Annotated in this window: 38 protein-coding genes (2 of these 38 running past the window's edge); 16 read left to right on the forward strand and 22 right to left on the reverse strand. The window is 66.1% G+C overall.

Going from position 1 to position 57,671, the window contains the following annotated elements:
* Positions 1-141, forward strand: partial view of a hypothetical protein gene (locus FHS28_RS01250; RefSeq protein WP_088449453.1) — the 3' end only. 264 nt of this gene lie to the left of the window's left edge; 141 of the gene's 405 nt are visible here — the last part of the coding sequence; its start codon lies off the left edge, out of view; the stop codon is at positions 139-141.
* A gap of 39 nt (positions 142-180) precedes the next feature.
* On the opposite strand, the gene FHS28_RS01255 is transcribed toward FHS28_RS01250, so the two are convergent.
* The gene (locus FHS28_RS01255; protein ID WP_184293977.1) at positions 181-471 is read right to left on the reverse strand and encodes a hypothetical protein; all 291 of its coding nucleotides are present in this window, start codon (positions 469-471) and stop codon (positions 181-183) included.
* 197 nt (positions 472-668) lie between these two features.
* Here FHS28_RS01255 and FHS28_RS01260 point away from each other — a divergent pair, with 197 nt between their 5' ends.
* A complete protein-coding gene (locus tag FHS28_RS01260) occupies positions 669-887 on the forward strand; it encodes a hypothetical protein (protein WP_184293979.1) in 219 nt (72 codons plus the stop codon).
* Positions 888-1,070: 183 nt separating this feature from the next.
* On the opposite strand, the gene FHS28_RS01265 is transcribed toward FHS28_RS01260, so the two are convergent.
* Positions 1,071-1,763: a glutathione binding-like protein gene (locus FHS28_RS01265; protein WP_088449759.1), complete on the reverse strand. Its 693-nt coding sequence runs from the start codon at positions 1,761-1,763 to the stop codon at positions 1,071-1,073.
* A gap of 73 nt (positions 1,764-1,836) precedes the next feature.
* Between FHS28_RS01265 and FHS28_RS01270 the strand changes: the two genes are divergently transcribed.
* Positions 1,837-2,583, forward strand: coding sequence for a hypothetical protein (locus FHS28_RS01270; RefSeq protein ID WP_088449451.1), 747 nt, complete (start codon positions 1,837-1,839; stop codon positions 2,581-2,583).
* Positions 2,584-2,738: 155 nt separating this feature from the next.
* Here the strand turns inward: FHS28_RS01270 and FHS28_RS01275 are convergent, their stop codons facing one another.
* The 4 genes from FHS28_RS01275 to FHS28_RS01290 all read right to left on the reverse strand — a co-directional run bounded on the left by FHS28_RS01275 (position 2,739) and on the right by FHS28_RS01290 (position 7,440).
* Positions 2,739-3,773 (reverse strand): phosphotransferase, encoded by a 1,035-nt coding sequence (locus FHS28_RS01275; protein WP_088449758.1) that lies wholly within the window; start codon positions 3,771-3,773, stop codon positions 2,739-2,741.
* A gap of 115 nt (positions 3,774-3,888) precedes the next feature.
* Positions 3,889-4,605: a Crp/Fnr family transcriptional regulator gene (locus FHS28_RS01280; RefSeq protein WP_088449450.1), complete on the reverse strand. Its 717-nt coding sequence runs from the start codon at positions 4,603-4,605 to the stop codon at positions 3,889-3,891.
* A 182-nt stretch (positions 4,606-4,787) separates the two neighbouring features.
* Positions 4,788-6,836 carry a TonB-dependent receptor gene (locus FHS28_RS01285; RefSeq protein ID WP_088449449.1) on the reverse strand — a complete coding sequence of 683 codons (2,049 nt, stop codon included), beginning with the start codon at positions 6,834-6,836 and terminating at the stop codon, positions 4,788-4,790.
* 151 nt (positions 6,837-6,987) lie between these two features.
* A complete protein-coding gene (locus FHS28_RS01290) occupies positions 6,988-7,440 on the reverse strand; it encodes a DUF2946 domain-containing protein (protein WP_088449448.1) in 453 nt (150 codons plus the stop codon).
* Positions 7,441-7,679: 239 nt separating this feature from the next.
* On the opposite strand from FHS28_RS01290, the gene FHS28_RS01295 reads away from it, so the two are divergent.
* A complete protein-coding gene (locus FHS28_RS01295) occupies positions 7,680-9,839 on the forward strand; it encodes a type IV pilus assembly protein FimV (protein WP_088449447.1) in 2,160 nt (719 codons plus the stop codon).
* Here the strand turns inward: FHS28_RS01295 and FHS28_RS01300 are convergent.
* From FHS28_RS01300 to lptF, 5 genes are read right to left on the reverse strand one after another with little or no spacing between them, the layout of a single operon-like run.
* Complete coding sequence (locus FHS28_RS01300; protein WP_088449446.1) at positions 9,833-11,095, reverse strand: pyridoxal phosphate-dependent aminotransferase; 1,263 nt, start codon at positions 11,093-11,095, stop codon at positions 9,833-9,835. The genes FHS28_RS01295 and FHS28_RS01300 overlap by 7 nt on opposite strands.
* Before the next feature lie 7 nt (positions 11,096-11,102).
* Complete coding sequence (locus FHS28_RS01305; RefSeq protein WP_088449445.1) at positions 11,103-12,047, reverse strand: CysB family HTH-type transcriptional regulator; 945 nt, start codon at positions 12,045-12,047, stop codon at positions 11,103-11,105.
* The gene (locus FHS28_RS24525; RefSeq protein ID WP_088449757.1) at positions 12,044-12,586 is read right to left on the reverse strand and encodes a sirohydrochlorin chelatase; all 543 of its coding nucleotides are present in this window, start codon (positions 12,584-12,586) and stop codon (positions 12,044-12,046) included. The genes FHS28_RS01305 and FHS28_RS24525 overlap by 4 nt, the downstream gene beginning before the upstream one ends.
* A gap of 14 nt (positions 12,587-12,600) precedes the next feature.
* Complete coding sequence (lptG, locus tag FHS28_RS01315; protein ID WP_088449444.1) at positions 12,601-13,764, reverse strand: LPS export ABC transporter permease LptG; 1,164 nt, start codon at positions 13,762-13,764, stop codon at positions 12,601-12,603.
* Positions 13,761-14,963 (reverse strand): LPS export ABC transporter permease LptF, encoded by a 1,203-nt coding sequence (gene lptF / locus FHS28_RS01320; protein WP_088449443.1) that lies wholly within the window; start codon positions 14,961-14,963, stop codon positions 13,761-13,763. The genes lptG and lptF overlap by 4 nt, the downstream gene beginning before the upstream one ends.
* Before the next feature lie 28 nt (positions 14,964-14,991).
* Here lptF and FHS28_RS01325 point away from each other — a divergent pair, with 28 nt between their 5' ends.
* The 9 genes from FHS28_RS01325 to FHS28_RS01365 all read left to right on the forward strand — a co-directional run bounded on the left by FHS28_RS01325 (position 14,992) and on the right by FHS28_RS01365 (position 29,769).
* Entirely contained in the window at positions 14,992-16,452 is a 1,461-nt protein-coding gene (locus FHS28_RS01325; protein ID WP_088449442.1) for a leucyl aminopeptidase, read from the forward strand.
* Positions 16,453-16,471: 19 nt separating this feature from the next.
* Positions 16,472-16,903, forward strand: a complete 432-nt coding sequence (locus tag FHS28_RS01330; RefSeq protein ID WP_184293981.1) for a DNA polymerase III subunit chi — start codon at positions 16,472-16,474, stop codon at positions 16,901-16,903.
* A 748-nt stretch (positions 16,904-17,651) separates the two neighbouring features.
* Positions 17,652-18,752 (forward strand): branched-chain amino acid ABC transporter substrate-binding protein, encoded by a 1,101-nt coding sequence (locus tag FHS28_RS01335; RefSeq protein WP_375140716.1) that lies wholly within the window; start codon positions 17,652-17,654, stop codon positions 18,750-18,752.
* A 795-nt stretch (positions 18,753-19,547) separates the two neighbouring features.
* Positions 19,548-20,927 carry a TIGR03013 family XrtA/PEP-CTERM system glycosyltransferase gene (locus FHS28_RS01340; RefSeq protein WP_088449439.1) on the forward strand — a complete coding sequence of 460 codons (1,380 nt, stop codon included), beginning with the start codon at positions 19,548-19,550 and terminating at the stop codon, positions 20,925-20,927.
* 67 nt (positions 20,928-20,994) lie between these two features.
* Entirely contained in the window at positions 20,995-23,181 is a 2,187-nt protein-coding gene (gene prsK / locus FHS28_RS01345) for an XrtA/PEP-CTERM system histidine kinase PrsK (RefSeq protein ID WP_088449438.1), read from the forward strand.
* The gene (prsR, locus tag FHS28_RS01350; RefSeq protein WP_088449437.1) at positions 23,178-24,539 is read left to right on the forward strand and encodes a PEP-CTERM-box response regulator transcription factor; all 1,362 of its coding nucleotides are present in this window, start codon (positions 23,178-23,180) and stop codon (positions 24,537-24,539) included. The genes prsK and prsR overlap by 4 nt, the downstream gene beginning before the upstream one ends.
* Before the next feature lie 70 nt (positions 24,540-24,609).
* On the forward strand, positions 24,610-27,486 hold the full coding sequence (gene prsT, locus FHS28_RS01355) for an XrtA/PEP-CTERM system TPR-repeat protein PrsT (protein ID WP_088449436.1): 2,877 nt from the start codon (positions 24,610-24,612) through the stop codon (positions 27,484-27,486).
* 43 nt (positions 27,487-27,529) lie between these two features.
* Complete coding sequence (locus FHS28_RS01360) at positions 27,530-28,834, forward strand: GNAT family N-acetyltransferase (protein WP_088449435.1); 1,305 nt, start codon at positions 27,530-27,532, stop codon at positions 28,832-28,834.
* A 17-nt stretch (positions 28,835-28,851) separates the two neighbouring features.
* A complete protein-coding gene (locus FHS28_RS01365) occupies positions 28,852-29,769 on the forward strand; it encodes a S1 family peptidase (RefSeq protein WP_184293983.1) in 918 nt (305 codons plus the stop codon).
* Positions 29,770-29,883: 114 nt separating this feature from the next.
* Here FHS28_RS01365 and FHS28_RS01370 read toward each other — a convergent pair whose 3' ends face one another.
* From FHS28_RS01370 to FHS28_RS01385, 4 genes are read right to left on the reverse strand one after another with little or no spacing between them, the layout of a single operon-like run.
* Complete coding sequence (locus FHS28_RS01370) at positions 29,884-31,008, reverse strand: radical SAM protein (RefSeq protein WP_088449433.1); 1,125 nt, start codon at positions 31,006-31,008, stop codon at positions 29,884-29,886.
* 26 nt (positions 31,009-31,034) lie between these two features.
* Positions 31,035-31,385, reverse strand: a complete 351-nt coding sequence (locus tag FHS28_RS01375; RefSeq protein WP_088449432.1) for a hypothetical protein — start codon at positions 31,383-31,385, stop codon at positions 31,035-31,037.
* Positions 31,386-31,436: 51 nt separating this feature from the next.
* A complete protein-coding gene (locus tag FHS28_RS01380; protein WP_088449431.1) occupies positions 31,437-31,994 on the reverse strand; it encodes a DUF6445 family protein in 558 nt (185 codons plus the stop codon).
* A gap of 41 nt (positions 31,995-32,035) precedes the next feature.
* Positions 32,036-33,007, reverse strand: a complete 972-nt coding sequence (locus tag FHS28_RS01385; RefSeq protein WP_184293985.1) for an adenine nucleotide alpha hydrolase family protein — start codon at positions 33,005-33,007, stop codon at positions 32,036-32,038.
* A gap of 140 nt (positions 33,008-33,147) precedes the next feature.
* On the opposite strand from FHS28_RS01385, the gene FHS28_RS24530 reads away from it, so the two are divergent.
* Positions 33,148-33,504, forward strand: coding sequence for a hypothetical protein (locus tag FHS28_RS24530; RefSeq protein WP_221193656.1), 357 nt, complete (start codon positions 33,148-33,150; stop codon positions 33,502-33,504).
* Between the two features lie 510 nt (positions 33,505-34,014).
* On the opposite strand, the gene FHS28_RS24420 is transcribed toward FHS28_RS24530, so the two are convergent.
* From FHS28_RS24420 to FHS28_RS01425, 7 genes are all read right to left on the reverse strand, one after another.
* The gene (locus FHS28_RS24420) at positions 34,015-35,589 is read right to left on the reverse strand and encodes a methyl-accepting chemotaxis protein (RefSeq protein WP_088449429.1); all 1,575 of its coding nucleotides are present in this window, start codon (positions 35,587-35,589) and stop codon (positions 34,015-34,017) included.
* Between the two features lie 246 nt (positions 35,590-35,835).
* Entirely contained in the window at positions 35,836-36,813 is a 978-nt protein-coding gene (locus tag FHS28_RS01400) for a glycosyltransferase (RefSeq protein ID WP_088449428.1), read from the reverse strand.
* Positions 36,810-37,640 carry a DUF5672 family protein gene (locus FHS28_RS01405; RefSeq protein ID WP_088449427.1) on the reverse strand — a complete coding sequence of 277 codons (831 nt, stop codon included), beginning with the start codon at positions 37,638-37,640 and terminating at the stop codon, positions 36,810-36,812. The genes FHS28_RS01400 and FHS28_RS01405 overlap by 4 nt, the downstream gene beginning before the upstream one ends.
* Positions 37,641-37,688: 48 nt before the next feature.
* The gene (locus FHS28_RS01410; RefSeq protein WP_184293987.1) at positions 37,689-38,846 is read right to left on the reverse strand and encodes a glycosyltransferase family 4 protein; all 1,158 of its coding nucleotides are present in this window, start codon (positions 38,844-38,846) and stop codon (positions 37,689-37,691) included.
* 209 nt (positions 38,847-39,055) lie between these two features.
* A complete protein-coding gene (locus tag FHS28_RS01415) occupies positions 39,056-43,540 on the reverse strand; it encodes an SPM autocatalytic domain-containing protein (protein WP_088449425.1) in 4,485 nt (1,494 codons plus the stop codon).
* A gap of 183 nt (positions 43,541-43,723) precedes the next feature.
* The gene (locus FHS28_RS01420; protein ID WP_088449424.1) at positions 43,724-53,182 is read right to left on the reverse strand and encodes an SPM autocatalytic domain-containing protein; all 9,459 of its coding nucleotides are present in this window, start codon (positions 53,180-53,182) and stop codon (positions 43,724-43,726) included.
* 454 nt (positions 53,183-53,636) lie between these two features.
* Positions 53,637-54,314, reverse strand: a complete 678-nt coding sequence (locus tag FHS28_RS01425) for a GntR family transcriptional regulator (RefSeq protein ID WP_088449423.1) — start codon at positions 54,312-54,314, stop codon at positions 53,637-53,639.
* Positions 54,315-54,498: 184 nt separating this feature from the next.
* Here FHS28_RS01425 and scpA point away from each other — a divergent pair, with 184 nt between their 5' ends.
* Together scpA and meaB are read left to right on the forward strand one after the other, a co-directional pair.
* A complete protein-coding gene (scpA, locus tag FHS28_RS01430; RefSeq protein ID WP_088449422.1) occupies positions 54,499-56,688 on the forward strand; it encodes a methylmalonyl-CoA mutase in 2,190 nt (729 codons plus the stop codon).
* A 5-nt stretch (positions 56,689-56,693) separates the two neighbouring features.
* A protein-coding gene (gene meaB, locus FHS28_RS01435) for a methylmalonyl Co-A mutase-associated GTPase MeaB (protein ID WP_088449421.1) crosses the window boundary here: on the forward strand, positions 56,694-57,671 show its 5' portion. It continues 72 nt past the right edge of the window; 978 of the gene's 1,050 nt are visible here — the first part of the coding sequence; it begins with the start codon at positions 56,694-56,696; its stop codon lies off the right edge, out of view.

A 57,671-nucleotide genomic window follows, 5' to 3' on the forward strand; every position in this document is an offset into this window, starting at 1 on the left:
GGTCATCCGTACGGTGGCATTCATGAAGTCGTCGGCGTTTGGTCGGAGCAGGACCGTCACCACCACCGCGATCACGATCCCGACGACGACAGCCCCGCCGCCCGGGACGAGCGCGAGGTGGAAGAAGCCATGGCCTGCTGAGGCGCTGGGGCCTCCAGTCAGGCTGCAGCCGGCGCCGCGCTACAGCTCTTGCCCGAACTGGTCCCGATACGCCATTCGCAGCGTCCGGCAATGCGCCGCCGCCAGCTCACGGGCGTCATCCGTCAGCTCCGCGCGTGCGGCCGCCAGATCGCAATGATGAATGGCTTCGACGGCGGCAATGGCCTCGCGCCTGCGCGACTCCGGATAGACCAGCGCAAGAATCGCCAATGCGGCCATGCCGGCCACCAGCAGCTTGCGCGTGACGCCGTCCAGCCAACCCGATGGCTGCGGCTCGGGGCTCAATGACCCCGGTTCTGTTGTTGGATTCATCCCACCCTCGTGAACGCTGCTGTGGCGCAGCTTTTTCGCCCGAGCGCGCATTCTCAGGCCATCTGCGTTCGCTCCCCGCCCCAGGGATGAGGGGGCCCCGCCTGGGGTGTGACGCAACGCACGACCCGGGGGTCTGAGGTGGGGGGCAGTCTTGGCATACTGCGGGCCGTTTCATTCAGACCCGCTGTCAGATTCCCATGTCTTCCAATCCGTCCACGCCCTCCCAGGAGACCCTGGTCATCACCCCCGAAGAGCGCGCGGCCCTGTACTTCATTCCGCAGGCGCCGGGCGGCATGATCGTGAGCGAAGAAATGCAGCAGCGGCTGCAGGACAAAGGCCTGGCCACTGCCATCCGTGAGGACGGCCGCCGCTGGCTGACCGAACTCGGCGACCGGGTCCGGCTGGGCAAACTTTGAGTGGCTGAAGGCGACTCACGCCCGCCGACGACCCAGTAAGGCGCCAGCCGGCAGCCGCCAGCCGCCAGCCGCCAGCCACCAGCCGCCAGCCGCCAGGCGCCAGCAATCGGCTCTCAGCTGCCAGCGGTCAGCCCTCAGGTCCCAGCCGCCGGTCATGAGCCGTCAGCTGCCGCACGGCCTTGCTCAGTGTCGCTTGTACTGCGCCGAGCCGAACAGGTTGTCGCGCGCCTTGTCGTCCACCAGCGGTTTGCGGCGGTCCGCCAGCACCTCCACCGCCCGCTGCACCGCCGGGCGCGCGGCCATTTCGTCGAACCAGCCCTTGAGGTGGGTGAAGTCGCTCAAGGTCACCCCCTGGTTCTTCCAACTGCGCAGCCACGGGAAGATGGCCATGTCGGCGATCGTGTAGGTGTCTCCCGCGATATAGCGGCTGTGCGCCAGGCGCTTGTCCATCACCCGGTAGAGGCGCTGCGCCTCGTTGGTGTAGCGATCGATGGCGTAGTCGATTTTCTCGGGGGCGTAGATGCGGAAGTGATGCGTCTGGCCCAGCATCGGGCCCACCCCGCCCATCTGGAACATCAGCCACTGCAGCACCTCATACCGGCCGCGGGTGTCCGCCGGCAGGAACTGCCCCGTCTTGCCCGCCAGGTAGAGCAGGATGGCGCCGGATTCGAACATCGGCATCGGCGCGCCGTCCGGCCCGTCGGGATCGACGATGGCGGGAATTTTGTTGTTCGGGCTGATGTCGAGGAACTTGGGGTCGAACTGTTCCCCGGCCCCGATATCCACGGGAATCACCCGGTAAGGGAGGCCACATTCCTCCAGCATGATGTGCACCTTGTGCCCATTGGGCGTGGGCCATGAATACACTTCGATCATCTTGCGTTCTCCGTTGGGGCGCGGGGCCACAATCCAACCCTTCGGAACCGGGCCGTCGCGCTTCCCCAGCCTCATGGTAATCAAACAAATCAGACAGTGGTTCACCGTTCGTGCCAATGCTGCGCGGTGGCGTCCGCTGGCCGAGTGGGCCCAGGAACGCGGGGGCGTGCTGCGGCACACCCGCGACGGCCGCGGCTTTGTCATCGACCTGCCCCGCACCTTGCCAGGTCTCACCCGCATCGAATGGGGCCCATCCCAGCGCAGTTACATCAAGGGCGCCGAGCTGCGCATGCGCTGTGAGCTGAAGCTGCATCCCGACCTGCAGATGATGGTCATTGAGCGGCAGTTGATGGATGAGCTCGAGCGCAGCGTCTTCGAAGCCTACACCGACACCCTGCGCACCCGCGTGGATACGGACACCCCTGAAGAAATGCGCTGGCTGGTGATGTTCCCCAAGCAGCCGGTGCAGGAATCCAAGCTGGTGAAGCAGCGCTTCGGCTCGGTCAGCGTCAGCCGGGAGCTGTCCAGCGCCTGGCTGTCTCCGGAGCTGTGCGCACGGCTGGCCCAGGCCAGCCAGGACATCCTGGTGGAAGGGCGACCCTTTGTGCTGCTGAGCCTGCGCGGCAACATCTACCTGCGCACCTCCATGGCCGACCCCACGCTCAATGAAGTGCAGGGGCTGGTGAGCGTGCTGGAGGCAGCCGCGATGAGTGCGCAGGACCTCAGCCGTCGCAATGGCGGTGATGCGATGTGGCCCACCACCACGTCGGCCGCCTGGCACAACCGTCCGGCGGAGAGCGAGGACGGCGCGTCGGCTTGAGGCGACCGAGGGGGAGCGCTGGGGAGTGCGGCGGGAAGCCGGCCCGTGCCTCCCGCGTCCAATCCGCGTGCCCCCCCCGTGCAATCCCCGCCAAAGGCCGTCCAAGGCCCGATAAAGGCTCGATAAAGGCTCGATGATGGCCCGTTGAAGCCCGGTCAGGCCTTCTCGGCGAATTGCCACCCCAGCGCGGCCATCGGCACCGCGCCGGCCGCGGCCTCCCTGGCGCGCGCGCTGGAGGCCGTACCGTCTTCCGCCCGCTTGGCAATACCCTGAAGAATTGCTGCGATGCGGAACAGGTTGTAGGCCAGGTAGAAGTTCCAGTCCTTCATCACCGTCGCGGCATCGCCGCGGCCGGTGCGTTCGCAGTAGCGGCGCACATAGCTGAGCTCATCCGGGATGCCCAGGCCCGCCAAATCCACGCCGCCCAGACCGCGCGCCGCACCGCTCTGCCGGATGTGCCAGGACATGCAGTGATAGCTGAAGTCCGCCAGCGGATGGCCCAGGGTGGACAGTTCCCAGTCCAGCACCGCCAGTACGCGGGGCTCGGTGGGATGGAAAACGAGGTTGTCCAGCCGGTAGTCGCCATGCACGATCGACACTTCCCGCTCGTCTCGCGCCGAGGCCGGAATGTGCTGCGGCAACCAGTCGATCAGCCGGTCCATCGCTTCATTCGGTCCGGTGACCGAGGCCTGGTACTGCTTGCTCCAGCGGCCGATCTGCCGCTCGAAGTAATTGCCCGGCTTGCCGTACTGTTCCAGTCCAACGGCGTTCACATCCACCTTGTGCAATGCGGCGATGACGCGGTTCATCTCGTCGTAGATCGCGGTGCGCTCGGCATTGGAGGCGCCGGGGATGGTCTGGTCCCACATCACGCGGCCCTGCACGAATTCCATGATGTAGAAGGCGCGCCCGATGATGGATTCGTCCTCGCACAGCGCCAGCATCTGCGGCACCGGCACGTCGGAGCCTGCCAGCGCCCGCATGACGGTGAACTCGCGTTCGATGGCGTGGGCCGAGGGCAGCAGCTTGGCCACCGGCGCCGGCTTGGAGCGCATCACATACTGCGCGTCCGGCGTGATCAGCTTGTAGGTCGGATTGGACTGGCCGCCCTTGAACTGCTCGACGGTGAGGGGGCCGGCAAAGCCGGGGATCTCCCGGGTCAGCCAGTCCTGCAGGGCGCTGAGGTCCATGGGCTGGGCCAGCGCCCGGGTGCCGGTGAATATGTCGTCCACGATGTCTCCTGTTCTCTGGAAGGGGTCGGGTGACGCCACCGCGGCCCCTGCAGCGCAGGGCGACGGATGGCGGTCAGCGATTGGCGATGGCCAGCAGCTTGTCCTTGCTCAGCAGCACCAGCCGGGTGGGTTCCACCCGCACGGCGCCTTCGCGCTCGAAGCCCTTGAGCTCCTGATTGACGCGCTGGCGGGACGCACCCAGCAGCTGCGCCAGATCTTCCTGGGCGAGTTGCAGGCCGATGCGGATCTCTTCGGTGCCCTGGGCGCCCTGCGTGACCCCGTAGCTGCGGGCGAGCAGCAGAATCTGCTTGGCCAGGCGCGAGGCCAGCGGCCGGGTGTTGAGGTCTTCCACCACGTCGAACATCAGGCGCAGCCGTCGGCAATTCAGGCGCAGCAGGGCTTCGTAGAGTTCGGTGTGGCGGGAGAGCAAGTCCTTGAAGTCGGCCTTGCGGACGACCAGCAGCGTGGTCTCGCCATGGGCGCTGGCATCGTGGGTGCGGGGCAGGCCGTCGAACAGCGCGATGTCGCCAAACCAGGTGCCGGGCTCGACATAGGTCAGCGTCACCTGCTTGCCGGAGAGCGAGACCGAGCTCACCCGCACGGCGCCCTTGGCCACACCGACCCATTCCACCGCGGGCTCGCCGCGCACGGACATCAGCGCGCCGTCGGGCAGGCGGCGGACAAATGCGCGCGCCAGAATGTCGCTGCGCAAGGGCAGAGACAGTTTGGAAAACCAAGGCCCCGACTCGATGTTGTTGCGTTCGGAAATTGTAAGAACCGAGCTGTTCATGCTTTGTCGCTGGCGCGACAGCGCCAGTCGTCTCCAGATTCGTCGCGCCTATTGTGTATGAGCGGGACGGTGCCCGCGGGCGACGACGGGGCGATCCTGGGTAAACCAGAACGCCGCCCCGGAACGGCGCATCCACCCCCGCGCGGCTGACGCACGCGGCGCCGGACGGAATCGAAGTTCGCTCAGAAACGTGTGTCAGCACTGAGGGAGACGCTGCGGCCGTCCGCCGGCGAGTAGCCGGACGAGCCGCTGTCATACCAGCCATACACGGTGCGCCGGTCGGCGAGGTTTTTCACCTGCAGCTGCAGGGTCCATCGCGCCGTGGCGCGTACCTGCACGCTGGCGTTGACGATGAATGCCTGACCGGTGCGCGGTTGGGTGTTGGTCCGCTCCAGGAAGTAGCCGCCTTGCCCATAGGCCCAGAGCGAGAACCGGGAGGCGTCCGTCCATAGCCAGTCCCAACCGCCGCTCACGAGAGAGTGTGGAACGTTCTCGATCTCCTTGCCGGCCGTCTGCGGTGCGGTGGGATCGGGAGTCTCAATGGTGGCTCGCTGCCTGGAATACGTCGCCCAGACCCGGGCTGCCGGCGTGACCTGCGCGCTGAGCTGCAGGTCCAGACCGCGCCGCAGGGTGCGGCCGACATTGCCGTTGCCGCCGGCATCGGGCAGGCCATCCACGCCAAGCACCCGTGCCACTTCTCCCGAAGCCCGCTGCTCCCAATAGGCCAGACGCCCTTCGAGCTGCCGCAGGGGCCGCCACTTCAACCCGCTTTCCCATCCGGTGTTGAGGGAAGGGCGCAGGTTGCGGTCTTGCGTGCGGTAGGCATCGATGCCGCTGCCGACTTGGAAGGTCCGGCCCCAGTTGGCATAGACGCTGGCGTCCGGCGTCAGCGCATAGATGACGCTGAACTTGGGCTGTTTCACCCAACCGTAGTCGTACATCGCATAGGTCTTGCCGGCGAAGCGGTCGTGCATCGTGCCGTCCAGGTGCTCGACGCGCAGGGCGGGGATGAGCGTCAATGCCGGCACCGGGCGGATCAGTGCCTGCAGATAGGCGCCTTGTGTCTGCTGATTGAAATCCCAGTCGCGGAATTGCGAGCTGCGCACCCGCTCGACCGTGCGATACCGCTGGGCCTCGTTCTGCTGCCACTGCAGTTCAATCCCACCTTCCAGCGCGAACTCATGCGCCCAGGCAACGCTCGGCCGCCAAGTGGTGGTCGTCAGCAGGCCGGTGTGCTGTTCGTGGTTGTCCCGTTCCTGCTGCACCCCCGCCGCGGAGAAGCGGACGAAGCGCTGGTTCTCGTAGTTGTTGCCATAGAGCTTGAGCGTCCAGGTGCTCGCGGGGCTGAGCGTCCCGTCCAGGTGCAGCGCCACCTGGCGGATGCTGCGTTCCCCACCGTCGGTACTGGCATAGGCCGGGGAGAGGCGTGGTGTCTGCTCAGCCTGTTCTCGGGTGAGGTAGCCGGACTCCTGCGCATCGTTGTGGAAGTAGCGGGCGGTGAGGCCCGCGCGCCAGCCCAAATCGGCCCGGGTGTAGAACCACTTGCCGGAGAGCGCCTGCTTGCGGGCCTGGGCGTGGTCCCGGTAACCGTCCGAGTCCCGCCAGCCGATGAAGTAGTTCTGCTGCCAATCGCCGAGCGTCCAGGCCTTCGCGATTTGCACTTCCCGCGTGCCAAAGCTGCCAACGGTCAGGCTGGCAAATCCTTCATCGCCGCCTTGTCGGGTGATGACGTCGGCATTACCGGCGATGTTGTGAAGCCCATAACGGGCGTCGTTGGTGCCCCGCACGATGGCGATCCGTTCGATCTCCAGCGGAAACACCGCATCCAGATACGGCATGCCGCCGGCATTGTCATTGCCGGGAATGCCATCGATGAGCAGCTTGACCGCATTCACCCGGCCTTCGCCATTGAAGCCGCGGAAGCTGAAGCGTCCCGCGTCCGTGCCCTGTTTGAATTGGGTGACCTGCACCCCGGGCGCACGGGTGAGCAGTTCCCAGCTGTAGTCCACATGCTGGTCCTCCAGCAGGCTGGCGCCAAGGATGTCGACCGAGCTGAACACCCGGCGCACATCGAGCGCCCCGGAGGAACGGCCGTCGATGCGGACGGCGCCAAGCGTGAGCGCGGCGTCCGCAGCGGGGGAGGAGGGCGTGTCGGCGGGGGCTGTCTGAGCGAGGGCGGACACGGCGATGCACGCCGACGCGAGCGGCGTCAGCACAAGGAATCGATGCATAAGAAGAGCCTGAGGGCAACCTGAGTAGAAAGTAGCGAGCGCAGGCAGCGCCGCGCGGCGGCAGGGGGCCGCTGGCGATGCACACGCTGGAGAAACGCTGCGCCCGTCCGACACGGGATGACGCACAGCGTGCCTCTCGAAGAGAAGCGCTTCAGCTCAGGTCAGGAGGGCCTCGGGCCAGGGCGGGCGCCCAGGCAAACAGCAGGCGGGGTGCCTGCAGAAACAGCGTGGGTCGCTCGAAGCGCAAGGCATCGGGCGGGGTCCACTGCAGCTCGGACGGTGGCAGCGACGGCGCGCCGTGATGCAGGGAGCAGCAGGGGCAGTTCATCGACGACGATGCGTCGGCGGACGGGCTTGGGTGGCTGGACGCCTCGGTGTCATCCACGTCCTTATTCGCCTTCGTCTCCGTCCCCGTCTTCGTCTCCATCCCCGGCTCTGCCTGCAGCCGCATGAAGATGGTGCCGGTGGCCGAGCAGATCTCGACGAATTCACCGGCCTTCGGCGTCACGAAGACGTGGGCCAGGCTCGGCATCCACGCGGACATCAGGAGCGTGAAGGACACGATCCATGCCAGACGCGCAACGAGGACCCGGGAAGCGAGCATGCGGGCATTCTAGGAGGCGCCCATCGGTGGCCGGGCTTAGCGAGGGTGGACGAATTGTCCCAGGTCAACGAGTGGCCCTGACCGTGTTCGAGGGGGCCCCGGCCGTGTTGCCTTGCCCACCGTACGGGGGACGTGGCTGCGAGCTTCGTCCCTGCGGAGGAAACAGGGGGGAAACCCAGTCTCGAATGTAAAAGGCCGTGCTAGAGTGAAACGCACCCAACAAGCCTTTTCAAAGTGGGATGAACAGACACCATCACAGCCAGCGGGGCCGTTTCCCCGCTCCCAGCGCGCTGATGCTCGCTTGTCTGGCGGTGATGTCCACCTCCGCATGGAGCCTCGGAGTCGGTCGGCCGCAGACGGCCTCGGCCCTGGGCCAGCCGCTGAACCTGTTCTTTCCGGTCCAGGTGGCGCCCGGTGAGCAGGTCACCTCGGAATGTGTCCGGGGTGAAGTCACCGCCGGTGAATCGCAACTGCTGCCCTCCACGCTGCGCTGGCAGCTGGAGACGGATGCGCAGCAGGGCGTGCGTGGCGTGCGGGTACGCAGCACCCAGGCCATCAACGAGCCGCTGGTCTCCATCAGCCTGACCCTCGGTTGCAGCAGTTCGTTTACACGTCAGTACACCGCCTTCATCGATCCGCCCGGCCATGGCAACGAGCCACTGGCGGATGCGGGTCCGGCGCCGCGCGGGGAGAACGTGCCTGCGTTCCAGGCAGCCACGAGCAGCAACATTCGCCCGGCGCCCCGGGAGTCCGCCACCGCCCGTACCCGCGGCGGCGCGCTGCCCGATGTGGTGGCCGGTTCAGACGCACCTGCGGCGGCGGCCTCGGCCGCCAGCGCCCCGCAGCGCAAGCGTCGCGCTCCGGGCGCGCGAACGGCCACGACCGCCAGCCGGGACGTCGCCCCTCGTGCCGGCGGCGGGGCCCGTCTGTCCATGGAGCCGGCGGAAGTCCTGCTGCCGCCCACCACGGCCCCGTTGGCCGCCGAAGCGGCCAGTGCCGCCAGCGCGGCTGCCGAGGCGCGTGCGCAATTGGCCGTCATGGAAAAGCGGGTGGCCGACCTGCAGGCGGAGCAGCGCCGCACCAATGAGGTGTTGCAGGCGCTGCGCGAGGAATTGAAGGCCGCGCGGGAGCAGCGCGATGCCGCCGGCACCCCGGTCTGGATGCTGGTGCTGACCCTGGTCAGCCTGGGTCTGGCCGCCAGCAGCCTGCTGCTCTGGCGCAGCCGCGGCGCCGGCCGCCATGCGGGGCCGCAGACCTGGTGGGGAGACCCCCAGGCGGCAGCGCCAGGCGAGGGCGCAGGCGGCCCGGCCGGTGGCGCCGCCGGCAGTGCCAGCACCGCCGGTGCGGCCAGTGCCGGCCATGTGGACACGTATTCCGATTCCATGCACAGCGCCCCGGGCGCGGCCGCTGCGGCCCTGGTGGCAATGGACCGGCAGGAGCTCAGTGGCGCCGGCCATGCGCCGACGACGATGCCGATGCCGCTGAACATCACCGACCCGGAGCGCACGATGCAGCTGCCGCCTCGTGTGGCACCCGCGCCCGAGCCATCGCCGCAGGTGAGCTTGCCGGACAGCGGCATGGTGCCGAGCCGCCCGGGCCGCAGCGCCGCCACCGCGGCCGCGGACGACGCACTGGACGCGCTGGCCAGCCTGGAGGCGATGGAGCCCTTGAGCTTCGAGATGCGTGCCCCGCCTGGCGACACCCGTCCGGCCCCGCTGCTGCGCGACCTCAACGGGCTGGGCGCGGTGACGGTGGAAGAGCTGATCGACCTGGAACAGCAGGTGGACTTCTTCCTGGTGCTGGGCCAGGATGACGCCGCCATTGAATTGCTCTCCAGCCGGCTGGGCGAGCGGGACGCTGCCAGCGGACTGCCGTATCTCAAGCTGATGGAGCTCTACCAGCGGCGCGGCGACCGGACCTCCTTCGACCGGGTGGCCGCCCGCTTCAGCCAGCAGTTCCGCGCCCGCGCGCCGTCCTGGAGTGACGACCTGAACGAAGGGTCCGGGCTGGAGTCGCATCCCGAGCTGGTGGAGCGCCTGCAAAGTGCCTGGGTGGATGCGGCCGGCAGCATGAGCCTGCTACAGGACCTGTTCTCCCATCATCAGGAGTACAACGGTGAGCTGGGCTTGCCGGCGTATCGGGACCTGCTGCTGCTGTACGCGGTGGCGCGGGACCGGGCCGAGCACGAATCGCGCGATCAGGACATCGACGTCTTCCTGCCTCTGGATGCCACTGCGCCGGCGGACATGATGGCCACCATGACCTGGCAGGCACCGTCACCGGCGGCAGGCAGCCCTTCGCGTCCCGCCCGGCCCGGGGTGGGTCAGTCGCTGGATGTGGACCTGGACCTCACACTGGCCGAGGACAACGAGCCGCCGAAAAAGCCAAAAGCCTATTGAGCGGGTCGATGCTGAATCTGCCGCAACCGCTCCAGCGCCAGATTCAGCGTCTCATCCTTCTTCGCGAAGCAGAAGCGGATGATGGACGGCCGTGCCGCCTTGGCGCTGTAGAACGCTGACATCGGAATCGCCGCCACGCCCACCTCCCGGGTGAGCCACTGGCAGAGCGCCATGTCGTCCATGGCTGCCAGCGGCGCGGGCAGCCCGCTGTAGTCCACACACTGGAAGTAGCTGCCCGGGCAGGGCAGCAGCCGGAAGGGCGTGTCCGCCAGGCCGGCGCGGAAGCGGTCCCGCTTGCGTTGGTAGAAGTCGGCCAGGCCGAGGTAGGGCGCCGGGTCCGCCATGTAGGTCGCCAGGCCCACCTGCATCGGTGAGTTGACGGTGAACACGTTGTACTGATGGACCTTGCGGAACTCGGCCATCAACGGCGCCGGAGCGGCCACGAAGCCGACCTTCCAGCCGGTCACGTGATAGGTCTTGCCGAAGCTGGACACCACGAAGCTGCGCGCCGCCAGCGAAGGCAGGCGGCAAACGCTCTCATGCTGCTGCCCGTCGTAGACCATGTGCTCGTAGACCTCGTCGCTGAGCACCAGCACCTCGGTGCCTTCCAGCAGGCCGGCGAGTTGCTGCATCTCGTCCGCGGTCCAGACATTGCCGCTGGGGTTGTGCGGCGTGTTGATCATCAGCACGCGGGTGCGGGGCGACAGGGCGGCCCGCAGGCGATCGAAGTCCGGGCGGAAGGTGTGCGGGTCCAGCGGCACCGGCACCATCACGCCGCCGGCCAGGGCGATGTTGGGCGCATAGCTGTCGTAGGCCGGTTCCAGCACGATGACTTCATCGCCGGGATGCACAACGGCCAGCAGGGCCGTCAGGATGGCCTGGGTGGCGCCAGCGGTGACGGTGATCTCGCGGTCCGCGTCATAGCGGTGGCCGTAGAGCGTTTCGATCTTGGCCGCAATCGCCTGTCGCAGCGCCGGCACGCCTGGCATCGGCGGATACTGGTTGTGGCCGCCGCGCATGGCCCGGTCCACCGCATCCAGCAGCGCCGGATCCCCTTCGAAGTCCGGGAATCCCTGACCCAGATTCACCGCGCCGTGCTGCTGCGCCAGGGCAGACATCACGCTGAAGACGGTGGTGCCCAGCTGCGGCAGTCGGCTCGGCGGGACCGGCGTGTAGGGCGCGGCAGGTCCGGAGCTCGTGGAGGTCACGGAGGTCTCGGAAGAAGAGGCCTCGGCGGAAGGATGGGTGGCGCTCATGATGGCCTCACAGCCCGTAGTCGTTGGAGTCTCCGCTCATCGCCCGCTGCAGCAGGCTGCGATTGAGGCGGTCCGACAGCAGCTCGGCGAAGCTGTAGACGTAGTTGCGCAGGTAGGCGCCTTTTTTGAAGGCGATGCGCGCGATGTTCTGACCCAGCAGATGGCCCAGCGGCCTCGACACCAGCTCGCCACCGGGCGGGTCTTCCCGCACCGCCATTTCCGCCACGATGCCGATGCCCAGGCCCAGGCGAACGTAGGTCTTGATGACGTCGGAGTCGATGGCCTCCAGGACGATGTTGGGCGTGAGCTGACGCTGCGCAAACGCCCGATCGATGCGGGTGCGGCCGGTGAAGCTGGGGTGGTAGGACACCAGCGGCTCGTTGGCGATCTGCTCCAGGTCCACCCGTTCCAGCTGGGCCAGCGGATGCTCGGCCCGCATGACCAGCACGTGCTGCCATTCATAGGCCGGCAGCGTCACCAGCTCATCGAACTGGGACAGCGACTCGGTGGCCAGGCCCACGTCGGCGGTTTCGTCGATCAGCATCCGGGCCACCTGGTCCGGGCTGCCCTGATGCAGGCCAATGTTGACCTGCGGGAACTGTCGGCGCAGCTGGGTCACCGGCCCGGGCAGCACATACCGCGCCTGGGTGTGGGTGGTGGCAATGGAGAGGGTGCCGGCGTCCTGCTTGGAGTATTCCTCGCCGATACGCTTGAGGTTGCCCACCTCGCGCATGATGATCTCGATGGACTTGAGCACCTGCTGGCCCGGTTCGGTGATGCTGCGCAGCCGCTTGCCGTGCCGGGAGAAGATGTCCACGCCCAGCTCTTCCTCCAGCTCCAGGATGGCCTTGGAGACGCCGGGCTGGGAGGTGTAGAGGGCCTTGGCGGTTTCGGTCAGGTTGAGGTTGCGGCGCGCCGCTTCCTGCACGAACCGGAACTGGTGCAGGTTCATGGTTGTCCGGTGCTGGTGCCCACGGCGGCCGACGCGGATGCGTCGGGTGCCACGCTCGCGGCCACGTCATGAGGGGCGGTCAGCAGCGCACCGGGCAGGCTGGCGACCGCGGAGACCACGTCCAGCGTGGCGGCGGCCATCGCGCGGATGACGGACGGCTGCTCGCCGATGGCGTCATGCAGCAGGAACAGCACGCCCGGGTGCTGGGCGCGCAGCGCTTCCACCTGCGGTGGCACGTCGCGGCGCACATGGCCGCTGGAGCCGAGAAACATCGGCACGATCTGGATGCGGCGGCAACCCCGGGCCACCAGCGCGCCGGCGGCGGTGGCCAGGTCCGGCGTCATCAGTTCCAGATAGGCCAGCGCCAGAGGCAGGCCCGGACGGCGGGTCTGCAATTCGGCGGCAATGGCCTGGAACGGCGCCGCCCAGGCCGGGTCGCGGGCACCGTGGGCGAAGAGCAGTAGTCCATCGCCGTTGGCAGCGTCGCTCTCCGGGCGGGCGCCGGATGGCGTCGGGGCGGGGTGGGGCGACACGGTCATGTCCGAAACTTCCTTCATCGGTAACGTACCAGCCAGCCGAAGGCGGCCATTGAAATGCCCAGGTAGAAGAGGCTCGGTGCAGAAGCCACCAGCCAGGGCGTCCAGTCCCGCAGCAGGCCGACGTGGCCGGCGATGGCATTGAGCACCACGAAACTGATGCCCAGCATGATGCCGCCGAACACCTTCACGCTGATGCCGCCGGAGCGGAAGTGAAGATAGGCGAAGGGCAGCGCCAGGGCCACCATCACCATGCAGGCGAAAGGATAAAACGCCTTGCGCCAGAACTGGATTTCCGGCTGTTGGGACGCCTGCTCCTGGGACGACAGGTGGCGGGTGTAGCGGTAGAGCTCCAGCGTGGACATGTTCCAGGTCGGCTGTACCGCGGCGGCCACCACGCCAGAGGGCAACTGGCTCTGCCAGCTGTACGCGGGCAGCAGCAGCTCCCGCACGGTGGGGTTGTCGCTGAGCTTGTCCTGCGGCGCCTGAGGATCCTTCGGGTCGGCCACGCTGCCGGCAGCCCGGTTGAGCGGCGTCAGCGCCCGGCTCCATTGCATCAGCTTGACGTCCTGCAGCTGCCAGCGGCCAGCGCTGTCGACGGTGCCTTGTTTGCCGGTCAGCCGGGTGGTCATGGCGCCTTTGGGGTCGAATTCCATGATCAGCACGTCTTCCATCACACCGCTGGCCTTGGCCCGGCCCACATGCACCGCATAGGTGTAGTCGCCGTCGCGATCCTTCATCCAGGCGCCGGAGGCATTGGTCACGCCGCCATTGCCGCGAGACTTCAGCAGCTGGGCCTCTTTGTCTGCCCAGGGAGTGAGGTAGTCGCCCACCACAAAGGCGGTCAAGGCGAAGAACAGCGCAATGATGCTGAGCAGTCCCAGCGCCCGCGCGGGGCTCAGGCCGCCGGTGCGCAGGATGGTGAATTCGCTGGATTGGGCCAGCCGCGCCAGGCTGAAGATGGTGCCGATCAACACCGCAATCGGCATCAGCTCATAGAACCGGCCCGGCATCTTGAGCAGGCAGGACCAGACGGCCCAGCCCACGCCCAGGCCCAGGCGCTGGAAGCGGTCCAGGTCGTCGATGAAATCCACGAAGAAGAACAGGGCCAGGAAGCCCGCCATCACCAGCGCAAAGGAGCTGAGGATGTCCCGGTACAGCAGTCGGCGGACGGTCTTCATACCGGCACTCCCGGCGTGGTGGGGTTCTGCATCGACAGCGGGGTTCCGAGTGCGGGGGCCACCGGGGAGACCGGTGCGGGCGGCGGGGCCGGCGGCGGCGCGGGCGGGCTGGGTGGCGGGCGCTTCCAGGGCAGGCTCAGCCGGTTGCCCATGTCACGCCAGGCCAGCAGCAGCAGGTTGATGACCAGCGCCAGGCCATGCAGCGCCAGCAGGCTGCTGCCCAGCGAATACTTGCCATTGACCACCCAGCTCTGGGTCAGGTTGATCAGGTTGAAGTAGACGATGAACGCCAGCAGGGCGAATAGCAGATTCCAGTTGCTGGCCCGCCGGGGATTGGTGGCCGAGATGCCAATGCCCAGCAGCACCAGGTTGACGCAGCCCAGGATCATGCCGAAGCGGTAGGCCAGCTCGCCGTCGTTGGGTTTGCTGCGATTGGCCATCAGCTCGAAGGTGGAGAGCGTCTTGGGCGGGCGGGTGTCCGAGGTGCGCATGACGGCTTCATCGACCGTCACCAGGTAACGGTCGAAGCGGGCGACCGATTTGTCGCCGTTGCGGGTGTCGATGTCGTTGCGCTGGCCGTGGTCGAGCACCAGCAGGCGCTGGTTGTCCTGGGTGACCAGGGCGCCCTGCGCCGAGGTGGTGACCGACTCCAGATGCTCGCTGTTGCTCATGATGAACACGTTGCGGGCGGCGGCTTCGTTGGTGGGGTCGCGCTCGATGAAAAAGACGCGGCTGCCGTCATTGGAGGTCTGGAACTGCCCGGGGGCGACGCGGGAGAGGTCGCTGCGCTGCTCGAATTGCTGGCGCAACTGGCTGCTGCTGTTGTTGCTCCAGGGCCAGACGATGGTCATGAGCACGGCCACGACCAGGATCACCGGCCAGGCGGTCGCCAGCACGGGGCGGATGAAGCGGGAGAGCCCGAGGCCGCTGGCGAACCAGATGGTCATCTCGGACTCCTTGTACATCCGGCCCAGGGACATCACCACGGCCACGAACAGCGAGAGGCTGAGCATGACGGGCAACTGGGCGAGGGTGAGGTAGCCGAGGGACAGCAGCACGTGCTGGGGCGCGACGGAGCCTTTGGCGGCCATGCCGAGCGAGCGCACCAGCAGCATCGTCACCACAATGGTGAGGATGACCACGAAAGCGAGGCCGAAACTGCGGGCCGTTTCCTTGCGTACGGTTGAATCGAATAACATCCGGGCACTTTATCTACTTCTCGGCATTATGGACTTTCGCACTCTGTCCGCGTCGCAGGACGCGCTGGCGTCGCAAACAGCAGACGCTCTGGTGGTTGTGGTTGCTGGTGACACGCTGCCTGTGGGGCTGGACAAGACCGTTGCGGGTCTGGTCAAGGACGCCATCAAGCTGGGGGATTTCGAGCTGAAGGCGGGTCAGGTCGTGACGCTGACGCGTCCGGCCGGTCTGAAGGCCGCACGCCTGGTGGTGGCGGCCAGCGGCAGCTCGCTGAAGGCGGCCCGCGCCGCGGTGGCTGCGGCGCTGGGTCAGGTCAAGGGACGTGGCGTGGTGCATGCGGCGGTGACCTTCGTGGGGTTTGATGCTGCGCTGACCGAGTCGCTGGTGGAGCAGACGGTGCTGGCCGCGAATGAGGCGGTGTATGTGTACCGTGCCACCAAGCCGAGCGCCCCGGCGGCCTCGAAGCTGGACAAGATCACGCTGCTGGTGGGCAAGGAAGATGCCAAGGCGGTGAAGGCCGGTCTGACCCGCGGTCAGGCGGTCGCCAACGGCATTGCGCTGGCGCGCGAATGCGCCAACCTGCCGCCGAACGTGGCCACGCCGACCTACCTGGGCGAGCAGGCCAAGGCCCTGGGCCGCAGCCACGGCCTGAAGGTCGAGGTGATGGACCAGAAGGCCATCGAGAAGCTGGGCATGGGCTCGTTCCTGTCGGTGGCCAAGGGTTCGGTGGAAGCGCCGCGTTTCATCGTGGCGCGTTATGAAGGCGCCGCCAAGACCCAGGCACCGGTGGTGCTGGTGGGCAAGGGCATCACCTTCGACTCGGGCGGCATTTCGATCAAGCCGGGCGCCGGCATGGACGAGATGAAGTTCGACATGGGCGGCGCGGCAAGCGTGCTGGGCACCCTGCGTGCGGTGGCCGAGCTCAAGCCGAAGATCAACCTGGTGGTGATCGTGGCGGCCTGCGAAAACATGCCGAGCGGCAATGCGGTCAAGCCGGGCGACGTGGTGACGTCGATGTCGGGCCAGACCATCGAGATCCTGAACACGGATGCCGAAGGCCGTCTGATCCTGTGTGACGCGCTGACCTACGCCGAGCGGTTCAAGCCGGCGGTGGTGGTGGACGTGGCGACGCTGACCGGTGCCTGCGTGATCGCCCTGGGCGGCGTGCGCAGCGGCATGTATGCGTCCGACGATGAGCTGGCGGCCTCGCTGAGCGCAGCGGGCGAAGCGGCGCTGGATCCGTGCTGGCGTCTGCCGCTGGACGACGACTATGCGGAAGGTCTGAAGTCCAACTTCGCGGATGTGGCGAACGTGGCGGGCCGTGAAGGCGGCTCGATCACCGCAGCCAAGTTCCTGCAGCGGTTTGCCTCGAAGTACCGCTGGGGTCACCTGGACATCGCGGGAACGGCCTGGAAGGGCGGCGCCGCCAAGGGCGGCACCGGTCGTCCGGTGGGTCTGCTGACCCACTTCGTGCTGTCGCAGGTGCGCTGAACGGGTGGGAGGGGTCCTGGTGACCGAAGTCAATTTCTACACCGGGGTGCCCGACCGCCAGGCCTACGCCTGCCGTCTGCTGCGAAAGACCCTGGGCGCCGGTTTGAAGACCGGGGTCTGGGGGCCGAGGCGGCTGCTGGAACGGCTGGATCAGACGCTGTGGACGTTTGATCCGCAGGAGTTCCTGCCACATGTACTGTTGAAGCCGGACACACCGGAGGTGCTGCGGGAGCGCACGCCGGTGTTGTTGTCGGATCGCCTGGAAGACCTGGTGGGATGCCAGGCGCTGCTCAACTTCGAGCCGGATCCGCCGCCGGAGCTGGAACGGTTTCAGCGGGTGCTGGAACTGGTGTCGACCGAGCCGGAGCAGGTGGCTGCGGGGCGGGTGAGGTTCAAGACCTACAAGTCGATGGGGCTGGCGGTGAATCACTTCAACCTCGCGGCGGGTTGATGGGACTGCGTTAACACAACCGGCTCTTGATTCTTCGAGTCGGGTCGGTGGCTGGGTCAGGGCGGGTTCTTTGACTGCGAGCCGAAAGGCCCGAGCCGGGGCCTGTTTGCTCCATGTCATTCCTGTCCGGCTCCGCCGGCCATTCCCTTCTAATACTTACGCAAACAGGCCCCGGCTCGTTCCTTTCTACAGCGTTGCCTGCTGAGGGCGCCCACCTGCCGAGGTTCGAGCGTGAGGCAACATCGCCTCCGCCTCCGCCTCCGCCTCCGCACCGACCTCTACCGACCGCAGTTTCCGGTTCATCATTTGTGACTCAGCACGGGGCGGCGATGCATCGCAGTCATGCTGCCGTCAGTGAGTCGCGCTGCGGGTGGTGAACCTCCCCCATCAAGACCGGCTTTCGGAGTTCCACGTTGGCGCGCGTGTGTGGTCAGTCGCATTGCCTTTCGGGGCGTTGTGCGGGAATCCGCACTCGCCGTTTTGCCCCGATGTGGTCGGGGTTTGCACTGGATGAGGGCTTGGGTGCACAGGCGTTGCGCATGGGGGAGATGCCCATTGGGGAATGCCCAGGTGAACGGGGCGCGACAACGTCGGTGGCGCGAGTGGGTTCACAGCATTTTCACTATGGTTCCCACAGGGGAAAGGGAGTATGTTCCACCGCGTTGAGAACTCAACGTCATTCCACATATCTCGAGTCGGAGGTTCTTTGATGCAAACCAAGCTGAATGTGATCGTGGGCGCGATCGCCATGACCCTGAGCGGTGTCGCCATGTCGCAGGAAGTGGTGAAGATCGGCCACGTGGGCCCGACCAGCGGCGGCATTGCCCACCTGGGCAAGGACAACGAGCTGGGCGCCCGCATGGCGGTTGATGAGCTGAACGCCAAGGGCGTGACCATCGGCGGCAAGAAGGTCAAGTTCGAGCTGCTGGCTGAAGACGATGCTGGCGATCCGAAGCAGGGCACTGCTGCGGCTCAGAAGCTGGTGGACTCGAAGGTCAACGGCGTGGTGGGCCATCTGAACTCCGGCACCACGATTCCCGCCTCGAAGATCTACAGCGACGCGGGCATTCCGCAGATCTCGCCGTCCGCCACCAACCCCAAGTACACCCGTAACGGCTACAAGACGGCTTTCCGCGTCGTGGCTGACGACGTGCATCTGGGTGGCACGCTGGGCAAGTACGCCGTGACCACGGTCAAGGGCAAGTCCATCGCCGTCATCGATGACCGCACGGCCTATGGCCAGGGTGTGGCTGACGAGTTCGAAAAGGGCGTGAAAGCGGCAGGTGGCAAGGTCGTTGGTCGCGAATTCACGAACGACAAGGCCACGGACTTCACCGCCATCCTGACCTCCTTGAAGGGCAAGAAGCCCGACGTGGTGTTCTTCGGCGGTATGGACGCCGTGGCGGGCCCGATGCTGCGTCAGATGAAGCAGCTGGGCATTGAAGCCAAGTTCATGGGTGGTGACGGCATCTGCACGGCCGAGCTGCCCAAGCTGTCGGCTGGCACGATGGCTGACAACCAGGTCGTCTGCGCTGAAGCTGGTGGCGTGGAAGGCGAAAGCAAGAAGTCGCTGGACGCCTTCAAGACCAAGTTCAAGGAAAAGTACAAGGTTGACGTCCAGATCTACGCTCCTTACGTCTATGACGCTGTGAACGTGATGGTCGCTGCCATGGTCAAGGCCGGCTCTGCCGAGCCTGCCAAGTACCTGCCCGTGCTGGCCAAGACTGAAGGCTACAAGGGTGTGACCGGCACCATCGCCTTCGACGAAAAGGGCGACATCAAGAACGGCGCGCTGACCCTGTACACCTACAAGGGTGGCAACCGCGAGCAGCTCGCCGTCGTCCGCTGATCCGGCTCCGCCAATCAAAAACGCCACCTTCGGGTGGCGTTTTTTTTTCGCGAGGCGACGACATGCCGCAGCCCCATCCCGCCGTCACGCCAAGAACCGGGCGGTCTGTCGCGTCTTCATGGAGGAGGGCGCAGAGCACTCGCGGAAGGGAAGGTCGTGTGGGATGCGCAAGACGCCGCACCCAGCGAGTCCTCGTGCCCGACAGCGAGCGCAGTGGGGAGGTGCCGGACGCAGGGGGCATTCACGGAAGTATTAGGAATGAATGACCAGCGAAGCTGGGCAGAAGGGACATGAAGTGAATGCCCCCTGGGTCTGGCACCGGACCGCGCCAACGCCCCGCAGGATGACCCCGCCCACCACCGAACGACCCACGTCAAGCGCTCAACACGAACCCGCCCCCACGACCACCCCCAAGACCCCACCCCCTGTCCCCCGAACACGGGGTCATCCCCCTCACTCGCGTGCATTCCCGCACGTGGCGCCCTCAAAGCATTCAGTCAGGGGGTTTGCGCCGTTCGCCCCCCGTCGACAATGGCTCCCGTCATGTGGCGTCCGAGGCATTTCGGGCACTTGAGCGCCATGGGCATCCGCGGTGGATTTCTCCGAAAAAACCGATGTCTTCGGTCCCCTCCAAACGGGGGGCTTTCAAGGCCAGAGGTGGGAGGCATGATCCGCCCGCAGCAAACGTAGCCAGATGTAACGACCTGGCAACGGCTGAAGCGGGCGGCGCAGGGGAGAAAACCATGCGGTCGATCCAGCATCCAAGAGGTGCCTTGACCTGCTGTGGGGACTGGCATGATTCGAATTTTTAATCACTACCTCCATCGTCGCACCCTCATCCAGGTGTGCTTCGACTTGGGACTCATCGTGGCGGCCGTCTTCGCTGTGGCGCTCATCCAGAGCAGCAACGAACACATGGTGACCTTTGCCGCGTCCTACGGGATCTCGCTGGCCGGCGGCATGTTCGTCATCAATTCCGCGTCCGGCCTCTACCAGCAGTCCCACAAGCGCTCGCTGACCCAGTCCTGCGCCCGCGCACTCTTCGCCCTGCTCATTGGCCTGCCGCTCGCCTACGGCCTCTTCAGCCTGATGCCGGCCACCGCCTCCCACCGGGAAGTCATCACCACCACCGCCATGCTGGCCGTCGGCATGGTCATGATCCACCGCGTCTACGCGGCCCACGCCGGCACCCAGACCAGCGGCCGCACCAAGATTTTGATCTTTGGCAGCGGTGCCCCCGCCCTGGCTGTCAGCGAAAGCCTGCGCGCCGCAGACCCGCATGCCCAGATCGTCGGTTTCCTGCCCGGTCCCAATGAGGTGGATCCGCTGGTGCCCGCGCATGAGCTGATCAACACCCACGAATCCCTCACCGAGGCCGCACTGCGCCTGGGCGTGGATGAAATCGTCGTGGCGCTCACCGAGCGCCGTGGCGGCAGCATGCCGCTGCGCCAGCTACTCGATTGCAAGCTCTACGGCATCCGCGTCGTGGACCTGGCGACTTACTTCGAGAAGACCCTGGCCCAGATCAAGGTCAGCCATGTCCACGCCGGCTGGCTCATCTTCGGCGACGGTTTCAACCAGGGCATGATGCGCAGCGCCGTCAAGCGCGGCTTCGACCTCGTGTCGTCGGTCTTCCTGCTGATCGCCACCTTGCCGGTCATGCTGGTCACGGCTCTGCTGATCAAGCTCGAATCGCCCGGCGCGCTGTTCTACACCCAGGAACGCGTGGGCCTGAACGGCCGCACCTTCAAGGTCATCAAGTTCCGCAGCATGCGCCAGGACGCCGAGAAGGACGGCCGGCCGCAATGGGCGACCAAAAACGACAGCCGGGTCACCCGCGTCGGCAACATCATCCGCAAGGTCCGTATCGACGAGCTGCCGCAGCTCTTCAACGTGCTGCGCGGCGAAATGAGCATGGTCGGCCCCCGGCCCGAGCGTCCGTTCTTCGTGGATGAGCTGGTCGCCAACATTCCTTACTATGCCGTGCGTCACAGCGTGAAGCCGGGCGTCACCGGCTGGGCGCAGGTCCGCTACGAATACGGCTCGACCATCGAAGACTCGCTGGAAAAGCTCCAGTACGACCTCTACTACGTCAAGAATCACACCCTGTTCCTCGACCTCCTGATCATGCTGGAGACCGTGGCCGTGGTGCTGACCGGCCGGGGCGCCCGCTGAGCGCCGCTGCGGGGCGGCCCTCGCGCGTGCCCCCAGCCGCCGTCGGACCCGCGGCACGCCAGGCGCGATGCTGAGCGATCTCTCTTCTCCCTCCCTTCTGGCCGCCGCCTCCGGCCTGCTGTGCCTGCTCGCGCATCTGGCGCTGGCGGTCGTTGTCTGGCCGCAGTTCCAGCGCCATCCCCGCCGCGCCCTGCGCCTGCAGGCCGCTCTGCTGCTGACCGCCGTCTGGGCCGGCCTCGACACCGCCGAGGCGCTCGGCTGGGTGGGCGAGCGCAGCTGGATCGTCCAGCTCGCCTTGCCGGTCGCCGATGCCCTGCGCTATGGCGCCTGGTTCGCCTTCATCCTCGCCCTGGTGGAACTGCCGCTCCAGCCGGATGGGCGCCGGACCTCCGGCGTGCCTCAATCGCTGCAGGCGCTGGCCTGGTCTGCCGTGGCGGCCGCGATCGTGCTGCCGGCCTGGCGCCTGTGGGGCGACACCCCCGTGATGCTGATGCAGCGGCCCCTGGCGCTGGCCTGGCTGGGCCTGGGGGTGCTGGGCCTGGTGCTGCTGGAGCAGATGCTGCGCAACATCGACCGGGACGCCCGCTGGAATGCCAAGCCGGTCTGCCTGGGGCTGGGCGCCGTGTTTGTCTTTGACGTCTTCGTTTTTTCGCAGGCCTCGCTGTTCCAGCAGTTCGACGGCGACGCCCTGAGCGTGCGAGCCCTGGTGCACAGCATGGCCGTGCCGCTGATCTGGCTGGCCAGCCGCCGCCATCGCAAGTGGCTGGACAAGCTGCATGTCTCCCGCGCCGCGGCCTTCCAGTCGCTGACACTGCTGATCGTCGGCGTCTATCTGCTGGTGGTCTCGGGCCTGGGCTATTACGTCCGGTATACCGGCGGGGAATGGGGCCGGGCGCTGCAGCAGGTGCTGCTGGCCGTGGGTGTCCTGGCGCTGCTGCTGATCGCCCTCTCGGGTGCCATGCGCGCCAAGCTGCGCGTCTACATCAGCAAGAATTTTTTCAGCTACCGCTACGACTATAGGCAGGAATGGCTGCGCTTCACCGGGATGCTGTCGGCCAGCGCGTCGCCGGCGCAACTGGGCGAGTCGGTCATCCACGGCATGGCGAATCTGGTGGAAGGACCGTCCGGCGCCCTGTGGCTGCGCCGCACTCCCACGGCGGATGATTTTGTGCAGACCGCCCGCTGGAACCTGCAGGAACACCGCGACAGCCTGGTGCCCGACGAAGCCCTGCTGCGCTGGTTGCAAGGCCGTGCCTGGATCATCGACATCCAGGAATGGCGCGACCACCCCGATGCCTACGAGCGGGTCGCCCTGCCGCCCGCGCTGGCGGACGACGAGCGGCACTGGCTGATCGTCCCGCTCATCCAGGCCGGCGGACTGATCGGCTGGGTGGTGCTGGGCCAGCCCCGCACCCGGCTGGAGCTGAACTGGGAAGTGCGGGACCTGCTGCGCACCGCCGCCCAGCAGGCCGCCAGCTACCTGGCCCAGATGCAGGCCACGGAGGCGCTGCTGGAGGCCCGAAAGTTCGAGGCCTTCAACCGCATGTCCGCCTTCGTGGTGCACGACCTGAAGAACATCATCACCCAGCTCTCGCTGATGATGAAAAACGCCAAGCGCCTGCGCGACAACCCCGAGTTCCAGCAGGACATGCTCGACACGGTGGAAAACTCGCTCGAGAAAATGCGCCAGCTCATGCTGCAGCTGCGCGAAGGCGACAAGCCGCATCACGGCAGCATCGGCGGCGTGGCCCTGGCACCGATCGCGCGGCGGCTGGCGGCCGCAGCAGTCAGCAAGGGCCGTGCGCTGGAGCTGGAACTGCGCGACGAGGTCAGCGCCCGCGGCCATGAAGAACGCATCGAACGGGTGCTGGGCCATGTGGTCCAGAACGCCCTGGATGCCACCCCGATTGAGGGGAGGGTTTTACTCCGCTTACAACGGATGGGCAGCCATGCCCAGGTGGAAGTGGAGGATACTGGTTGCGGCATGACGCAGGAGTTCATCGACCAGCGCCTGTTCAAGCCCTTCCAGACCACCAAGACTGCTGGCATGGGCATCGGCGCGTACGAGAGCTTTCAGTACCTGCAGGAACTTGGAGGAAAGATCAACGTGGTGAGCGCCCCCGGCCGCGGCACGCAGGTGTGCATCCTGCTGCCCCTGTTCTTCGCCGATGTGGAAGCCGATGTGAAGGCTGGTGAGGGCCGCCGCCATGGCGAACCTGACACCGGCCGCGATGCGACCGTGAAAGCCCGATGAGCGCCCAGCCTCCCTCCCTGCTGATCGTCGAGGACGATCTGGCCCTTCAGAAGCAGTTGAAGTGGTCGATGGATCGCTTTGAGTCCGTCACCGCCGACGACGTCGCCAGCGCGGTGCTGCAGTTTCGCCGTCACAAGCCGGCGGTGGTGACGATGGATCTGGGCCTGCCGCCCGACCAGGACTCGGTCTCCGAAGGCTTTCGTCTGCTGGACAAGCTGATCGAGCTCGAGCCTGGCACCAAGGTGATCGTGCTGACCGGTCAGAACGACCAGGCCAATGCACTGCGCGCCATCCGCATGGGCGCCTACGATTTCCTCTCCAAGCCGGTCGATCCGGACGTGTTGGTGTTGACGGTGGAGCGGGCGATGCGCCTGCATGAGCTGCAGCAGGAGAACCAGCGGCTGCTGACGCAGCAGGAGGGCGAGCCCACCGGCAAGCTGCTGACGCGCGACCCGCAGATGCAGCGCCTGTGCCGCACCATCGAGCGCGTGGCGGCCAGCGACGCCACCGTCCTGCTGCTCGGCGAGAGCGGCACCGGCAAGGAACTGCTGGCGCAGGCCCTGCATGACGCCTCCCGCCGCAAGGGCCGCTTCGTGGCCATCAACTGCGCCGCCATCCCGGAAGCTCTGCTGGAAAGCGAGCTCTTCGGCTACGAGCGCGGCGCCTTCACCGGCGCCACCAAGACCACTGTCGGCAAGATCGAAACGGCCCACGGCGGCACGCTGATGCTCGATGAAATCGGCGACCTGCCGATGCCGCTGCAAGCCAAGCTGCTGCGCTTCCTGCAGGAGCGCAGCATCGAGCGCCTGGGCGGGCGGCAGGAGATCGCGGTGGATGTGCGCATCGTCGGTGCCACCCACCAGGACCTGAAGTCCAAGATCGAGCAGGGCCTCTTCCGCGAAGACCTCTTCTATCGCCTGGCGGAGATCGTGGTGGACATCCCGCCGCTGCGCGACCGGGTGGGCGATGCGGTCCTGCTGTCCCATGCCTTCCTGCGTCGCTTCTCCTCCGAGCAGCGCCGGCCCATTCTGCGCCTGAGCGACGAAGCCATCCGCGCGGTGGAGCATCACCGCTGGCCCGGCAATGTCCGTGAGCTGCAGAACCTCATGAAACGGGCCTCGATCATGGCCGACGGCGAGCGCATCACCGCGGACGACCTCGGCCTGGCCGTGCCCGACGCCCCCGCCCATGACGACGCCGAACTCGACCTGCGCAGCGTGCGCGAGCGCGCCGAGCGTCAAGCGGTGGTGGCGGCGCTGGCCCGCACCGACAACAACATCGCCAAGGCGGCCGACCTGCTGGGAGTGAGCCGGCCGACCCTGTACGACCTGATGGCCCGGCTGGGACTCAAGACCTGATCCGGGTTTTCTGTCGCCGGCTTCTTTGAACGCCAGTCTGCATCCGAGATTGCATCCAAGAGAGACACGAATGTCCCGAGACGCCAAGCACAGCACCGCCCCCACCCACGATTTGCCCCGCACCCACACCCGGACCCGGACCCTGGCCAGCTATGCCGGCGTCCTGGCTCTGGGCTCGGCCCTGCTGCTCAGTGGCTGCTTCGGCGACTCGGCGCAGGACATGGTCAAGTCGGCCCGCGAGCATCTGGACAAAAAGGATCCGAAGGCCGCCATCATCCAGCTCAAGAATGCGCTGCAGAAGGACGGCACGCTGGGGGAAGCCCGCTACCTGCTGGCTCGCGCGCTGCTGGACGCAGGGGATCTGCCGGGAGCGGTCATCGAGGCGGACAAGGCCAAGGCGCAGGGCTACACCAGCGACGGCCTGACGGCCTTGCAGGCGCGGCTGCTGTTGCTGCAGGGCCGGCCCGACGAGGTGGTGAGCCAGTACGGCACCCGTCACCTCGGCACGCCCGCAGACGAGGCCGATCTCCAAAGCACCCTGGTGGGCGCCTACGGAGCCAAGCGCCAGCTGCCGGAGGCGCGCACTGCCGCCAATGCAGCGCTCAAGGCCCAACCGGACAGCGTGCCGGTGCAGTTGATGAACGTGCGGCTGATGACCAGCGAAGGCAAGCTCAAGGAAGCGCTGGCCCAGCTGGATGCGATGGCCACCCGGTCCCCCAACGCCGCTGAGATCTGGCAGGCCAAGGGCGATCTGCTCGAGCTGGCCGACGCGCCGGTGGACGCGCGCATCGAGGCCTACCGCAAGGCGCTGGCCCTGGACAAGAAACTGCCCGCGGCGTATTCGGGCCTGATCACCGCACTGATGCGCAAGGGCGACAAGGCCGGTGCGAAAGAAGCGGTGACGGCCATGAAGGCGGCGCTGCCCAGCCATGCGCAGACCTTCTATTACGCCTCCATCTTTGCGCTGGAGGAGGGCAACCTGAAGGAGGCGACGGACCTCAGCCAGGCGCTGCTCAAGATCGCGCCGGGCAACGACCGCGCGCTGTATCTTGCGGGCCGGGTGGCGCAGGCCGGCGGTGACCTCCGTCAGGCCGAGAGCAATTTTGCGAAGGTGGTGAGCACGTCGCCGGACGCGACGCCGTCCCGCATCGCGCTGGCCCAGGTGCAACTGCGCGGCGGCGACGTGGAACAGGCGTGGACCACGCTTCAGCCGCTGCTGGATGGCAAGCCCGGTCCGACCGGCGAAGCGCTCGCGCTGGCGGCCGAGATCAAGCTCAAGCAGGGCCAGGCGGACGAGGCCGAGCGGCTGCTGGCACGCGCTGCGGAACTCAATCCCGCCGACATCACCAGCCGTGTGGGCCTGGCGCTGACGCAGGCCCGCAAGGGACAGGAGCCGCAGGCCATCGAGGCACTGCGCAAACTCTCCGCCGAGGACAAGGACATCACCGCCGACCTGGCGCTGGTCAGCCTGTATCTGCGCAAGAAGGACTGGTCCCATGCCGAAGAGGTGATCGCCGGCATCGACCGCAAGACCCCCACCAGTGCGGCCGCCCCGGAGCTGCGCGGCCGTGTGGCGCTGTTCCGCGGCGACCGTGCCAAGGCGCGTGAGCAGTTTGAAGAAGCCATCCGGCGTGATCCGAAGGCCCTGGCACCCGCCAACAACCTGGCCTCCATGGACCTGCAGGATCGCAAGCCGGAAGACGCTGCCAAGCGCTACGACGCCGCGATCAAGGCGGATCCGAAGAATGTGCGGCCGGTGATGGCGCAGATGGGCGTACGGGTGACGCATCAGCTGATCAAGCCGGAGGAGGCCATCCAGCAGCTCGGTGAGATCGTGCGGCGTTTCCCTGGCGAAGCTGGCCCCCGTCTGGCGCTGGTCAGCCTGCTGGTCAACAAGCAGGACCTGAAGCAGGCAGCGGCGGTGGCCCAGGAAGGCGTCGCCGCCAATCCTGAGTCGGCCGAGCTGGTGGATGCGCTGGGCCAGGTGCAGATGGCGCAAGGCGAGCGGCAGTCCGCCATCAATAGTTTCAACAAGGTGGCTGCCTTGTCGCCGCGCTCACCGCTGGGGCAAATGCGTCTGGCCGACCTGTACATGGCTGGCGGCACCGCTGCGGACCGGGATCAGGCTGCAGGCGCGCTCAAGCGCGCGCAGGCCATCGCCCCCGGTGATGCCGAACTGGCGGAAAAGGTGGCGGGCAAGGCACTGATGATCGGCCGACCTGAGCTGGCGCTGCAGTCGGCCAAGGCCCTGCAGTCGGTACGCCCGAGCTTCGGCCTGGGCTGGAAGCTGGAGGGCGATGTGGCCCGCGCACGCAAGGACTGGCCCGCCGCGCTGGCGGCCTATCGCCGGGCGGACCAGCTGTCCAAAGAGGCTGGGGCCTCGGTGCCCAACACCGCGCTGGCGGTAGCGATGCACAGTGTGCTGGTCGAATCCGGCAAGGCCGAAGAGGCCAAGCAGTTCGCGAACAACTGGGTCAGTCAACACAAGCAGGACGCTCTTTTCAGGTACCACCTGGGCGATGTGGCACTCACCAAGGGTCAGTACGACTTGGCGGAGCAGTACTATCAGGGAGTACTTGCTGACAGCCCGGACAACGCGGCGGCGGCCAACAACATCGCATGGCTGAAGCTGCGTGGCGGTCGTACTGACGAAGCCCTGAAGTACGCGGAGAAGGCCAACCAGTTGCGACCCAAGGTGGCAGCGTACATGGACACCTGGGCCGAGGTATTGGGCGCCAAGGGCCAGACGGACAAGGCGATCGAGGTCCAGCAGCAGGCGGTGACCCAGGCACCGAATGTGCCTGCCTACCGTCTGCGTCTGGCGCAGTTGTATGTGACGGGCGGCAAGAAGGCCGAGGCGCAAACCGAACTCAAGCGCCTGGCCGACCTGGGACCACAATTCGAGCAACAAGCCGAGGTGCAGAAGCTGCAGGCCAGGATTCAATAAGCCAAAGGCCGGCAGTGGACCGCACCGCAAGGGAGACGGTCATATGAGCCAGATTCGTCGCTCCGGTTTGCGCAAGCGCTTCCATCAGGGCCTGCGCAAACTGTTTTCGAGCCTGCCAAAACCCTGGCGCTTTGCGGTCTACCGCCGCATGGTGGACTGCGATCCGGCCCCCAGCGAGCGGCTGGAGCTGAAGGTGGCCGAAACGCAGGAGGAGCTGGAGGCCTGCTTCCACATCCTGCATGACGCCTATGTGGGCAGCGGCTTCATGAAGCCCGACCCCAGCGGCCTGCGCGTCACCATCTACCACTCGCTCCCGACCACCACCACGCTCTGCGCCAAGTACGACGGCGAAGTGGTGGGCACGATTTCCATGGTGCGCGAAGGCGTGTTCGGCTTTCCGTTGCAATCGGTCTTTGATCTGGAGGGGGTGCGGGCCAAAGGCGGCAAGGTCGCAGAGATCTCGGCCCTCGCCGTGGCGCCGGCCTTTCGCAAGACAGGCGGGGCAATCCTCTTTCCGCTGATGAAGTTCATGCACCAGTACTGCACGGAGTTCTTTGACACCCGGCACTTGGTGATCGCGGTCAACCCCGACAAGATCGAGCTCTACGAGGCACTGCTGTTCTTCAAGCGATTGAAGGAGCAGACGGTGGACAACTACGACTTTGCCAATGGCGCCCCAGCCGTTGGTGCGACGCTGGACCTGCACGAAGCCGAAGATGTCTTTGCCAAGGGCTACCGCGGCCGCCCGGCGCGCAAGAACCTGCATCAATACTTCTTCCGGCAATCGCTGCCCAACATCAAGCTGCCGGAGCGGCGGTATCACACGACGAATGATCCGGTGATGACGCCGCCCCTTCTGGATTATTTCTTCAACCAGCGGGTGCAGGTCTTTGCCCATTTGGCGGACCGCAAAAAGGCGCTGCTGTGGTCGGTGTATCGGCAGCCGGAGTTCCGGCCGGTGCTGCCGATGCTCAGCGGCGGCGGCGAGGATCTCGGCAAGGCCTTGCGGCAATACCCGCGTTACTCCATGCGCTGCCCGGGGCAGATCAATTTGCCGGCGAGCAACGGATTGCCAGCCATCGGGCGCGTGCCCCTGGACGTCATTGAAGTCTCTGCGCAGGGTTTCCAGGCCGAATGTAAACACGACCTTCCGCTGAATGTGGAAGGCCAGGTGGAAATCGAACTGGGGCACAACACGCGCTCGCGCCTGCTGGCCCATGCGGTGCGCAAGCGGGAGACGGAGCAGGGCACCTTCTTCGGTTTCCGCATTGACGATCCGGACCGGAACTGGCGCAGCTTTGTCTCCGAGCTGGAGATGGGGCAGACAGCGCGGGATCTGGCCGCGTGACGGGTGAGAGCGACGACATGAAGCATGACAAGACCGCCGGGCAAGCCATACAGTGGCGAGCCGCAACTGCGCCCATCCAACGACGCCGGCTGCTCGCGCTCGCTGGGGCGCCTTTGCTGGGCTCGGGGCTGGTGCCTGGACTGCCGGCCGGGTGGGTGGGCGGTCTGGGTGTGGCGGCCTCCACCGTTCTCACACCGAGCCTGGCCCAGGCGCAGGAGATGTCCAACACGCTGCCGGACCTGATCGACAAGAGTCGGCAGGCGGTGGTGGCGGTGGGCACGTTCAGCGCCACGGACAACCCGCGATTCGGTTTTCGGGGCACCGGCTTTGTGGTGGGCGATGGCAAGACCATCGTCACCTGCGCGCATGTGATCCCGAATCCGGTTGAAAAGGATCTGTCGATCCTGGTGCCTGCAGCGAGCAATGCGTCGGGCACGCCTCAGCAGCGCTCGGTGCGGCTGCTGCGCCGCGACGCCACCCGCGATCTTGCGCTGCTGGAGTTGACCGATGGCAATCCCTTGCCCGCGCCCATGACGCTGGCCACGGTGGACGATACGGCCACCGCGGTGAGAGAAGGGGTGGCGGTGGCGCTGATGGGCTATCCGCTGGGCACCTCGCTGGGCGTGCAGCTGGTGACGCACCGGGGCATTGTGGCGGCGATCACCAAGGCGGCACTGCCGGCGCCGACCTCAGGCAACTTGTCGGAGCGCGCCATCCGCCAGCTGCGGTCGGGCGATATGGAGTTTCTGCAACTCGACATCACCGCTTACCCCGGCAACAGTGGCGGACCGCTGCTGGACATCCGGACCGGCAAGGTCGTGGGGGTGGTGAACATGGTGGCACTCAAGAGCACGCGAGAATCGGCGCTGAGCGCGCCGAGTGGCATCAGTTATGCGGTGCCGGTGAGATACGTCCTGTCGCTACTGGCGCCGTGATGGTCCGTCTCAGCTTGAATTTCATGGCTTGGACCGGGGTGCGCCCCGTTGTGTCACGCCGGACGCTCCGTGGGAAGTCATCCGGACGCCGGGCTTGACGCGGCCCCATTGGGTTCACTCACGCACGGTTTGAAGCATCCGGCGGCTGATGTGCTGGTGCAGCTTCAGAAGTGTCGAGCAATAAAAGCTCGGACGCTCGTAGCTTCGGCCGTCGAATCGATGCGGCAGATATCCCCCACCACAGGTCTTGAAAGCCTCGCAGGTTTGGCACTCTTTGCACGGCTTGGGATAGCGCCTTTGGGCAACAGATCGGAATTCTTCCAGCTCATTCTGGGCAAGGTGGAGCGAGGTGGCGCTGACGCCGTCTTGGCAGATGGACAAGACGTCGATGAGACGGTAGGAGCCATCGCTTTCAACCACCACAATCGGCACGAGGTCTCCGCCAAATGCGTCGAGCTCTGGCCGCTGTCCCAACATGGCACGTATGAACGTCTCGAAGATCCGAATACGAAAATCAGGATCATCCCTCTCAAGCCAAGCATCAAACGCACTGCAGAAAAAGCGCTCCATCGACTCATGCCTGTAGTCCTTCAGGTGCGATGGCGGTGAAAAATGGTTTGCGTCGGGCAAAAGCAAGTCCATATCCCGCACGCCCAGGTCAAAAAAATACGAAAGAAGCGCCTCGGGATCCTGATGGGGATCTACCACGCAGAGAACGCCGTTGAAAACGGCTGCGCCGTTTCGGGCATCGAATTCAATGCATTTTTTGATGGATCGCGCAGTGGAAGCGCCGGTGCCGGCACGGCGGTGGTCAATGCGGTGGCGGTCATGCACGGCCTCAGGTCCGTCGCAACTGATGGCAATCGTCGCGTCGAAAGATGCATACATGTCCAGCCATTCGTCATCGATCAAAATTCCATTCGACTGCGTAACAATGAATAGATCATCCGGCGGCAATGACCTCCGCACATTTTCCAGGAATTTTCGCGTTCTTTCTTTTCCAAGCAACAACGGTTCTCCACCGTGAATTTCCAGAGTCATTCGGGCAGCAGGGTGGCCGCGCCGGTAGCTCGCTAACCTGTCGCAGAGTATGCCAAGGCTTTCATCTGAAAGTGTCTTCGGTCGAGAGCGCCAAGATTGATCAACTCCGTTGTACATGTAGCAGTAGCTGCAAGCAATATTGCAACGCTCAGCCACTTTCACCATGACCAGTAAGTCATCATTCGTGATGGTTTGCATGGTGCTTGAATTCTGCGAGAAACCGCTTACTTCTGAGGCTCTGGTGAAGCGCTTCCCCCTTCCGCCCTTCGAGCCAGAAGTTTTGAATGCGCGGCGAACAAGCTTCCGGATATCGGGCCGGCTTCCATCTCCTTGATGATGGATCCAATCAGGCGTGCTCCCGGCGGTGGGCTTGCGACCGACTCGAAGTGAAAAACCAGGCCGGTTAGTCCTGAAATTCCGGTGACGGGAACGAAAACGTCGTTCCGGCCGATTCCGACGACATCGAACAGAGGCAGAGCGGTAGCCTCGACGCCGATCTCTTTTTTGAGGATTTGTGCCTGCTCTTCATTCAACTGAAGCCAACCAATTGGTGAGAAGATTTCAGCAGTATTCATCGCGTAACCTTTAAATCAAGAGATGGATTCACCGTCAGAGTGAGCCCGTCTTCAATGGAGGGTGTTGAAGAAGAAGGTCTGGAACAAACGGCCATCCTCCTTCGATTGGCCGAAATGACCCTGGCTGCAGTGGAATCGTCCTCCCCGGAACAACACAAGTCGGTTGAAACGATTGGCGACCTGATCTGTTCGTAGCCACTGCTCTGCGGACGAGCCATCCCTGTCGCATGTCTTGCGCGTCTCCTCATCCTGTGGATACCAGTCAAGTCCGGTGGCCTTATGCTTGAAGAATGCCGTCCCCCCGGAGACCGGCGCATCCGGGGTGAGATACAGAACACCCGACCAGCAGGTGGTGTGGTCTGCGTGTACCCAGGTACGATCGGAACTCAGGCTGACCTGGAAGGCACCGTTGTAGTTGTCCGTCGGCCACCATGTGATTGGAATCTTGACCAATTGCTGAATGGCGCTTAGCACGGGAAAGCTCAGAAAAGACGCGGTTCGCATCCCCGGATAGTTGCCTTTGACTGTGAAGCTTTGCGCGAGTGCAAATGCACGCACCTCCATAGGATCTGCATAGAAATCATCGGCGATGATGATCGTCTCTAACATGGTGGCTTTTCTCCTAGTTTTCTTATAAGAGTTTCGCTTGGCTATGCCATTCGTTCCATTACCCATTGGCGATGGTCCGGCGTGATGGTGGGTTTTTCAACCTTTTTTACGCCCCACGCACGGTCGTAGATGCCTCCCCGGATTTCTTTTGACACCTCATAGATGTGGGGGTTGTATCCGAGACGATCGAACATCGACTCCTCCACGACACCGATGAGCTTGCAGTTGGAGGTGTTGCCCGCGATCGCCAGCTTCTTCCAGCCCATACTCATCACCAGCGACAATTGGTCCGCTTCCTGAATCCGACTGGCGAGCAGGGGGGATACGCACACTGTGTTCTGGTCCGCAGTATCAGCTGTGAAGCTTGTAAGCGGATAAGCAAGCGGTGGAAATCGGTGGCCACTGATCACCAGGCGCACGCCGAATTCCCGGCTGGTCCTTGCCATGGCCGAGAAAACGCCTCGAATGCAGGAGCTGCAAGGAATCTTGTTGGAGCCTGCCAAAAGGTTTTCTCGCGCTTGCGACCGGACATCGATGCGTTCAATCCTCAGCAGTATGCCGAGGCGGTTGCAGAATTCGCGGCTGTTATCTTGGACCTCCTCGGGAATGAAACCGTTGTCCACCAGAACGGCGACGGGATTTAGTCCGTAATCGCGTACCGCCACAATTGCCGCCAGAGCACTATCCTTCCCGCCGGAATAGGCAAGAACGCAATCTTGCGCCTTTGCTGTGCAGCTTCCCCTGAATTGCGCAATGACCGAGGCTGCCGTCTCCGCCGAATGTGCTCCGCTTGCGGCTTCCGCCTCGTGTTCAAGGCAATGGTTGCACAGCCCGTTGTGGGTGATGAATACGCCCGGTAGATCGTCCGCCAGCAGACATCGCTTGCAGGAATGATCGACGACATGTGCCGTGCAACCGTCTGGACTGATGGCCAGACGTCTGAGGAACATTCCGGTTTGGCGGAATAGATCTGAACTTTGGTCTTGCGTCAGTCGGATGAATGACTGAACCATACTTGGCTCCTAGGTGATGTAAGGGCTGCGAAGCAGCGGTGGCGCTGTCGAATCCGACAGACGCCACGTTCTCTCCACTCGGAGATTCAGACGCCTTGTGAACCTTGAACGCCCTGAGGTCCTTGGACGCCCTGGAGTCCTTGCAGTCCCTGAACGCCTTGCACGCCCTGGTGACCCTGAAGGCCCTGAGCACCCTGAGCGCCCTGAGCGCCCTGAGGTCCTTGCACACCTTGGAAACCTTGCGGTCCCTGGACGCCCTGAAGTCCTTGCAGTCCCTGGACGCCTTGCACGCCCTGGTGACCCTGAAGGCCCTGAGCGCCCTGAGGTCCCTGCACACCTTGGAAACCTTGTGGTCCCTGGACGCCCTGGAGTCCTTGCAGTCCCTGGGCGCCTTGCACGCCCTGGTGACCCTGAAGGCCCTGCGCGCCCTGAGCTCCTTGGAAACCTTGCGGTCCCTGCACGCCCTGCAAACCTGGCAGTTCGGCAACAACACGTAATGAAGAGATGCGCTGGCCCGTCAAGCGATGAATATGGTCACTTTGCTCAGCGCTGAGCGGAAGATTGACGACGGATTCGTTCACTGTTGACTCCCTGATGTTAATGAGCAGACGCCAGCCGTTTGCGTGCTTTCAGTCACGCTGCCTCAGTGGCCCGCTCATTCATCACAGTAACGGTGTGTTGTCATTCATGCTCGACGGTCGTCCTAAATACTGCTGACGGATCTCTTTTGACTGATCAATCGTCTGCAGTCATCGAAGTTCATTTCTATCAATGAGACTGGATATGACAGACTGGTGTGTATCAAATAGATCGATGCATCATGTGGGAATGATGGCAATGATGGCAATGATGGAAATGATGGCAATAATTTGAAATTGAATGAAATGCGACATGCAGAGTGGCCGGATTGAATCAATGGATGCAAGGGTCGCCGTGGTCGGGCATTGGCCTTCGAGCAAAAAAAAACGGAACCGTTCGGTTCCGTCTTTCCCACTCGGGTCTTGAGATCAAGCCATCCGCATCCCATCCCGCAGCTTGAAGCGCGAGATCATCTCGGTCAGCGCCTGCGCCTGCTGCCGCAGACTCTCCGCGGCCGCCGCGCTTTCTTCCACGAGCGCCGCATTCTGCTGCGTCCCCTGGTCAATCGCCGTCACGGCTGCATTCACTTCACCGATGCCGGTGCTCTGCTGCTCCGTGGATTGATTGATCTCGCTCATCAGGCTCGTCACCGTCTTCACCTGACGCACGATGTCGTCCATGGTGCGGCCGGCCTCATTCACCAGCGCGCCCCCCGCATCCACCTTCTGCACGCTGTCGGAAATCAGCGTCTTGATTTCCTTCGCCGCCTGCGCCGAACGCTGGGCCAGTGACCGCACTTCCCCTGCCACCACCGCAAAGCCGCGGCCCTGTTCACCCGCCCGGGCCGCTTCCACTGCCGCATTCAGCGCCAGAATGTTGGTCTGGAACGCAATGCCGTCGATGACGCCGATGATGTCGTGAATCCGCCGGCTGGAGCCGTTGATTGCCTCCATGGTGCTGATCACCCGTCCCACCACTTCGCCGCCTTGACCCGCGACCTTGGCCGCTTCGCTCGCCAGGTCCGTTGCCTTGCGGGATGTGGCGGCACTGTGCTGCACCGTGGAGGTCATGTGCGCCATCGAAGACGCCGTCTGCTGCAAGGCGCTGGCCTGGGATTCAGTCCGCGCCGACAGGTCCTGATTGCCCATGGCAATCTGCGAAGACGCAGTCGCAATGCCGTCCGCAGCCTCCCGCACATTCGTCACCATGCCGGAGAGGTTCTGGCTCATGGCGCGCAGCGCCGTCAGCAGCTGCGCCATTTCATCCTGGCCCTGCACCTCGATGTCCTGCCGCAGGTCGCCTTGCGCCACCGATTCAGCCAGCTGGATGGCATTGGCCAGCGGCCGAGTGACCGCACGGCTGATCAGCCAGCCCAGCACACCCGCCGTCAGTGCGGCGACCACCGCAATCATCGACAACAGCCACCGATCCTGAGACAGGCTCGACGCCGCTTGGGCCGTCTCTGCCGCGCCACGGGCGTCTTCATACAGAATGAATTCCTGCGTCGCCTTGAGCAGCGCCGCCAGCAGCGGACGGCACTCGTTGTTCATCTTCGTGATCGCTTCGTCACGCTGCCCCTGTTGTGCCAGGCCCACGATCGCGAGGGCGACCGGGCCATACCTGGCTTCCACCGATTCCACCTGCGCAAACATCTCGCGGTCTTTGGCGGTGGCATTCGGCTCGGCGATGTCCTTCTTCAGCTTGCTCAGGCTGTCCTCGACCGCCTTGTGCGCTGCGGTCACGGCTGCGAATTCGACCTTGCGGTCTTCCGCCGTCGTCACCAGCACCAGATTGCGCGCCGCAATGGCTCGCGACTTGGTGGCTGTTTCCAGCTCCGTCACCAGTCGCTGTCGATAACCCACCCCGTCCAGATACTCCTGGAAGCGCGCATTCGCATGGCTCAACCAGATCAGAGCCGCACCAGCGACCAAGGCCACGATCAGCGCCATCAGGCCGAAACCGGCCCAGAGCTTGGTCTTCACTTTCAAGGACAGCAGTTTCATTCGGGGTGCCTCCGCGCGCAGATCGTGGAATGTCAACAGAACGAACGAATCTTCGAGCAGCGACCCGCGTGGCGAAAGGGCACACCGACGATGAACCGCACCGGGAAGCCGCTGATTTGGCTGTCAGGTCTTCACCGACAGGGAATACCCTCACCCCTGTCCACGGCATCCTCCGCCCGCTGGCTCCCTCCGCCTGGGCCCCTGAACTGCACAGGCCGCCCAGTGCACCTCACCTGTTTCCTTGCTTCAGGCGCGCAGCGCGTGGGCCAGCCCGGACACTTCCCGCTCGAAGATCATCCGCTCCCGCTGGACCGCCTGCCTCGCCGGCAGGCTCAATTCGAGATAAAGCTCATAGTGCTGCATCAACTGGCGGGCGCCGGCGAACACCTGGTCCACCTGGTCCGGTTTGAAGTAGCACTCTTCTGGAAGAAGGTAGTCCCTGGCGGCGCCAACATCCAGTGCAAAGACGCAGCACTGGCGGCTCAAGGCTTCCCGGGCCAGCCGGTCTTTGCCCGGGAAGGTGCCCAGATCAATGAACAGCTTGCTGCGCCCCAGCGCCTCATACACCTGCGCCCGGCTCATGCCGCGGATCAGATGCACCCGGCAGTCGTTTTCCCGCTCCAGCCGCGCCGCAATCGCGCCCACGTCATACAGCACCTTGTGATTGGCATTGATGGCGATGTCCGTCTTGGGCCAGGACGCCGTGTCCGTGATCCCAGGGGTGTAGTCCGACAGCGGCAGGGTCCGGTGGCATCCCAGTGCGCGGATCACCTGGTGCGCGTAACCCGACTGATAGGCGTGCAGCACCCGCTCGGTGCGCAGCGCATTCAGGTTGACCTTCTGCACCGACAGATATTCAAACGCGTTGTCGATGCTCAGCCACCACACCATGGGCGTGCAGGGCTGAAAGTAGCGCAGCCAGTGCACATAGGTCTCGGCCAGCACCACACAGGTGTCGGCATTCATGACGATCTGCTCGGCCAGCCGCACCTGATACTTCTCGTAATCGGCCACCGTATTGGGCCGCGGCTGCAGCCGCAGTGCCGTGTCCGGCCCCAGGCCATTGCCGCGATGCAACTGGTCGATGGCCGCCAGGTCGCTGGGCAGCACATACCAGACCCGCGCATCGTGCCCTTGCCGGAGGAGGGCGTCAGAGAGCTGATGCAGTGCCTCGGGCCCGCCGGTCTGCACGCCATGCGGAATCAGGATGATGATCTGTTTCATGACGCGGCTCCATTCAGCGCATTCAGCGCATCCAGCCGCTGCTGCAGACGCTGCGCGGCGGCCGGCGAGATCACCTGCAAGCCGGGCAGCAGATAGTTGCTGCGGCTCTTGATGATGCGGTCCGAGAGGTGCTCGACCAGAAAGTCGGGGCTCTCCCGGTAGACCGAGGGCAGGTGGAAGATCCCGTGAAAGCCAAAGGTGGGGAAGGGCACGGCCGGGAATTCCACCGAGAAGTGCTGCGCAATGGCCTTGGGTGCAAACCGGCAGCCCATGCGCTCCAGCGTCTCCCGCATGCGTCGGCAGATGAACAGGTCTTCCGCTTCACTCGGATCGTCGTAGTCCAGTTGCGCCACCGCCTGCACCAGCCGGCGGGAACGCCAGGAGAAGCCGCCATTGCCCACGTCATGACGGTCGTAATTGGGCCAGGGCGCGCCGATGTAGTCGTAGTGCAGGAAATGCGGCGAGAACTGGTCGGCATTCAGCACGAAGCCGTCGTACTGGATCACCAGTACAAAGTCTGCGGTCAGATGGCGCGCCAACTCCTGCGTCACCAGCAGGTTGTATTCATTGATCGACCGCAGTGTTGGAATCCGGATCACCGGCAGCCCGCCCCACAGCTCCGGCTTGTCCGAATAGATCAACACCTGCGAGAAGGGCAGGCCCTGGCGTTCCATCGCCTGCATGCTGTGCAGCAGGGCCTGGCGGGCGAGCTGATGCAGGTCGGTATCGATGATGGCCACCGCCAGGCGGGGGCCGCTGGCCGGCCGCGGCAGCACGGTGGCGTCGTTCGCCGCCGTGTCAGGGGCGCTGGAAGGGGAAACAGTCATGGGGCGCCTTATCAACAGAGGTCGGACAGGAGGCGGAGGGCCGGCGGCTCAGCAGAGATCCAGCAACTGCCGGGTTACCTGGGCCCAGGAGAAGCGCTGTGACAGCCGCTGGCGGGCCGCTTCCCGGCGGGCGGGCGGCGGCAGGCGCTTCTCCACCACCTGCAGCATGGATTCGCGCAGGTCTTCCAGGTCCGGCACCACAAAGGCACCGCCCACCGGCTGGGGCGCGTCGGCCGGGGTGCCGGGGCGGGTGAAGAGGCGGTGGCACAGCTCGGGCGGCGTGAAGTCGTCGGTGGCGCCGCCGCCGCTGACAATCACATGGGTGCCGCAGCCCATGGCTTCGAGCACCGGTAGGTTGAAGCCCTCGGCGCGATACGGCGACACATACGCGTCCGACAGCGCATACAGCGAGCGGATCTGCGGCAGATTCAGGCTGGTGGAGAGCACCGCAATGCCGTCCCGCACCACCGGCAGGCCCAGCTGCGGCGCGCGGGCGGTCATCTCGGCGAACACCCGCTCCACCGAAATGCCATACAGACCCTGGTGGTCCTTCAGGATCAGCCGCACCGGCAGGCCCGACAGCCGCAGTTCCGCGAAGGCCAGCAGCAGCAGGTCGATGCCCTTGTTCCAGGTGGCCACGCCCACATTGGTGAACACCGTCTCTTCCGGGCGGATGTTCAAGGCCGCACGCGCCTGCTGGCGCTGCTCCTCGGTCATCGGGAAGAAGGTGTCGGTCTTGTAGCCGTGGGGGACCACCTGCACCTTGTCCGGATCAAATCCGTACTCCACCAGCCGGGCTTTGGACCAGCGGGTGGGCGTGATCACCTGGTCGTCGCCCTGGGTGAAGGCGGCTGGCGCCAGCTCGGGGGGATCAAAGCTCTTGCCGCTCAGGCCGAATTCGGTGACCACAAAGGTCAGGTGGCGGCGCGCCAGCTCCGGATGGTTCAGGCGCACCGGCGAGGCGATGCGCAGCACGGTGTCCATCACCTGGTCGCCGGGGTCCGGCAGGCCGTCGATGACGGCGCGCTCCTCCGCCGAGAAGCCGGAGTCCAGCTTGCTGCGGTCCCAGTGCGGCATGAAGAACGGCGCATCCCGATGGAACAGCTGGAAGCGCGGGTCCTTGGCCATCTCCAGGATCTGGTTCTGGTTGACCATGGCGATGGAGTGATTCACCCCCCGCCAGCCCTCGATGCACAGAGTTTTCAACGCGTCGTCCTTCCGGTTGGCCCCCGCGGCCTGGGCCGGCCAAAGCCAGCCAGGGAAGGGGCATCTTCAGGACCATTGTGTCGCGATGGTGAACCAGGGCAAGCGGCGAAAAGCCGGATTCCCTCCGCGCATCTCTTGTCGCGGCAGGATCAGGCATGGACGGGGGCCACGGGACGCCGGCGGATCAGCGCCGGACGGGGCGCTGGACGTCAGATCAGCGGCGAGGCGCCGGTCTCGTCATCCGGGTGCTTGCGCATCAGCAGGGGGTGTCCCAGGGAGACGTGGGCGCTGTCCGCCGAGGCTGCCGTGTGGGCGGCCGCCGCGGCGGCCACGGCCGTCACCGAAGCCGCGGCCGAGGTCGCCGGGGAAGACACCGCACTCGACAGCAGCCCACCGGCATCCAGCCCCTCGTGCGCCGGCGCCGCCAGCAGATCAGCGGCTTGCACCGTCGTGCCGCTCTTGGCGAACCAGACGTCCGCCATCTGATGCGTCACCCCATCGGCGGTCTTGTAGCCGGAGATGAGCCCCAGCACGTTGCCGTGGTCCTGCGCCGCGCTGCTCTGGGCATTCAGGTCCAGCTCCACGATGCCCAGCTGCGCCAGGGTCTTGAGTTCCCCGGCGTCGGTCTTGCCGTTGCCATTGGCATCCGCCCAGATCCGCAGTTCCCCAAAACCGGCATCCGCCGCGGTCAGCTTGTGGTCGTGGTTGCTGTCCATGGCCATCATGGCCTGGTAGCCGTTGGCGGCATGCTGCCCGTTGGCCAGCACCGTGCCGGAGCCAAACAGCTCGGCGCCGGAGTTGATCACCCCGTCCCCATTGAGGTCGCGCGCCAGCAGGCCGTTGCCGCTGGCCATCCAGCCCCATTGCTGCTGCTGGCCGGTGCCGTTCATGTCAAAGAGCACGCCATGCTCGGCAGACACGGTCGAGAGCCCCGCGCCGTCCAGGTTCAGCATGATCGGGGTGGCCAGGAAGAGCGCGTCCAGCTGCTTGCCGGTCATGGCGTGCAGCGCGTCGGTGTTGAAGGCCAGCACCTGGTCCATGTTCAGGGCGGCCAGATCACGCGTTTCCAGGCCGATGACGGCGTCGCTGGTGATCGCGTGGATCTGGTCCAGCGTCAGCGCCTTGGCCTGGTCGCGGGTGAGGGCGGTCAGGTCTTCGCTGGACATCACCGCAAAGCCGTCCGACGAGATCGCCGCCATCTGCTGGCTGGTCATGGCGACGATGTCGCGGCTGTCCAGCGCCTGGATGGCGTCGGTGTTCAGGGCCGCAATCTGCTCGGTATGCAGGGCCCGCAGCACCTGGGTGCTCAGGCCGTTGATCTGGTCGGAGCCCAGCGCCGCAATCATGTCGGTGCCCAGGCCATTGAGCGTGGCGGAACTGAAGCCGCGCATGGCGGCAGAGCCCAGCGCCGCGAAATCTTCGGTCGCGAAGCCGGAGAGCTGGTTCAGCGTCAGTTCGGCCACCTGCGCACTGGTCAGCAGGTGCATCTGGTCGGTGTTGAGTGCAGCGAAGTCGCCGGCGTCCATCACCCGGATGGCGCGGCCCGGCAGCAGGGCGATGTCCTGCGGATCGAGCGCGGCAATCTGGTCACTCGTCCAGGCGAGCACCTGCACGTTGGTCAGCGCGGCGACCTGATGCGTGTCCAGCGCGGCGATCTGGTCGGTGTGCATCGCCGCGGCCTGCTGGAAGGTTAGTGCGGCCACCTGCCCCGTGTTCAAGGCCTGGATCTGATCCAGGGTCAGCCAGCCGATCTGGTCGGTGGACAGGGCCCGCAGCGCGGTCGTGTGCAACTGGGCCAGGTCCTGGGTTTCGAGGGCGGCGATCTGGCTGGCATCCAGCGCGGCCAGTTGCGCCGAGCGCAGGGCGGCGAACTGCACCGTGGTCAGGGCCTGCAGCACATCGGTCGGCATCGCCGCGATCTGCAGCGACGTCAGTGCCGCGATCTGCTTGGCCGACAAGGTGGCCATCTGCGCGCCGTCCAGCGATGCAAACTGGTCACTGCCCAGGCCCAGCAGCGCAGTGCTGGAAATCTTGGCCAGTTGCGCCGGTGTGAGGTGGTCCAGCTGGTCCACCGTCATGCCCATCATCTGGCGGGAGGTGAGGGTTGCCAGCTGCGCATCGGTCATGCTGCCGACACTGTCGCCGCTCAGGGCGGCGATCTGGGCCGAGTTCCATCCGGCCAGCGCCCGGGTGCTGATGGCGGCCACATCCGCCAGCTCCAGGTTGGCGATCTGGTCGGTGGTCAGTGCCCCGATCTGGCGAGATGACAGCACCGCATATTGCGCCGTGTTCATCGCATTCAGATCGGCCTGGGACCAGGCCGCCAGCTGGGCGGTGGTCAGGGCGGCGACCTGATTGGTGCGCATCGCATCGATCTGCGAGTCGACCAGGGCATTGAGCTGACTGGTGCTGAGCGCCTGCACGGCCGTCACGCTCAGGCCGATCACGCCCTGGCTGGAGAGCGCGTCGATCTGGTCCGGCGTCATGGCCGCCACCTGGGCGGTGCTGAGCTGTCCGGTCTGGCTGCTGCCGAAGGCGCCAAACTGTTCGCGCGTCATCTGGCCGATCTGGGTGGCCCCGAGGACCGCCAGGTAGGTCGGTTTGATGGCAGCCAGCATCTCCGGCGCGAGCTGGCCGATTTCATTGCTGCTGATCGCCGCGATCTGGAAGGACGTCAGCGCCTGGAAATGGCTGGTCCCCAGCGCATTGAGCTGATCGTGATCCAGGTCCCGCACCTGGGCCGTGCTCAGGGCGGCCAACTGACCGGTACGCAGGGAGGTCAGGGCATTGACGCCCAGTGCGTCGAACTGGTCGGACGTCAGGCCCTTGATCGCCAGCGTGTTGATGGCAGCCAGCGCTTCAGTACTCAGCGCCGTGATCTGGTCCAGGCGCAGCGCGGCGATCTGGCCGGAATTCAGCACCTGCGACTGGGCGGTGGTGATGCCACCGACCAGCGACACATCCAGCGCACTGATCTGCGCCGTGCTCAGCGAGCGGATCACCGTGCCCGACAGGGCGCCGAAGTCTTCCGACTGCAGCAGTGACACCTGCTCCGTCGTCAGCCCGCGGAACTGCTGGGAGCTGAAGGCGGAGAACTGGTTGGTCGTCAGGCTGTTGAGGTCGTCCGGCGTCAAGGCGGAGAGCTGGACCGTGGTCAGCGCACGCACCTGGGCGGAGGTCAGTGCCACCAGCTGATCGGTGCTGAGCAGGTCCAGCTGATCGGTGGTCAGCGTGGCCACCACGCGGGTGGACAGCGCCTGGATGGCGCCGGTGCTGAGGGAGACCAGCTGGTCCGACGTCAGATCACTGAGCTGGCGGGTGCCGATGGCGCCGGCCTGGCTGCTGCTGAGGGCCGCCAGTTGGGAGGGGTCCAGGGCGGCGAGCTGGGCGCCGCTCAGGCCCTTGAGCGCTGTACTGCTCAGAGCCGCCAGGTCGTCCGTGCTCAGGGAATGCAGCTGGCTGCCGGACAGGGCGGCCAGTTGACTGGAACTCAGGGCGTGGATCTGGCTGGTGGTCAGCGCGGCCAGATCGTCCGTATCAAAAGCCGCCAGTTGCCGAGTGGTGATCGACTGGATCTGCGAGGTCTTGAGCGCTGCCAGTTGCTCCGGCGTCATCGCCGCCATCACGTCCGGACGCAGGCCGGCCAGGGCGGCACTGCTCAGCGAGCGCAGTTCATCGGTGCTGAAGGACGGGAGCTGGTCGGTGCGCAGCCCGACCAGCTGCAGCGAGGTGAGGCTCGCCACCTGCTGGCCCGTCAGGCCATTGAGCTGGTCGGAACTCAGGGCAGCCAGCTGGGTCGAATCCAGCGCCCGCAGCCCCTTGGTGCCGATGACGCCCAGGTCTTCCGCCTCCAGCGCCGCCACCTGGGCGGTGTTCAGTGCCTTGATCTGCAGCGTGCCCACCGCGCTCATCTGCTCGGTGGTCAGCGCAGCGAGATTGTCGGTGCTGAGGGTGCGGAACTGCTGGCTGGTCAGGGCGCCGATCTGGCGGGAATCCAGGGACACCAGCGCGTCCGAGCTCAGATGCGAGACGGCGGTGGTGGTGAGATAGCGCACCGCCTGCGTGTTCAGCGCATGCAGCGCGTCACTGGTGAGGCTGTTGAGCTGGTCGGCCGTCAGCCCCTTGCTCTGGTTGCCGCTGATCGTGTTGATCTGGGCGGTGTCCATCGCCTGCAGCTGGTCGGTGCTCAAGGTGCCCAGCTGATCGGTACTGAGGGCCTTGACCTGCTGAGAGGTCAGCGCGGCCACTTCATCGGTGGCCAGCAGCCCGATCTGGGTGCTGTTCAGGCCGCGCACCTGCACGGAGGTCAGCGCCTGGATCTGGGTGCTGTCCAGCGCGCTGAACTGCGCACTGTCCAGCCGCCGCAGCCGGTCGATGGTGAGGGCCGGAATCTGCTCGGTGGTCAGCGCATGCACCTGGTCCGAGGTCAGGGCCTGGACCGTCAGGGTGCCGAGCGTGCGGATGGCCGCTGTGTGGATCGCCTGGACGTCGGTCAGTTCCATGGCCGACAGCTGGCCCGACGCCAGCGAGGTCAGCTGCCGCGCCGTGAGCGCATGCACCTGATAGGTCGTCAGTCCCACCACCTGGGCAGCGGTCAGCAGCGCCCATTCCTCACCCGTCAGCGTGTTGAGCTGGGCGGTGGTCAGGGCGCCGATCTGTTCCGGTGTCAGGGCGGAGACGTCGAAGGTGGCCATGCGGTCAAGCGATCCAGGGTCAGGCGGTGGTGAACACCGATGTCAGAACCATTGTCAGAGTGCCAACGAATACACAAACGGCCGCACGCGGCGGCCGAAGCCCCGAAGGGCTGAATTTCTCACGGCCCGGGCGCTTTCGCGACCCGGGCCGGGGGCCTTCCAGCCCCCCGGGCGTCAAACCGCTCAGATCAGCGGGCCGTTGCCGTTCTCTTCATCCAGCTTCGGCTTGGACAGCGCCGCCAGCAGGTCATGGTGGACCGTGCCGGTGGTGGCCGTCGTCACCGAGGTGGTGGCCGGGGTACCTGTTGCCGAGGTGGCCGAGGTGCCCGGGTCGCCCAGCAGGTGGGTGCTCGGTGCGGCCAGCAGGTCGCCCAGGGCCGGCGTATGCGCCGTACTCGAAGCGGTCTGCGTGCTGCCGTCCTTGGCCAGCCAGACGTCGGTCATCTCGTGCGTCGTGCCATCCGACTTGGTGAAGCTGGAGACCAGACCCATCACGTTGCCGTTCTGCACGTCGGTGCCCTTGGCCGCGTTCAGGTTCAGGTCGCTGATGCCCAGGTCCGCCAGCGTCTTGAGTTCACCCGCGTCGGTCTTGCCGTCATGGTTGGCATCCACCCACACCTGCAGCTTGCTGAAGTTGCCGTCCAGCGCGTTGATGTGGCCGTCGTGGTTGCTGTCCAGCGTGGCGAGGGCCGTGAAGCCGTCCGCACCCTTCTGGCCGTTCACCACCGTGCCCGCCCCGAACAGTTCACCGCCGTTGTTGATCTTCCCGTCGCCGTTCAGATCCATCACCAGCAGGCCGTCGTTGCCGCCGACCCAGCCCCACTTGTCGTTGTGGCCGGTGTTGTTCAGGTCGAAGTGCACGCCCTGGCTGGCCGACAGCGTCTGGATGCCGTTGCCGTCCAGGTCCAGCATGATCGGCGTGGACAGGAACAGCGCGTTGTGTTGCGCGTCGCTCCAGCCGGCCATCTGCTCGGAGGTGATCACCAGCGACTGCTGCATGTTCATCGCCGCCAGGTCCTGCGTGTCCCAACCGATGAACTGATCCGAGCTCATCGCCATGAGCTGGTCGGTGCTCAGGCCCTGCACCTGGATCGAGGTCAGCGCGTGGATGTCTTCGGAACCGAAGGCCACGATCTGGTCCGTCGTCAGGGCATGGATCTGCGCCGAGGTCATCGTCGCGAAGTGCTGGCTGGTCAGGGCCGTGATGTCGTCGGTCGTCAGCGAGGCGATCTGGTCGGTGCCCAGGGCGCGGATCTGTGCGGTCGAGAACTCATGGACCTGATCGGTCGTCAGCGCCGCGATCTGGTCGGTGCTGAAGGCGTGGACCGCGGCCGTGCTCAGGGCATGGATGCCGGCGGTGGTGATCGCGCCGATGTCGGCGGTCTCGATGCCCACGATCTGCGTGCTGCTCACCGCGCCCCACTGCGAGGCCGTCAGCGCGTGGATCTGATCCGAGCTGAAGGCTTCGAAGTCGGCCGAGCCGAAGGCCACCATGTTGCTGCTGCTGATCGCGGCCAGGTCGCCGGTGTCCAGCGCCGCCACCTGGTCGGTGGTGAAGGCGTGGAGCTGGGCCGAGCTGAAGGCCACGACCTGCGCCGAGGTCAGCGCCGCGACGTCATCGGTCGCGAGCTGGCTCACCTGCAGGGTCGAGAAGGCCGACACCTGCTGGGTGCTCAGCGCGGCGATCTGGTTGGAGTCCAGGGCCTCGAGCTGAGCGCTGTCCAGCGAGCGGATCGCCAGCGTGCTCAGGGCGCGCAGGTCCACCGTCTCGAAGGCCGCCATCTGGTCGGTGGTCAGACCATCGACCTGGGTCGAGGTCAGGGCCGCCGACTGGACCGAGCTCAGCGCCACGATCGCTTCGGTGCTCAGGGCGCCGATCTGGGCCGAACTCAGCGCCTGCAGCTGGGTGCTGGTCAGCGCGGCCACGTCGTCGCTGGTCATCGTCGAGACCTGCGCGGTGGTCAGCGCCTGCAGCTGGCCGTTGGTCAGGGCACGGATCTGGCCGCTGGTCAGCGCATTCAGGTCGTCGCTGGTCAGGTTGGCGATCTGCGCGGTGGTCAGCGAATTGACCTGGTTCGTCGTCAGGGCCGCGATCTGGTCGCTGCCCAGGGCTTCCAGCTGGGCGCTGGTCAGGGCACGCAGGGCCACGGTCGAGAGCGACTTGAGGTCACCGCTTTCGATCACCGCCACCTGGTCGGTCGTCAGACCCAGCACCTGGGTGGAGGTCAGGGCCGCCACCTGGGTGGAGCTCAGCGCCACCACCGCATCGGTGGCCAGCGCGCCGACCTGCGCCGAGTTCAGTGCCTGGATCTGGTTGGAGGCCAGGGCGGCGACGTCCTCGCTGGTCATGCTGGAGACCTGCGCGGTGGTCAGCGAAGCTACCTGGGCCGTGGTCAGCGCTCGGATCTGCGCGCTGGTCAGGGCATTCAGGTCGTCGCTGGCCAGGTTGCTCATCTGACCGGTCGTCAGCGCAGCCACCTGGGCGGTGGTCAGCGCCTGGACCTGGTCGGTGCCCAGGGCATTGACCTGGTCACTGGTCAGGCTGCGCAGGGCCGTGGTCGTCAGGGCCTTCAGGTCGCCGGTTTCGATGGCGGCGATCTGGTCGGTCGTCAGGCCCGCCACCTGCTTGGTACCGAGGGCGGCCACCTGCAGGGAACTGAGCGCTTCGATCGCGTCGGTCGCCAGCGCACCCACCTGGGCGGAGCTCAGCGCTGCCACCTGGTTGGTCGCGAGGGCGGCGACATCGGCCGTTTCCATCGTGTTGATCTGGCCGGTCGTCAGCGCCGCCACCTGGGCGGTGCTCAAGGACTTGATCTGGGCGCTGGTCAGGGCGTTCAGATCGTCGCTGGTCAGGTTGCTGATCTGGCCGGTGGTCAGCGCAGCGACCTGGCTGGTGGCCAGGGCGGCGATCTGGTCGCTGCCCAGGGCCTCCAGCTCGGCGCTGGTCAGCGATGCCACCTGGGCGGTGGTCAGCGCACGCAGCTGGCCGGTGGTCAGGGCCGCGAAGTCATCGGTTGCCAGCTGGCTGACCTGGCCGGTCGTCAGCGACGCCACTTGCGTGGTCGTCAGCGCCTGGACCTGGTCGGTGCTCAGCGCCTGCAGCTGGTCGCTGGTCAGAGCGCGCAGGGCGACGGTGTTCAGCGACTTCAGGTCCGCCGATTCGATGGCCGCCATCTGGTCGGTCGTGAGACCGGCCACCTGACGGCTCGTCAGCGCGGCGACCTGGCCGGAGGTCAGGGCCTCGATCGAGTCCGTCGCCAGCGCACCGACCTGGGCCGAGCTCAGCGCGGTGATCTGGTTGGTGCCCAGGGCCTGGACATCCTCGCTGGTCATGTTGGCGACCTGCGCGGTGGTCAGGGACGCGACCTGCTGGGTGGTCAGGGCCCGGATCTGGGCGCTGGTCAGCGCATTCAGGTCGTCGCTGGAGAGGTTGCTCACCTGGCCGGTCGTCAGGGCGACCACCTGCTGGGTGCTCAGCGCCGCCACCTGGTCGGAGCCCAGGGCATCCAGCTGGGTGGAGGTCAGCGATTGCAGCGTGTTGGTCGTCAGGGCCTTGATGTCTCCGGTCTCGATCGCGGCGATCTGGTCCGTGGTCAGGCCGGCGGCCTGGCGGCTGGTCAGCGCAGCAATCTGGCCGGAGCTCAGCGCCACCACGGCATCGGTGCTCAGCGCACCCACCTGACCGGAACTCAGCGCGGCAACCTGCTGGGAGGTCAGCGCGGCGACGTCGTCGCTGGTCATGGTGGAGACCTGCGCCGTCGTCAGTGCGGCCACCTGCTGGGTGCTCAGCGCCTTGATCTGGGCGCTGGTCAGCGCATTCAGGTCGTCGCTGGACAGGCTGCTGAGCTGGCCGGTGCTCAGCGCCGCCACCTGGGCGGTCGTCAGCGCGGCGATCTGGTCGGAGCCCAGGGCGTCGATCTGGTCGGTGGTCAGCGCACGCAGGGCGGTCGTGGACAGCGCCTTCAGGTCACCCGTTTCGATGGCGGCCATCTGGTCGGTCGTCAGGCCGGCGACCTGCTTGCTGGTCATGGCCGCGACCTGGTTCGACGTCAGCGCCACCACCGCATCGGTGGCGAGCGCACCCACCTGGCCGGAGCTCAGGGCGGCGACCTGGTTGGTCGTCAGGGCGGCGACGTCGTCGCTGGTCATGGTCGAGACCTGGGCGGTCGTGATCGCGGCCACCTGGGCGGTGCTCAGGGCCTTGATGTGGGCGCTGGTCAGGGCGTTCAGGTCGTCGCTGGAGAGCGTGCTCACCTGGCCGGTCGTCAGGGCTGCCACCTGGGCGGTGGTCAGCGCCTGCACCTGGTCGGAGCCCAGGGCCTCCAGCTGGGTGCTGTCCAGGGCGCGCAGGGCGGTGCTGGTCAGGGCCTTCAGGTCACCGGTTTCGATCGCGGCGATCTGGTCGGTCGTCAGGCCCGCCACCTGCTTGGTGGTCAGGGCGGCGACCTGCAGCGAGCTCAGCGCGACGATGGCGTCCGTGGCCAGCGCACCGACCTGGGCCGAGCTCAGCGCGGCGATCTGGTTGGTGGCGAGGGCGGCCACATCGGCCGATTCCATCGTGTTGATCTGACCGGTGGTCAGCGCGGCCACCTGGGCGGTGGTCAGGGCCTTGATCTGGCCGCTGGTCAGCGCATTCAGGTCGTCGCTGGCCAGGGTGGAGATCTGGGCGGTCGTCAGCGCGGCCACCTGGCTGGTCGCCAGGGCGGCGATCTGGTCGCTGCCCAGGGCATCCAGCTCGGCGCTGCTGAGCGCAGCCACCTGGGCGGTGGTCAGCGCACGCAGCTGACCGGTGGTCAGGGCGGCGAAGTCGTCGGTGGCCAGCTGGCTGACCTGCGCGGTCGTCAGCGAGGCGACCTGGGCGGTCGTCAGCGCCTGCACCTGGTCGGTCCCGAGCGCCTGCAGCTGGTCGCTGGTCAGGGCGCGCAGGGCGACGGTGTTCAGGGCCCGAAGATCGGCGGTTTCAAAGGCGGCCATCTGGTCGGTCGTGAGACCGGCGACCTGACGGCTGGTCAGTGCGGCGACCTGACCCGAGGTCAGTGCTTCGATCGCATCGGTGGCGAGTGCACCCACCTGGGCCGAGCTCAGGGCAGCGACCTGGTTGGTCGCCAGCGCCTGGACGTCGTCACTGGTCATGGTGCTGATCTGACCGGTGGTCAGGGCCGCGACCTGCTGGGTCGTCAGCGCGCGGATCTGGCCGCTGGTCAGGGCGTTCAGGTCGTCGCTGGTGAGGTTGCTCACCTGGCCGGTCGTCAGCGCGGCGACCTGCTGGGTGCTCAGCGCGGCGATCTGGTCGGAATTCATCGCCTCCAGCTGCGCCGAGGTCAGCGACGCCAGCGTGTTGGTGGTGATGGCCTTCACATCGGCCGATTCCAGCGCGGCGATCTGGTCGGTGGAGAGGCCAGCGGCCTGCTTCGAGCTGAGGGCGGCCACTTGCGTGGAACTCAGGGCGACGATGGCGTCGGTGCTCAGGGCACCCATCTGGCCGGAGCTGAGCGCTGCCACCTGGTTGGTCGCCAGCGCAGCCACATCGGCCGATTCCATCGTGTTGACCTGACCGGTCGTCAGCGCCGCCACCTGGGCGGTGCCCAGGGCGCGGATCTGGCCGCTGGTCAGGGCATTGAGGTCGTCACTGGTCAGCGCGGAGACCTGGCCGGTGCCCAGCGAGGCCACCTGGGTGGTGGTCAGCGCCTGGACCTGGTCGGACCCCAGGGCATTGAGCTGGTCGGAGGTCAGCGAGCGCAGAGCGGCGGTGTTCAGGGCGCGCAGGTCACCGGTTTCGATGGCGGCCATCTGGTCGGTCGTCAGGCCGGCGACCTGCTTGGTGGTCAGCGAGCCGATCTGGGTCGAACCCAGGGCCACGATGGCATCGGTGCTCAGGGCGCCGACCTGGGCGGAACCCAGAGCCTGCAGCTGGTTGGTGGTCAGCGCGGCGACATCGTCGCTGGTCATGGTCGAGACCTGACCGGTCGTCAGCGCGCCGACCTGGGCGGTGCTCAGGGCCTTGATCTGCGCGCTGGTGAGCGCGTTCAGGTCATCGCTGGCGAGGGTGGAGATCTGGCCGGTGCTCAGCGAGGCCACCTGCGTGGTGCTCAGGGCGGCGATCTGGTCCGAGCCCAGGGCATCCAGCTGGCTGCTGTCCAGGGCGCGCAGGGCGGTGGTGGACAGGGCCTTGATGTCGCCGGTTTCGATGGCGGCGATCTGGTCGGTCGTCAGGCCCAGGGCCTGCTTGCTGGTCAGCGCGCCAACCTGGGTGGAGGTCAGGGCCGCCACGTTGTCGGTGGACAGGGCGCCGATTTGGGTGGAGCTCAGCGCAGCCACCTGACCGCTGGTCAGGGCCTGCACATCGGCGCTTTCCATGCCGCGGACCTGGTCGGTCGTCAGCGCGGCGATCTGGGCGGTGCCCAGGGCGCGGATCTGGGCGGTGCCCAGCGCATTCAGGTCTTCACTGCCCAGGGCCACCACTTGCTGGGTGCTCAGGGCGGCGACCTGCGCAGTGGTCAGCGCGGCGACCTGGTCGGAGGTGAGGGCGGCCACCTGGTCGGTGGTCAGGCCACGCAGGGCCTGGGTGGACAGGGCCTTCACATCCACGGTTTCGATGGCGCCGACCTGGTCGGTCGTCAGGCCACCCACCTGCTTGGTGTTCAACGGCGCGATCTGAGACGAGCTCAGGGCGGCGATGTTCTCGGTCGAGAGCGCACCCACCTGACCCGAGCTCAGTGCGGCGATCTGGTTGGTGGTCAGGGCCTGCACGTCCTCGCTGGTCATGGTGCTGACCTGCGCGGTGGTCAGCGCAGCGACCTGGGCGGTGGACAGCGAACGGATCTGGCCGCTGGTGAGGGCGTTCAGGTCATCGCTGGAGAGGTTGCTCACCTGGGTCGTGCTGAGCGCGGCCACCTGGGCGGTGTTCAGCGCAGCCACCTGGTCCGAGCCCAGGGCGTCCAGCTGGCTGGAGTCCAGCGAGCGGATCACAGCGGTGGTCAGGGCCTTCAGGTCGCCGGTTTCAATGGCGGCGATCTGGTCGGTACTCAGCCCGGCCGCCTGCTTGGTGCCGAGGGCCGCCACCTGCGACGAGGACAGGGCGGCGACGTTGTCGGTCGCCAGCGCAGCCATCTGCGACGAGCTCAGGGCCTGCACCTGCGCGGTGGTCAGGGCCTGCACGTCCTCGCTGGTCATGTTGTGGATCTGGTCCGTCGTCAGCGCGGCGATCTGAGCGGTGCCCAGGGCGCGGATCTGCGCCGAGCCCATCGCATTCAGGTCGTCGCTGGACATGGCGGCCACCTGGCCGGTCGTCAGCGCAGCCACCTGGCCGGTGCTCAGGGCGGCGACCTGGTCGGAGCCGAGGGCGTCGAACTGGTCGGTGGTCAGCGAGCGGATCGCGGCGGTGGACATCGCCCGCAGATCGACCGTCTCGATGGCGGCGATCTGGTCGGTCGTCAGGCCGGCAATCTGCTTGGTGCTCAGGGCGGCCACCTGGGTCGAGCTCAGGGCGGCCACGTTGTCGGTGGACAGCGCGCCCATCTGGGCGGAGCTGAGGGCGGCGACCTGGTTGGTGGTCAGCGCCTGCACATCGGCGCTTTCCATGCCGTGGACCTGGTCGGTCGTCAGCGCGGCGATCTGGGCGGTGCCCAGGGCGCGGATCTGGGCCGAGCCCATGGCATTGAGGTCATCGCTGGACATCGCGGCCACCTGGCCGGTGGTCAGCGCGGCGACCTGGCCGGTGCTCAGCGCCTGGACCTGGTCGGTGCCCAGGGCATTGAACTGGTCGGTGGTCAGCGAGCGGATGGCGGCGGTGGACATGGCCCGCAGGTCACCGGTCTCGATGGCGGCGACCTGGTCGGTGGTCATGCCGGCGATCTGGCGGGTGCTGAGGGTGGCCACCTGCGCGGAGGTCAGGGCGGCGACGTTGTCACTCGTCAGGGCGGCGATCTGGCCGGAGCTCAGGGCCTGCACCTGGCCGGTGGACAGGGCCTGCAGGTCGGCACTTTCCATGCCGTGGACCTGGTCGGTCGTCAGCGCGGCGACCTGGGCGGTGCTCAGGGCGCGGATCTGGCCGGTGCCCAGGGCGTTGAGGTCATCAGTGGCCATGGCGGCCACCTGACCGGTCGTCAGGGCGGCCACCTGCTGGGTGGTCAGCGCGCCGACCTGGTCGGAATTCAGGGCGTCAAACTGGGCCGTGGTCAACGAACGCAGGGCGTTGGTCGACATCGCACGCAGGTCGCCGGATTCGATCGCGGCCACCTGGTCGGTGGAGAGGCCCAGCAGCTGCTTGCTGGTCAGCGAGGCGACCTGACCCGAGGTCAGCGCCACGATGGCTTCGGTGGAGAGCGCGGCGACCTGGGCCGAGCTCAGGGCGTTGATCTGACCGGTGGTCAGCGCCTGCACGTCGGCGCTTTCCATGCCCTGCACCTGGCTGGTGGACAGGGCGGCAATCTGGGCGGTGCCCAGCGCGCGGATCTGGCTGCTGTCGAGCGCATTGAGCTCGTCGGTGGAGAGCACCTGCACCTGGGCGGTCGTCAGCGACCCGACCTGGGTGGAGCTCATCGCGGCCACCTGGTCGGAGCCCAGGGCCTGGACCTGATCGGTGCTCAGCGAACGCAGCGTGGTGGTGGAGATGGCCTTGATGTCATCGGTGCCGATGGCAGCGATCTGGTCGGTCGTCAGCCCCTTGGCCTGGGTGGAGGTGAGGGCGCCGATCTGGCCGGAGCTCATCGCCTCGATCGAGTCGGAGGTCAGGGCGCCGAGCTGGCTGGAGCTCAGGGCGCGGACCTGGGCCGTCGACAGGGCCTGCACATCGTCGCTGGCCAGGCCGCCCATCTGGTCGGTGGAGAGGGCGGCGATCTGCTGGGTGGTGATGGCGCGGATCTGGGTAGTGTCCAGCGCCGAAATGTCTTCGCTGCTCAGCTGGCGGATCTGGCCGGTGGTCAGCGCGGCGATCTGCTGGGTGGTCAGTGCCGCCACCTGGCTGGAGTTCAGGGCGCCGACCTGGTCGGTACCCAGGGCATGGACGGCGGCGGTGCTCAGGGCCTTGACGGCGTCCGAGGTCAGCGCGGCGGTCTGGTCGGAATTCAGGGCAGCGGCCTGCGTGCTGGAGATCGCAGCAGCCTGCTGGGTGCCGAGGGCGGCGACGCCGTCGGTCGAAATGGCGGCGACCTGGGACGAGCTCAGGGCGCGGATCTGGTCGGTCTTCAGCGCCTGCAGGTCCTCGGAGGTCAGCGTGCTGATCAGCGAGGTGGAGATGGCGGCCACCTGCTGGCTGCTGAGCGAGCGGATCTGGTCCGACGCCAGCGCATTCAGGTCGTCCGACTCCAGATTGCGCACCTGCTGCGTCGTCAGCGAGCCCACCTGACGGGTGGTCATGGCGCCGAACTGGTCGGACCCCAGGGCATTGAGCTGCTCGGTGGTCAGGGTACGGATGGCCGCCGTGCTCAGCACCTGCAGGTCTTCCGACTGGATGGCGGCGATGTTGCTCGTCGTGAAGAACGACACAGCCTTGGTGCCGAGCGTGGCGAACTGCTCGGTAGTCAGGGCCTGGAATTGATCGGTGGTGAACGCCGCCCAGTCCTCGCTGGTCAGGCGCGCGAGCGTGGTGGACGTCAGCGTCTGAATCTGGTCGGTGGACAGGTTGGTAATGAGCGATGCCATCTTTGAAACTCCGTGGGCTATGGGCCGGTGCGCCCATAGGCGCTCGTTGTCGATCTGAAACTGCAGGGGGGTCGAGCGACCGGCTCCCGTCATTCGGTTTTCGGACACGAATTGACAAACTTGAGCCAGCTCAGAAATGGTATGGCGCTTGTCTTTACGTTGAAGCAAACAAAAGGCGGTCTTGTCGGCCTCAGTTCACGGTTACGGACGCTGCGTACAGCCCGTGGATGCGGGGGGTGGGGATCTTGCGCTTTGCCCTGTTCATCGGCCTTCCCGGGCGATGCAGGAGCGCAGGCCCACGCCGCGCCAATGGCGGCGTGACAAAAGTCTCATATCAGGAATGTTGCTGAGGCCTGATATATAGCGACCGGGGTTTATGTCGCCGCTGATAAGGTTTCAGCGACCTTTTCGATGGGGTGTCCCGGCATGAATCGGCAAAGGCCGATCGTGTGCGTTATTGCACAGGGTCCTGGGGGGTATGGCCGGTCGCCTGAAGGCCGTGCTCAAAATGCAGACGCATCAAACGCGCCACGGTCTCGGGGTCTCGTTGCAACAAAGCGTGAAGAATGTCGCGGTGTTCCTGCAGCGAGTCCTGCAGCCGGCCCTGCATGAATAGGGAATGGTGCCGGTTGAGTTTCATCACCCGGCGCAGGTCGGTGATGAACTGCAGGCGCCAGCGGTTGCCATCCAGTTCAACGATGCGCAGATGGAAGCGCTCATTGGCGGCGAAGAACTGATCGCGGTGGGGAAGGGACGCTTCCAGCGCGTCATGCAGCGCCTGCAGTTCCGCCAGATCCGCCTCCGAACCTTGCCGCGCGACCTGGGCTGCGGCGTCGCTTTCCAGCAGGGAGAGCAGCTGATAGGCCTCCCGGACATCCCGCTCCGACATTTCGGTGACGTAGGCGCCGCGGCGCACCCGCATCGTCACCAGGCCCTCGCTGGCCAGCACCTTCAAGGCCTCCCGCAGGGGTGTGCGGCTGATCCCCAGCTCGGCGCACAGCTTCAGCTCGTCGATCCAGCTGCCCGGCTCGAGCTCGCGGTTGAAGATGCGCTGACGCAGCCGCTCCGCCACCTCTTCATAAAGGGCGCGCGGGGCCAGGGGCGGCGACTGCGACGAGGGAACGGATGACATATATAAGAGAGAGGGGCGGCGGTAGCCACAAACGGAAGCAGCATCGGCGGGCGACACCCGCACCGTTTTTTGCGCAAGTGCAGGTCCATCCGCCCCGTCGTTGTCAGAGTGTAGTCAAATCCTGAATTCATAATTATGAATAAGCGGGGCGCTATGATCGCCGTCGCCGTAGGAGATAGCTTTCATGTCTGACGAATCCAGGCTTCCCGCCGCCCCGCAAGAGGTTCCCGAGTTCGCGTCCGTCTCTCTGGAACAGTGGCGCAAGGCCGCCGCCAAGTCGGCCCCTGGCGGGGATGTGGAGGCGCTGAACTGGCACACGCCGGAAGGCCTGGTGGTCAAGCCGCTCTACACCGCGGAAGACGTGCAGGGCCTGCCCCATGCCAATACGCTGCCCGGATTCGAGCCCTTCCTGCGCGGACCGCAGGCCACCATGTATGCGGTGCGGCCCTGGACCATCCGTCAGTACGCCGGTTTCTCCACCGCCGAAGAGAGCAACGCCTTCTATCGCAAGGCGCTGGCGGCGGGCGGGCAGGGGGTGTCGGTGGCCTTCGACCTGGCCACCCACCGGGGTTACGACTCCGACCATCCGCGGGTGACCGGCGACGTCGGCAAAGCCGGCGTGGCCATCGACTCGGTGGAGGATATGAAGATCCTGTTCGACGGCATTCCGCTTGACCGGGTGTCCGTCTCCATGACCATGAACGGCGCCGTGCTGCCGGTGCTGGCGGGCTATGTGGTGGCGGCGGAGGAGCAGGGCGTCTCGCAGGCGCAGCTCAGCGGCACCATCCAGAATGACATTCTCAAGGAGTTCATGGTCCGCAACACCTACATCTACCCGCCCGAGCCGTCGATGCGCATCATCGGCGACATCATCGAGTACACCGCCCGGCACATGCCGAAGTTCAACTCGATCTCCATCAGCGGCTATCACATGCAGGAAGCCGGTGCCAATCAGGCGCTGGAGCTGGCCTTCACGCTGGCGGACGGCAAGGAGTATGTGAAGACCGCCATTGCCAAAGGCATGGATGTGGACGACTTCGCCGGCCGGCTGTCGTTCTTCTGGGCCGTGGGCATGAACTTCTATCTGGAGATTGCCAAGATGCGGGCGGCGCGCCTGCTCTGGTGCCGGATCATGAAGGGCTTCAACGCGAAGAATCCCAAGAGCCTGATGCTGCGCACCCACAGCCAGACCTCCGGCTGGAGTCTGACCGAGCAGGACCCCTACAACAACGTGGTGCGCACCACCATCGAGGCGATGGCCGCGGTGTTTGGCGGCACCCAGTCGCTGCACACCAATTCGCTGGACGAGGCGATTGCCCTGCCCACCGAATTCAGTTCGCGCATTGCCCGCAACACGCAGCTGATCATCCAGGAAGAGACGCACATCACCAGCGTCATCGACCCCTGGGCCGGCAGCTACATGATGGAGTCGCTCACCCAGGACATGGCCGACAAGGCCTGGGCCATCATCCAGGAAGTGGATGCGATGGGCGGCATGACGAAGGCGGTGGATTCGGGCTGGGCCAAGCTCAAGATCGAAGCCAGCGCGGCGGAGAAGCAGGCCCGCATTGATGCGGGCAAGGATGTGATCGTCGGCGTCAACAAGTACCGGCTGGCCAAGGAAGATCCGGTGGAGATCCTGGAGGTGGACAACGTCAAGGTCCGCGACAGCCAGATCGCCCGCCTGCAGCAGCTGCGCGCCACCCGTGACGGCGCGGTGGTGACGGCAGCGCTCCAGGCGCTGACCGAGGCTGCCCGTAGCGGCCAGGGCAACCTGCTGGATCTGAGCATCCGCGCCATCCGCCTGCGGGCGACGGTGGGCGAGGTGTCCGATGCGCTGGAAGCGGTCTTCGGTCGCCACCGCGCCGACACGCAGAAGGTCAGCGGCGTGTATGCCGCGGCCTATGACTCGGCGGAAGGCTGGGAACGCCTGCAAAGCGAAATCAAGGACTTCGCCGAGGCGCAGGGCCGCCGCCCGCGGGTGATGATTGCCAAGCTCGGCCAGGACGGTCACGACCGTGGTGCCAAGGTCGTGGCCACCGCCTATGCGGACCTGGGCTTCGACGTGGACATGGGCCCGCTGTTCCAGACCCCGGAGGAATGCGCCCGCCAGGCCATTGAGAACGACGTGCATGCCGTGGGCGTCTCGACCCTGGCCGCCGGTCACAAGACGCTGGTGCCGGCCATCATCCAGGCGCTGCGGGACCAGGGCGCGGACGACATCATCGTCTTTGTCGGTGGCGTGATTCCGGCGCAGGACTACGACTTCCTCTATGAGGCCGGCGTGAAGGGCATCTACGGCCCGGGCACGCCCATCCCCGCCAGCGCGAAGGACGTGCTGGAACAGATCCGCAAGGCCACCGCAGCGGTCTGACGGCGATGCGCGCCGAACTGCCTCCCGGGCTCACACCCGCGTTCACCGCGCTGGTGGACGGCGTGCTGGCCGGTCCCGGTCCACGCCAGCGCCGGGCCATGGCCAAGGCCATCACGCTGCTGGAGTCCACCCGGGCGGAGCACCGCGCGCAGGCCGATGCAATGCTCACCGAACTGCTGCCGCGCACCGGGACCTCCTTTCGCCTCGGCATCTCCGGCGTTCCGGGGGTGGGCAAGAGCACCTTCATTGAAGCGCTCGGGCTGTCGCTGATCGATCAGGGACACCGCGTGGCGGTGCTGGCGATCGATCCGTCCAGCAGCGTCTCTGGCGGCTCCATCCTCGGAGACAAGACGCGCATGGAACGCCTCTCGATGGACGAGCGCGCCTACATCCGCCCCAGTCCCTCCAGCGGCACGCTCGGCGGCGTGGCGGAAAAGACCCGCGAAGCGATGCTGGTCTGCGAAGCGGCGGGTTATGACGTGGTGATCGTGGAGACGGTCGGGGTCGGCCAGAGCGAGACGGCGGTGGCCGGCATGACCGACATGTATTGCCTGCTCCAGCTGCCCAATGCGGGCGACGACCTGCAGGCGATCAAGAAGGGCGTGATGGAGCTGGCCGACCTGGTGGTGATCAACAAGGCCGATCTGGATGATGCCGCCGCCACGCGGGCGCAGTCGCAGATCACCTCATCGCTGCGGCTCTACGGCATGCACCGGCGCACGCCGCACGAGGTGGCCGCCGCGAACTGGCAGCCGCGGGTGATGCGGCTGTCGGCCCTGAAAGGGCAGGGCCTGGCCGAATTCTGGTCGGCCGTCAGCGAATTCCGAACGCTTCAGACGCACAACGGCGCGCTCGATCACAAGCGTCGCCAGCAGGCCCGGGCGTGGATGTGGGAACGCATCCAGGCCGGCCTGCAGCAACAGTTCCTGTCCGCCCCGGCCGTCCGGCAGGTGATGGACGAGACCCTGGCCCAGGTGCTGGAT

The organism is Roseateles terrae (genome assembly GCF_014192155.1).
GTDB lineage: Bacteria > Pseudomonadota > Gammaproteobacteria > Burkholderiales > Burkholderiaceae_C > Roseateles > Roseateles terrae.

Coding starts and splice junctions, on each gene's coding strand:
- FHS28_RS01335 (WP_375140716.1), top strand. CDS start 17,652: ATGACCCTGAGCGGTGTCGCCATGTCGCAGGAAGTGGTGAAGATCGGC.
- lptF (WP_088449443.1), bottom strand. CDS start 14,963: ATGTTATTCGATTCAACCGTACGCAAGGAAACGGCCCGCAGTTTCGGC.
- FHS28_RS01370 (WP_088449433.1), bottom strand. CDS start 31,008: ATGCAAACCATCACGAATGATGACTTACTGGTCATGGTGAAAGTGGCT.
- prsK (WP_088449438.1), top strand. CDS start 20,995: ATGCTGAGCGATCTCTCTTCTCCCTCCCTTCTGGCCGCCGCCTCCGGC.
- FHS28_RS01415 (WP_088449425.1), bottom strand. CDS start 43,540: ATGGCCACCTTCGACGTCTCCGCCCTGACACCGGAACAGATCGGCGCC.
- FHS28_RS01375 (WP_088449432.1), bottom strand. CDS start 31,385: ATGAATACTGCTGAAATCTTCTCACCAATTGGTTGGCTTCAGTTGAAT.
- FHS28_RS24525 (WP_088449757.1), bottom strand. CDS start 12,586: ATGACCGTGTCGCCCCACCCCGCCCCGACGCCATCCGGCGCCCGCCCG.
- FHS28_RS01385 (WP_184293985.1), bottom strand. CDS start 33,007: ATGGTTCAGTCATTCATCCGACTGACGCAAGACCAAAGTTCAGATCTA.
- FHS28_RS01280 (WP_088449450.1), bottom strand. CDS start 4,605: ATGAACAGCTCGGTTCTTACAATTTCCGAACGCAACAACATCGAGTCG.
- FHS28_RS01265 (WP_088449759.1), bottom strand. CDS start 1,763: ATGATCGAAGTGTATTCATGGCCCACGCCCAATGGGCACAAGGTGCAC.
- lptG (WP_088449444.1), bottom strand. CDS start 13,764: ATGAAGACCGTCCGCCGACTGCTGTACCGGGACATCCTCAGCTCCTTT.
- FHS28_RS01325 (WP_088449442.1), top strand. CDS start 14,992: ATGGACTTTCGCACTCTGTCCGCGTCGCAGGACGCGCTGGCGTCGCAA.
- FHS28_RS01270 (WP_088449451.1), top strand. CDS start 1,837: ATGGTAATCAAACAAATCAGACAGTGGTTCACCGTTCGTGCCAATGCT.
- prsT (WP_088449436.1), top strand. CDS start 24,610: ATGTCCCGAGACGCCAAGCACAGCACCGCCCCCACCCACGATTTGCCC.
- FHS28_RS01380 (WP_088449431.1), bottom strand. CDS start 31,994: ATGTTAGAGACGATCATCATCGCCGATGATTTCTATGCAGATCCTATG.
- FHS28_RS01420 (WP_088449424.1), bottom strand. CDS start 53,182: ATGGCATCGCTCATTACCAACCTGTCCACCGACCAGATTCAGACGCTG.
- prsR (WP_088449437.1), top strand. CDS start 23,178: ATGAGCGCCCAGCCTCCCTCCCTGCTGATCGTCGAGGACGATCTGGCC.
- FHS28_RS01400 (WP_088449428.1), bottom strand. CDS start 36,813: ATGAAACAGATCATCATCCTGATTCCGCATGGCGTGCAGACCGGCGGG.
- FHS28_RS01340 (WP_088449439.1), top strand. CDS start 19,548: ATGATTCGAATTTTTAATCACTACCTCCATCGTCGCACCCTCATCCAG.
- FHS28_RS01405 (WP_088449427.1), bottom strand. CDS start 37,640: ATGACTGTTTCCCCTTCCAGCGCCCCTGACACGGCGGCGAACGACGCC.
- FHS28_RS01290 (WP_088449448.1), bottom strand. CDS start 7,440: ATGCTCGCTTCCCGGGTCCTCGTTGCGCGTCTGGCATGGATCGTGTCC.
- FHS28_RS01295 (WP_088449447.1), top strand. CDS start 7,680: ATGAACAGACACCATCACAGCCAGCGGGGCCGTTTCCCCGCTCCCAGC.
- FHS28_RS01305 (WP_088449445.1), bottom strand. CDS start 12,047: ATGAACCTGCACCAGTTCCGGTTCGTGCAGGAAGCGGCGCGCCGCAAC.
- FHS28_RS01365 (WP_184293983.1), top strand. CDS start 28,852: ATGAAGCATGACAAGACCGCCGGGCAAGCCATACAGTGGCGAGCCGCA.
- FHS28_RS01300 (WP_088449446.1), bottom strand. CDS start 11,095: ATGAGCGCCACCCATCCTTCCGCCGAGGCCTCTTCTTCCGAGACCTCC.
- FHS28_RS01260 (WP_184293979.1), top strand. CDS start 669: ATGTCTTCCAATCCGTCCACGCCCTCCCAGGAGACCCTGGTCATCACC.
- FHS28_RS01360 (WP_088449435.1), top strand. CDS start 27,530: ATGAGCCAGATTCGTCGCTCCGGTTTGCGCAAGCGCTTCCATCAGGGC.
- FHS28_RS24420 (WP_088449429.1), bottom strand. CDS start 35,589: ATGAAACTGCTGTCCTTGAAAGTGAAGACCAAGCTCTGGGCCGGTTTC.
- FHS28_RS01255 (WP_184293977.1), bottom strand. CDS start 471: ATGAATCCAACAACAGAACCGGGGTCATTGAGCCCCGAGCCGCAGCCA.
- FHS28_RS01275 (WP_088449758.1), bottom strand. CDS start 3,773: ATGGACCTCAGCGCCCTGCAGGACTGGCTGACCCGGGAGATCCCCGGC.
- FHS28_RS01425 (WP_088449423.1), bottom strand. CDS start 54,314: ATGTCATCCGTTCCCTCGTCGCAGTCGCCGCCCCTGGCCCCGCGCGCC.
- scpA (WP_088449422.1), top strand. CDS start 54,499: ATGTCTGACGAATCCAGGCTTCCCGCCGCCCCGCAAGAGGTTCCCGAG.
- FHS28_RS01285 (WP_088449449.1), bottom strand. CDS start 6,836: ATGCATCGATTCCTTGTGCTGACGCCGCTCGCGTCGGCGTGCATCGCC.